The 57,671-nt window shown below is 62.0% G+C and carries 49 protein-coding genes and 1 pseudogene (1 of these 50 running past the window's edge); 24 read left to right on the top strand and 26 right to left on the bottom strand.

Going from position 1 to position 57,671, the window contains the following annotated elements; all coding sequences use genetic code 11:
• Positions 1-799, bottom strand: the 5' portion of a protein-coding gene (locus AC2YI2_RS21190; RefSeq protein ID WP_487388479.1) for an ABC transporter ATP-binding protein. Its footprint begins 290 nt before the window's first position; only the first 799 of its 1,089 coding nucleotides appear in the window; it begins with the start codon at positions 797-799; its stop codon lies off the left edge, out of view.
• A 253-nt stretch (positions 800-1,052) separates the two neighbouring features.
• Here AC2YI2_RS21190 and AC2YI2_RS21185 point away from each other — a divergent pair, with 253 nt between their 5' ends.
• Both AC2YI2_RS21185 and AC2YI2_RS21180 read left to right on the top strand, forming a co-directional pair.
• The gene (locus AC2YI2_RS21185; protein WP_487388478.1) at positions 1,053-1,763 is read left to right on the top strand and encodes a GntR family transcriptional regulator; all 711 of its coding nucleotides are present in this window, start codon (positions 1,053-1,055) and stop codon (positions 1,761-1,763) included.
• A gap of 257 nt (positions 1,764-2,020) precedes the next feature.
• Complete coding sequence (locus AC2YI2_RS21180; RefSeq protein WP_487388477.1) at positions 2,021-2,254, top strand: hypothetical protein; 234 nt, start codon at positions 2,021-2,023, stop codon at positions 2,252-2,254.
• 128 nt (positions 2,255-2,382) lie between these two features.
• Here the strand turns inward: AC2YI2_RS21180 and AC2YI2_RS21175 are convergent, their stop codons facing one another.
• A complete protein-coding gene (locus AC2YI2_RS21175) occupies positions 2,383-3,855 on the bottom strand; it encodes a DHA2 family efflux MFS transporter permease subunit (RefSeq protein WP_487388476.1) in 1,473 nt (490 codons plus the stop codon).
• Positions 3,856-4,331: 476 nt separating this feature from the next.
• On the opposite strand from AC2YI2_RS21175, the gene AC2YI2_RS21170 reads away from it, so the two are divergent.
• Positions 4,332-5,288 (top strand): NAD-dependent epimerase/dehydratase family protein, encoded by a 957-nt coding sequence (locus AC2YI2_RS21170; RefSeq protein ID WP_487388475.1) that lies wholly within the window; start codon positions 4,332-4,334, stop codon positions 5,286-5,288.
• 12 nt (positions 5,289-5,300) lie between these two features.
• Here the strand turns inward: AC2YI2_RS21170 and AC2YI2_RS21165 are convergent, their stop codons facing one another.
• The 3 genes from AC2YI2_RS21165 to AC2YI2_RS21155 form a co-directional block, all read right to left on the bottom strand.
• Positions 5,301-6,143: a shikimate dehydrogenase gene (locus AC2YI2_RS21165; protein ID WP_487388474.1), complete on the bottom strand. Its 843-nt coding sequence runs from the start codon at positions 6,141-6,143 to the stop codon at positions 5,301-5,303.
• Positions 6,144-6,295: 152 nt separating this feature from the next.
• Positions 6,296-6,943, bottom strand: a complete 648-nt coding sequence (locus AC2YI2_RS21160) for a TetR/AcrR family transcriptional regulator (RefSeq protein WP_487388473.1) — start codon at positions 6,941-6,943, stop codon at positions 6,296-6,298.
• A gap of 75 nt (positions 6,944-7,018) precedes the next feature.
• Positions 7,019-8,908 (bottom strand): bifunctional sugar phosphate isomerase/epimerase/4-hydroxyphenylpyruvate dioxygenase family protein, encoded by a 1,890-nt coding sequence (locus tag AC2YI2_RS21155; protein WP_487388472.1) that lies wholly within the window; start codon positions 8,906-8,908, stop codon positions 7,019-7,021.
• Between the two features lie 141 nt (positions 8,909-9,049).
• Between AC2YI2_RS21155 and dctP the strand changes: the two genes are divergently transcribed.
• From dctP to AC2YI2_RS21135, 4 genes are all read left to right on the top strand, one after another.
• Positions 9,050-10,033, top strand: coding sequence for a TRAP transporter substrate-binding protein DctP (gene dctP / locus AC2YI2_RS21150; RefSeq protein WP_487388471.1), 984 nt, complete (start codon positions 9,050-9,052; stop codon positions 10,031-10,033).
• A gap of 71 nt (positions 10,034-10,104) precedes the next feature.
• Positions 10,105-10,629, top strand: coding sequence for a TRAP transporter small permease (locus AC2YI2_RS21145; RefSeq protein WP_487388470.1), 525 nt, complete (start codon positions 10,105-10,107; stop codon positions 10,627-10,629).
• The gene (locus AC2YI2_RS21140; RefSeq protein ID WP_487388469.1) at positions 10,626-11,927 is read left to right on the top strand and encodes a TRAP transporter large permease; all 1,302 of its coding nucleotides are present in this window, start codon (positions 10,626-10,628) and stop codon (positions 11,925-11,927) included. Before AC2YI2_RS21145 ends, AC2YI2_RS21140 begins: the two co-directional genes overlap by 4 nt.
• A gap of 4 nt (positions 11,928-11,931) precedes the next feature.
• A complete protein-coding gene (locus AC2YI2_RS21135) occupies positions 11,932-12,381 on the top strand; it encodes a type II 3-dehydroquinate dehydratase (RefSeq protein WP_487388468.1) in 450 nt (149 codons plus the stop codon).
• Between the two features lie 3 nt (positions 12,382-12,384).
• Here AC2YI2_RS21135 and AC2YI2_RS21130 read toward each other — a convergent pair whose 3' ends face one another.
• The 6 genes from AC2YI2_RS21130 to AC2YI2_RS21105 form a co-directional block, all read right to left on the bottom strand.
• Positions 12,385-12,879: a hypothetical protein gene (locus AC2YI2_RS21130; protein WP_487388467.1), complete on the bottom strand. Its 495-nt coding sequence runs from the start codon at positions 12,877-12,879 to the stop codon at positions 12,385-12,387.
• Positions 12,872-15,679 carry a 2Fe-2S iron-sulfur cluster-binding protein gene (locus AC2YI2_RS21125; protein ID WP_487388466.1) on the bottom strand — a complete coding sequence of 936 codons (2,808 nt, stop codon included), beginning with the start codon at positions 15,677-15,679 and terminating at the stop codon, positions 12,872-12,874. Before AC2YI2_RS21125 ends, AC2YI2_RS21130 begins: the two co-directional genes overlap by 8 nt.
• A gap of 238 nt (positions 15,680-15,917) precedes the next feature.
• The gene (locus AC2YI2_RS21120; RefSeq protein ID WP_487388465.1) at positions 15,918-16,187 is read right to left on the bottom strand and encodes a sarcosine oxidase subunit delta; all 270 of its coding nucleotides are present in this window, start codon (positions 16,185-16,187) and stop codon (positions 15,918-15,920) included.
• Between the two features lie 10 nt (positions 16,188-16,197).
• Positions 16,198-17,451: a sarcosine oxidase subunit beta family protein gene (locus tag AC2YI2_RS21115; RefSeq protein WP_487388464.1), complete on the bottom strand. Its 1,254-nt coding sequence runs from the start codon at positions 17,449-17,451 to the stop codon at positions 16,198-16,200.
• 306 nt (positions 17,452-17,757) lie between these two features.
• Entirely contained in the window at positions 17,758-20,178 is a 2,421-nt protein-coding gene (locus AC2YI2_RS21110; protein WP_487388463.1) for a GcvT family protein, read from the bottom strand.
• A gap of 176 nt (positions 20,179-20,354) precedes the next feature.
• Complete coding sequence (locus tag AC2YI2_RS21105; protein WP_487388462.1) at positions 20,355-21,914, bottom strand: trimethylamine methyltransferase family protein; 1,560 nt, start codon at positions 21,912-21,914, stop codon at positions 20,355-20,357.
• Positions 21,915-22,095: 181 nt separating this feature from the next.
• Between AC2YI2_RS21105 and AC2YI2_RS21100 the strand changes: the two genes are divergently transcribed.
• A complete protein-coding gene (locus tag AC2YI2_RS21100) occupies positions 22,096-22,773 on the top strand; it encodes a TetR/AcrR family transcriptional regulator (RefSeq protein WP_487388461.1) in 678 nt (225 codons plus the stop codon).
• Positions 22,774-22,909: 136 nt separating this feature from the next.
• On the opposite strand, the gene AC2YI2_RS21095 is transcribed toward AC2YI2_RS21100, so the two are convergent.
• Positions 22,910-24,076 carry an alanine racemase gene (locus AC2YI2_RS21095; protein ID WP_487388460.1) on the bottom strand — a complete coding sequence of 389 codons (1,167 nt, stop codon included), beginning with the start codon at positions 24,074-24,076 and terminating at the stop codon, positions 22,910-22,912.
• A complete protein-coding gene (locus AC2YI2_RS21090; protein ID WP_487388459.1) occupies positions 24,076-25,386 on the bottom strand; it encodes a D-arabinono-1,4-lactone oxidase in 1,311 nt (436 codons plus the stop codon). The genes AC2YI2_RS21095 and AC2YI2_RS21090 overlap by 1 nt, the downstream gene beginning before the upstream one ends.
• 125 nt (positions 25,387-25,511) lie before the next feature.
• On the opposite strand from AC2YI2_RS21090, the gene AC2YI2_RS21085 reads away from it, so the two are divergent.
• Positions 25,512-26,135: a TetR/AcrR family transcriptional regulator gene (locus AC2YI2_RS21085; protein ID WP_487388650.1), complete on the top strand. Its 624-nt coding sequence runs from the start codon at positions 25,512-25,514 to the stop codon at positions 26,133-26,135.
• Between the two features lie 298 nt (positions 26,136-26,433).
• Positions 26,434-27,333: a LysR substrate-binding domain-containing protein gene (locus AC2YI2_RS21080; protein WP_487388458.1), complete on the top strand. Its 900-nt coding sequence runs from the start codon at positions 26,434-26,436 to the stop codon at positions 27,331-27,333.
• Positions 27,334-27,349: 16 nt separating this feature from the next.
• On the opposite strand, the gene AC2YI2_RS21075 is transcribed toward AC2YI2_RS21080, so the two are convergent.
• The 8 genes from AC2YI2_RS21075 to AC2YI2_RS21040 form a co-directional block, all read right to left on the bottom strand.
• Entirely contained in the window at positions 27,350-28,804 is a 1,455-nt protein-coding gene (locus AC2YI2_RS21075) for an amidase (protein WP_487388457.1), read from the bottom strand.
• Positions 28,805-28,874: 70 nt separating this feature from the next.
• Complete coding sequence (locus AC2YI2_RS21070) at positions 28,875-29,678, bottom strand: FAD binding domain-containing protein (protein ID WP_487388456.1); 804 nt, start codon at positions 29,676-29,678, stop codon at positions 28,875-28,877.
• 10 nt (positions 29,679-29,688) lie between these two features.
• Positions 29,689-32,073 carry a xanthine dehydrogenase family protein molybdopterin-binding subunit gene (locus tag AC2YI2_RS21065; RefSeq protein WP_487388455.1) on the bottom strand — a complete coding sequence of 795 codons (2,385 nt, stop codon included), beginning with the start codon at positions 32,071-32,073 and terminating at the stop codon, positions 29,689-29,691.
• Between the two features lie 13 nt (positions 32,074-32,086).
• Positions 32,087-32,557, bottom strand: a complete 471-nt coding sequence (locus AC2YI2_RS21060) for a (2Fe-2S)-binding protein (RefSeq protein ID WP_487388454.1) — start codon at positions 32,555-32,557, stop codon at positions 32,087-32,089.
• Positions 32,558-32,572: 15 nt separating this feature from the next.
• Entirely contained in the window at positions 32,573-33,682 is a 1,110-nt protein-coding gene (locus AC2YI2_RS21055) for an ABC transporter ATP-binding protein (RefSeq protein ID WP_487388453.1), read from the bottom strand.
• A 13-nt stretch (positions 33,683-33,695) separates the two neighbouring features.
• The gene (locus AC2YI2_RS21050; protein WP_487388452.1) at positions 33,696-34,580 is read right to left on the bottom strand and encodes an ABC transporter permease; all 885 of its coding nucleotides are present in this window, start codon (positions 34,578-34,580) and stop codon (positions 33,696-33,698) included.
• Entirely contained in the window at positions 34,577-35,440 is an 864-nt protein-coding gene (locus tag AC2YI2_RS21045) for an ABC transporter permease (RefSeq protein WP_487388451.1), read from the bottom strand. Before AC2YI2_RS21045 ends, AC2YI2_RS21050 begins: the two co-directional genes overlap by 4 nt.
• Positions 35,441-35,532: 92 nt before the next feature.
• Entirely contained in the window at positions 35,533-36,840 is a 1,308-nt protein-coding gene (locus AC2YI2_RS21040) for an ABC transporter substrate-binding protein (protein WP_487388450.1), read from the bottom strand.
• A 368-nt stretch (positions 36,841-37,208) separates the two neighbouring features.
• On the opposite strand from AC2YI2_RS21040, the gene AC2YI2_RS21035 reads away from it, so the two are divergent.
• Entirely contained in the window at positions 37,209-37,661 is a 453-nt protein-coding gene (locus AC2YI2_RS21035; protein ID WP_487388449.1) for an SRPBCC family protein, read from the top strand.
• 50 nt (positions 37,662-37,711) lie between these two features.
• A pseudogene (locus tag AC2YI2_RS21030) lies at positions 37,712-37,880 on the top strand (SMP-30/gluconolactonase/LRE family protein); the annotation flags it as partial.
• Positions 37,881-37,890: 10 nt separating this feature from the next.
• Here AC2YI2_RS21030 and AC2YI2_RS21025 read toward each other — a convergent pair.
• Entirely contained in the window at positions 37,891-38,691 is an 801-nt protein-coding gene (locus AC2YI2_RS21025) for a class I SAM-dependent methyltransferase (RefSeq protein ID WP_487388448.1), read from the bottom strand.
• Positions 38,692-38,796: 105 nt separating this feature from the next.
• Here AC2YI2_RS21025 and AC2YI2_RS21020 point away from each other — a divergent pair, with 105 nt between their 5' ends.
• The 3 genes from AC2YI2_RS21020 to AC2YI2_RS21010 are packed head-to-tail and all read left to right on the top strand — an operon-like array spanning position 38,797 to position 41,754.
• Positions 38,797-39,936, top strand: coding sequence for an ABC transporter substrate-binding protein (locus AC2YI2_RS21020; RefSeq protein ID WP_487388447.1), 1,140 nt, complete (start codon positions 38,797-38,799; stop codon positions 39,934-39,936).
• 1 nt (position 39,937) lies between these two features.
• On the top strand, positions 39,938-41,005 hold the full coding sequence (locus tag AC2YI2_RS21015) for a FecCD family ABC transporter permease (protein ID WP_487388446.1): 1,068 nt from the start codon (positions 39,938-39,940) through the stop codon (positions 41,003-41,005).
• On the top strand, positions 40,999-41,754 hold the full coding sequence (locus AC2YI2_RS21010) for an ABC transporter ATP-binding protein (protein WP_487388445.1): 756 nt from the start codon (positions 40,999-41,001) through the stop codon (positions 41,752-41,754). The genes AC2YI2_RS21015 and AC2YI2_RS21010 overlap by 7 nt, the downstream gene beginning before the upstream one ends.
• A gap of 103 nt (positions 41,755-41,857) precedes the next feature.
• On the opposite strand, the gene AC2YI2_RS21005 is transcribed toward AC2YI2_RS21010, so the two are convergent.
• On the bottom strand, positions 41,858-42,589 hold the full coding sequence (locus AC2YI2_RS21005) for a GntR family transcriptional regulator (RefSeq protein WP_487388444.1): 732 nt from the start codon (positions 42,587-42,589) through the stop codon (positions 41,858-41,860).
• Between the two features lie 157 nt (positions 42,590-42,746).
• On the opposite strand from AC2YI2_RS21005, the gene AC2YI2_RS21000 reads away from it, so the two are divergent.
• From AC2YI2_RS21000 to AC2YI2_RS20970, 7 genes are all read left to right on the top strand, one after another.
• Entirely contained in the window at positions 42,747-44,405 is a 1,659-nt protein-coding gene (locus AC2YI2_RS21000; RefSeq protein WP_487388443.1) for an amidohydrolase, read from the top strand.
• Position 44,406: 1 nt separating this feature from the next.
• Positions 44,407-45,552: an ABC transporter ATP-binding protein gene (locus AC2YI2_RS20995; RefSeq protein ID WP_487388442.1), complete on the top strand. Its 1,146-nt coding sequence runs from the start codon at positions 44,407-44,409 to the stop codon at positions 45,550-45,552.
• Positions 45,536-46,462: an ABC transporter permease gene (locus AC2YI2_RS20990; RefSeq protein WP_487388441.1), complete on the top strand. Its 927-nt coding sequence runs from the start codon at positions 45,536-45,538 to the stop codon at positions 46,460-46,462. Before AC2YI2_RS20995 ends, AC2YI2_RS20990 begins: the two co-directional genes overlap by 17 nt.
• On the top strand, positions 46,452-47,258 hold the full coding sequence (locus AC2YI2_RS20985; RefSeq protein ID WP_487388440.1) for an ABC transporter permease: 807 nt from the start codon (positions 46,452-46,454) through the stop codon (positions 47,256-47,258). The genes AC2YI2_RS20990 and AC2YI2_RS20985 overlap by 11 nt, the downstream gene beginning before the upstream one ends.
• A gap of 25 nt (positions 47,259-47,283) precedes the next feature.
• The gene (locus tag AC2YI2_RS20980; RefSeq protein ID WP_487388439.1) at positions 47,284-48,315 is read left to right on the top strand and encodes an extracellular solute-binding protein; all 1,032 of its coding nucleotides are present in this window, start codon (positions 47,284-47,286) and stop codon (positions 48,313-48,315) included.
• A gap of 72 nt (positions 48,316-48,387) precedes the next feature.
• Positions 48,388-49,974, top strand: coding sequence for a gamma-glutamyltransferase (ggt, locus tag AC2YI2_RS20975; protein WP_487388438.1), 1,587 nt, complete (start codon positions 48,388-48,390; stop codon positions 49,972-49,974).
• A 12-nt stretch (positions 49,975-49,986) separates the two neighbouring features.
• On the top strand, positions 49,987-50,577 hold the full coding sequence (locus AC2YI2_RS20970) for a cysteine hydrolase family protein (RefSeq protein ID WP_487388437.1): 591 nt from the start codon (positions 49,987-49,989) through the stop codon (positions 50,575-50,577).
• A gap of 265 nt (positions 50,578-50,842) precedes the next feature.
• On the opposite strand, the gene AC2YI2_RS20965 is transcribed toward AC2YI2_RS20970, so the two are convergent.
• Complete coding sequence (locus AC2YI2_RS20965; RefSeq protein WP_487388436.1) at positions 50,843-51,553, bottom strand: GntR family transcriptional regulator; 711 nt, start codon at positions 51,551-51,553, stop codon at positions 50,843-50,845.
• A gap of 347 nt (positions 51,554-51,900) precedes the next feature.
• Between AC2YI2_RS20965 and AC2YI2_RS20960 the strand changes: the two genes are divergently transcribed.
• Both AC2YI2_RS20960 and AC2YI2_RS20955 read left to right on the top strand, forming a co-directional pair.
• On the top strand, positions 51,901-53,262 hold the full coding sequence (locus AC2YI2_RS20960) for a glutamine synthetase family protein (protein WP_487388649.1): 1,362 nt from the start codon (positions 51,901-51,903) through the stop codon (positions 53,260-53,262).
• A 2-nt stretch (positions 53,263-53,264) separates the two neighbouring features.
• Entirely contained in the window at positions 53,265-54,569 is a 1,305-nt protein-coding gene (locus tag AC2YI2_RS20955) for an NAD(P)/FAD-dependent oxidoreductase (protein ID WP_487388435.1), read from the top strand.
• Between the two features lie 162 nt (positions 54,570-54,731).
• On the opposite strand, the gene AC2YI2_RS20950 is transcribed toward AC2YI2_RS20955, so the two are convergent.
• Entirely contained in the window at positions 54,732-56,456 is a 1,725-nt protein-coding gene (locus tag AC2YI2_RS20950; protein ID WP_487388434.1) for an amidase, read from the bottom strand.
• Between the two features lie 2 nt (positions 56,457-56,458).
• Positions 56,459-57,499: an agmatine deiminase family protein gene (locus AC2YI2_RS20945; protein WP_487388433.1), complete on the bottom strand. Its 1,041-nt coding sequence runs from the start codon at positions 57,497-57,499 to the stop codon at positions 56,459-56,461.
• Between the last annotated feature and the right edge of the window lie 172 nt (positions 57,500-57,671).

The raw sequence follows: 57,671 nt of genomic DNA, 5'->3' as shown, positions 1-57,671 counted from the left end.
CGAAGAACGTGCCGCCGCCCACGACGTCGAGCCGCACACCTGACGGCGTGACTTCGCCGATCTTGCCCGAAATCACATTGTGATCGCCCATGAAGCGGGCGACGAAAGCCGTGGCCGGCTGCTCGAATACGGTGCGCGGGTCGGCGGCCTGCTCGATCTTGCCGTCATTCATGATGACGATCAGGTCGGCCAGCGCCATGGCCTCTTCCTGGCTATGCGTCACATGCACGAAGGAAATGCCGAGCGAGGTCTGCAGCTTCTTGAGCTCGGCCCGCATCTTGATCTTGAGGAAAGGGTCGAGTGCCGAGAGCGGCTCGTCGAGCAGCAACGCTTCGGGATCGGTGATCAGCGCGCGGGCGAGCGCCACGCGCTGCTGCTGGCCGCCGGAAAGCTGCGCGGGCCTACGCGTCGCATAGGGCTCCAGCTGCATCAGCTTCAGCATTTCCATTGCCTTGGCCTGACGCTCGGCCTTGTCGACGCCCTTCATCTTCAGGCTGAAGGCGACATTGTCGATCAGGTCGAGATGGGGAAACAGCGCGTAGGACTGGAACATCATGGCCGTGCCGCGCTTGGCGGGTGGCAGGTCGGTGACGACCTTGGTTCCAAGGCGAATGTCGCCGGTGGAGATCGTCTCGTGGCCGGCAATCATCCGAAGCGTCGAAGTCTTGCCGCAGCCGGATGGACCGAGCAGGCAGCAATAGGTGCCCGCAGGAATCTTGAGGCTGATGGAATGAACGGCAGTCGTCTGCCCATAGATCTTCGATACGGAAACGATATCGATCTCGGCGGCCTTCGTCATGCGGCGCTCCCTTTTGCCCGCATCACTTCATGCATTCGCCGTGCCAGTTTCGCCGCAGCGCAGCAAAGAGCTTGAATCGAAAGGGAAATCGGCGGGAACATTCGGTCGAGCTTTTAGCTCTCTAATCTGTATGCGCAAAAGAGATGCAATTGTCGTCGATCAGCAGCATAAATCGTATGCAATTATTTTTCAGATGATCGCCATTCCCATTCGGCGATGCAGTCGCTAGATTTAGCGGATCAGGGATTGCCATATGAACATCGCCGAAAAAGACATTTCTGCCGACCAGAGCCAGGAAGACCGCGCCCAGTCCATTCGCGATGCGCTACGCGATGCGGTCGTCGATCGCCGGCTTGCGCCGGGCGCCAAGCTCTCAGAATCGGAAGTGGGTTCGCTCTTCGATGTCAGCCGCACGGTCGTGCGTTCGGTGCTGCAGATGCTCGCCTATGAAGGCCTCGTGAAGATCGAGCGCAATCGTGGTGCCTTCGTCTCCAATCCGTCGCCGGAGGAAGCACAGCAGGTTTTCGACAGCCGCCGGCTGATCGAACCCGGTATCGTTCGTGCCGCGGCCGGCAAGCTGTCACCAACCGATATCGCCGCGCTTCGCCTGCATCTGGAGCAGGAGGCCCATTTCATGAACAAGCGTGGGCCGACTGCCCGTCGTGCCGAGATCAAGGCGTCAGGTGATTTCCACCTGATGCTTGCAACGCATGCTGGCAATGCCATCCTCGAAAAATTCATGGACGAACTGGTGGCCCGCTCGTCGCTGGTCATCGCCCTCTATGGCCGCTCCGGCGTGTCGAGCTGCGGCCACAACGAGCACTACGCGATCCTCGATGCGCTCGAGGCAGGAGATGTCGATCGTGCCTGCAGTCTCATGCTGCATCACATCGATCATATCGAGGCCGATCTCGACCTGCGCGTCCAGGAAGGGCTGACCCTAAAGGATGCGCTGGCGCTCTGATTTGTGCCGATTGGCCTTCTTGCGAATTCACGTGAAGCTCGCGGTCAACTCCGCAGGAACTACCGTCAACACCACGGCAGTTCCCTTTCTTTGGATTCACACGCCAAGAGAGTTTTCGGAAATGCTTTCGCGACAACGTATGGCTGCACGTCTCTTAAAATGATCGATTCATCGATCACAGTTGCATTAGGACCGTCTATTTCTTGACTCGCTAATGTGAAGTGAAGAGTATCTCGCCGTGACCCTTGGAGCGTGGCGTGGAATATTCCGAAAGTAAACTCGATGCCCTGGACGCCGAGCTGCTGCACGCAGAGCGACGGCGCGACTGGATGTCGGGCGTGGCGACCACGCTCAAAGAGAAAAATCAACCCGCGCAGGCCGCAGAACGGCAATATGCCCATTTCGCATCCATGGTCCAGGCCATCAGAGAGATGCGCTCAAGGATCGAGCAGGCCATTATCGCGCAACGCGGGAATTCCGCGGCAGACTAGCCGTTGATCCGGGCGACGCCGTGCAATCGGCAGTTCGACCGCGCGGGCTGCTGACCTTCGTTGGTACGATCCGCGCGCGTTGCCCAGGACAGTTAGGGCCGCGAAGAACCTCCGAGGCCCGATCGCTCTCAATGACCCATGCCATGCGCACCGCCGGCCGGCTTCTTGATGAAGAAGGCGGTAACGACGGCACCGATGGAAATCACCGCGCCACACAGGAATGCGGCACGGATGCCGCTCGTGGTCGCGGCAATGACATCGCCGCCTGCGAGCGCCTCGCTCGAACCCCTCATCGTCATGATCGCGACGAAGAGAGCGGTGCCGGCAGCACCCGCGACCTGCTGCGTGGTGCCGATCATCGCACTGCCATGCGAATAGAGGTTGGGCGGCAGCGCGCCGAGGCTTGCCGTGAAGAGCGGCGTGAACATGAGCGCAAGGCCGATGCTGAGCACGATATGGGCGATCAGCAGCATCCAATAGGGCGTATCCTGCTGGATGAAGGTCAAGCTCCACATCAGGGCGCTGAACAGGATGGCGCCCGGAACGACCAGCGGCATCGGTCCATATTTGTCGAACAGGCTGCCGACCGTGGGCGCGCAGAGGCCCATGATCAGTCCGCCGGGAAGCAGAAGCAGCCCGGTCTGCAGCGTGGTCAGCCCCAGCACGTTCTGCAGATAAATTGGCAGCAGGATGAACACGCCGAACATCGACATCATCAGGATTGCCATCATCACGGCCGGAATGGTGAAGGCCTTGATTGTCAGCGTGCGCATGTCGAGCAAGGCCCGATCCTGCTTCTGCAGCAGCAACTGCCGCCAGATGAAGATGGCGATGGCCGCGGCGCCGAGGATGAGCGGAATCCAGGGCGAGACTGCGGGCGGATGGATCGCTGCCTCTCCCAATCCGCTCAGGCCGTAGACGAAGCTGCCGAAGCCGATTGCTGCGAGCGGAACGGAGATCACATCGATCGGCGCGCTGTGCGGCTCGGTGACATTCTTGATTTTCCAAGCGCCAAGCGCGAGGGCGGCCAGCGCGATCGGCAGGACGAGCAGGAACATCCAGCGCCAGTCGAGCGCCGAAAGTATGAGGCCCGATATGGTCGGGCCGATGGCCGGCGCCACGGATATGACGATCGAGATGTTGCCCATCGTCTTGCCACGCGATTCCGGCGGCACGAGATGCATGACTGTGGTCATCAGGAGCGGCATCATGATGGCCGTGCCCGAAGCCTGCACGATCCGTCCGACGACCAGCATGACGAATCCCGGCGAGAGAGCCGAAATCAGCGTGCCGGCGCTGAACAGCGACATGGCGAGGATGAAGACCGGTCGTGTGTTGAGCCGCTGCAAGAGATAACCGGTTACGGGAATGACGACGGCCATGGTCAGCATGAAGGCGGTGGTGAGCCACTGCGCCATGCTCGCGGAAATCTGAAGATCGTCCATCAGGTGCGGCAGGGCGACACCCATGATGGTTTCGTTGAGAATGACGACGAAGGCCGACACGAGGAGAAGGCCGATGACGAGCTTGTTGCGGGCGCTCTGGTCTTCGGTGCCGGGGATATTTTCGACATCGGAAATGGCTTGGGTATCGAGGGTCATAGCGGAACCTTGAAATGAATGCAGGATTGATCGCTCTCACAGCATGAGGGAACATCCTCACGACGTATGGCTGAGAGCCGATCCGACAATGCGGGTTACATTTTCTGCGCACAGGGCGGTGGCAGGATGGAACGGGTATTGCGTATGTTGGTTTTGTCGACGGTTGGAAGAAGGTTGGATCAGAACATCTGCCCGTCCACCCGGATGCTGTTCCGGGAGCACGTGGCCGTCGGGCATGGTGAGGTTCCCAAAATCATTCCCCACCACTAGCATCGGTCGCTCCGCCAGAGGCGACCAAGCGGCGCCCCATTAGCGCATGAGCTGGGCGTTGTCCAGCGTTTTGACCTCAGGGTTGGAGGATTGAATGAAACCCCGCATTTCCGTCTTCGGCGTCGCTGATCGCGAACCATCTCTGGCATTCTATCGGGATGGTCTCTATTGACTTTTGTCATTCTTGAGGGAGCCGGAGAAGCAGTATGGCACGCGTGATCGTCATCGGAGCAACAGGACATGTCGGGACTTATCTCGTGCCGCTTCTCGTTGAGGCCGGCCATGAGGTGGTCGCCATCAGCCGTGGCCGGGCGGAACCCTACCGGGCGCATCGTGCCTGGCAGAACGTCGAGATCAGGCAGATGGATCGCGAAGCGCTGGAAAAGGCTGGCAACTTCGGCAAGGAGATCCTGGCGCTCAAGGGCGAGATCGTCATCGACAAGATCTGCTTCACGCTCGAAAGCGCGCGGCAGCTGGTCGAGGCGCTGTCCGGCCATGTCAGCCATTTCCTCCATACCGGTACGATCTGGACACATGGCACCTCGGCGATCGTGCCGACGCCGGAGGACGCGCCAAAGCGACCCTTCGGAGACTATGGCGTGCAGAAGGCGGCGATCGAGCGATACCTGCTCGAAAAGGCGCGTATGGAACGCTTTCCCGCGACCTTGATCCATCCGGGCCATATCGTCGGGCCAGGCTGGAACCCTCTGAACCCGGCTGGCCATTTTAATCCGGCGGTATTCTCCACGCTCGCCCGTGGCGGAACCCTGGCGCTGCCGAATTTCGGTCTCGAGACGGTCCATCATGTGCATGCGGATGACGTCGCAGGCCTGTTCATGGCCGCCATCACCAATTGGAGCGCATCGGTCGGCGAAAGCTTCCATGCGGTTTCGGACAAGGCCTTGACGCTGCGCGGTTACGCGGAGGCGATGTCGGCCTGGTTCGGCAAGGAGCCGAAGCTCGAATTCCTGCCTTATGAGCGATGGGCGGAAAGCCAGACGCCGGACGATGGGCAAGCGACCTGGGAACATATCGCGCGCAGCCCGAACTGCTCCATGGAAAAGGCGAGGCGCCTGCTCGGCTTCCAGCCGCGCCATAGCTCGCTGCAATCGGTGCAGGAGGCGGTCGAGTGGCTGATCGCCAATGGACGCGTTGAGCGCTGACCGAGATCCAGACTAGAGAGTGCCAAAGTGCCGGATCATCCGCTCGCCATCCGGCTCCGCGTCGGCGATGAGCTTGAAGGCGCCCACCGCTTGATACACGGCCATGCCACCGCCATTGAGGATCCGGCATCCTCGCCTGGTCGCCGCAGCAAGCAGCGCTGTTTGCAGCGGAAAATAGATGATCTCAGCCACCCAGTGCCGCGCTGTGAGAAGGTCGGGGTCGAAGGGCGTGCCGGGATGGGAGGCCATGCCGACAGGGGTGGCCTGGACCACGCCGGACGCAGCCGAAAGGGCGGCCTTGAGGTCTTCGCCGGCGACAAACCGGCAATCCGGATGCGCGGGCGCCAGCCGGCTTTGGACCGCGGCGACACGCGCCGGATCGACGTCGAAGATCGTCAGTTCTCGCGTACCCATTCTCGCCAGCGCATGCGCCACGGCAACTCCCGCTCCGCCGGCGCCGATGAGAACCGCGTGGCTGAGATCGGCGCCGGGCAGGCCGCCGCGGAAGCCTTGCTGGAAGCCCCACCAATCGGTGTTGTGCCCCTGCCGCTTGCCGTTCTTGAAGGTGATCGTGTTGATCGATTGCAAGATGGCCGCATCGTCGGAGAGCGTGTCGACATGGGCGATGGCCGCCTGCTTGCAGGGATGGGTGATGTTGAGGCCGGAAAATCCTTCCGCCTCCGCCTTGGCGATGAGGCCGCCGAGCGCTTCCGGTCCGGCGCCGAGCGTATCGAGATCGATTAGGTCGTAGCGATAGTCGATGCCGTGATGCCGGCCTTCTGCCATATGCAGCGCGGGCGTGCGCGAGAGCCCGATGCCGCTTCCAATCAGACCCGCACGCACCACGCGCGTCATTGTTCCCGCAGAAGACGGCAAAGCTCCACCCGGCCCATACTTTGATTTGGCGCCGGCGGGTTGAATTGGCCGGCCCATCTAAAATGTACGAACTGGTTCGTAATGTCAATCGGCGGGCAGACGCTGTTGGGATAGCACGCTATGACGGAAAGTCAGTTTGCAGATTTCAGGTAGGACAGGACCATGTCCGAAATGATCAGCCGGTGCCTGGCCTTAAGCGCGCCTTCCATCAGGTCGCGGTCGAAGATCGCGCCGAATGTGTGGCGGTTGGAGACACGGAAGAAGCAGAGCGCGGAGATCATCTGGTGCAGGTCGACCGGATCGATGCGGCGCTTGAATGCGTTCTCCCTGTAGCCCCGTTCGAGGATCGCGGAGAGAATGGCGATGATGCCGGAATTGGCCTTCTGCAGCACATCGGTGTTTCTGAGATGCTCAGCGCGATGGATGTTCTCTATGCTGACGAGCTGGATGAAATCCGGGTTGGCGTCGTCATGGTCGAAGGTCGAGCCGACAAGCGTCCGCATCGCATCTTCCGGGGACAGGTCTTCGAGATTGAGGCGAGTCTCGAGCGAGCGGATCTTCTGGTAGGCGCGTTCAAGGACGGCGAGATAGAGGCCTTCCTTGCTCCCGAAATAGTAATAGATCATGCGCTTGGAGGTCTTGGTCCGCTCGGCTATCTGGTCGACGCGCGCGCCGGAAAAGCCGGAGCTTACGAACTCTTCGGTCGCGACGGCGATGATATTCTCTTTCGTGCCGTCGGGATCGTTCTTCCGTGCGACACGCCTTTCGGCAGACTGCATTTCCAGGACCTTTTCAATCCATCCCCGTTTGAGGGCGTAAGCCAAATCAAAGATATCGGCAAGTCAGCCGCCAAATCAGGTCACTGGCACGCCTTCGGGCCGGATATGGCGTTTCTGCGCAGCGATGCGGAAGATTGCGTTCGGTGCGCCATAACCGCGATAGCCACGCCGCTCGACGATCTCGAAGAAGAACCCCTCGCCATAGATCGGGCTGTAGAGCTGGAAATATTCGCCATGCTCGTCGCGATCATAAAGGATATTGGCGGCACGCAGGCGCTCGGCGAAATCCGGCTCCAGGCCGAAGCGGGCTTCGAGGTCGTCATAGTAGTTGCGGGTGATCTGCAGCGGCGTAAAGCCATTGGCTGTGAGCGCCGCCGCCGTTTTGAAAATATCTGATGTCGAGAAGGCCACATGCTGGATTGACGAGCCGAAGCTCTCGGCGAGAAAGTGGCCGGCCAGCGTCTTGCGGTTCTCGGCGCCGTTGAGCGTCACGCGAAACGAGCCGCTGCTATTCTCCACCACCTGGCTGCGGACGATGCCTGCCGAATCTATGATATCGACTATCGGCGACTTCCTGATATCGAGCAGCGAATTATAGAACAGGACCGTGGTGAGCAGATCCTCGTAGCTGACGGTCTGGGCGACATGGTCGATGCGTTCCAGACCCGCCGACCTGATATTTCGGTCGTCCTCGACGGCCGAGAATTCCCGGGTCCAGACGGAGGCGAGGGACTTGCTATCGTCGAGGAAATAGCAGATCCCGCCGCCGGGACCGTAGATCGCCGGTATCGCGGTCTCGCCCGATGGCACGGGTTGGGTGAACCGCTCCGAGCCGAGGGCGGCCGCGCGTTCCACGGCCTCGGCCGCATTGCCGACCTCCAGTCCGAAGGCGTAGGCGGAGGTGCCGTGGAGATGAAAGGCGGCGCTGGCAAAACCGGTCTCCTCGGTATTGACCACCAGCCTGATATCGCCCTGCTGGAAAAGGTCGACCTTCTTGGATGCGTGTCGCCCGGCGCGGCGGAAGCCGAGCGTATGGAGCATGTCTACGAGTTCGGGACTCTCTGATTTGTCGGCGGTGAATTCCACGAAGGAGACGCTTCTGACATCGATGCGATCCGGCATGGCCGGCACCGTGAGTGCGGCTTCCGGCTCAGCGCGCTTGACCTGGTCGCCGAGATGGATGAGCGAACGCCTGCCGTCGACGGCGATCGCGCGGGTCGAACCGCCGCGAAACTGGTCGTTGAAGATCTCCAGCGAGAGGTAGCCGTCATAGCCGGTCGCCGCGACCGCCCGCATGAAGCCGGTGACATCGAGATCGCCCTCGCCGGGCATGTTGCGGAAATGGCGGCTCCAGTAGAGCAGGTCCATGTCGATGGCAGGGGCATCGGCGAGCTGGACGATGAAGATTTTTTCCTTTGGGATCGAGCGAATCGAATCCACCTCGATCTTGCGGGCCAGCGTGTGAAAACTGTCGAGGATGAGGCCGACATTGGGGTGATCGGCGCGGCGCACGATCTCCCAGGCATCGCGATGATCATGTATGTGTCGGCCCCAGGCGAGCGCCTCATAGCCGATGCGCAGGCCGCGCTTGGCCGCGCGCTCACCGAGCTCGCGGAAGTCGGCGGCGGCACGATCGAGGCCGCCAAGCGAGATGGGCGAGACGTTGGAGCAGACCAGCACGAGGTCTGCGCCGAGTTCCTGCATCACGTCGAACTTGCGCTCGGCCCGGTCGAAAGCGCGGCTGCGCTGCGGCTCAGGCATACCCTCGAAATCGCGGAAGGGTTGGAACAGGGTAATCTCGAGCCCCTGATCCCGCACGATCTGTCCCACCTCGCGCGGTGTCTTGTCGAAGGCCAGCAGGTCGTTTTCGAAGATCTCGACGCCATCGAATCCAGCCTCCGAGATGGCGCGCAGCTTGGCGTCGAGCTCGCCGCTCATGCTCACGGTAGCGATCGAGATTTTCATCCCTTCCTCCTGCTCTAACATCGTCGGTGACGGCTTCTCCGAACGACCGTTGACATAAACGAACTATTTCGTACAATATTTTTCAGTCGCGGAGGAGCGATAAATTTGGCACCTGTTGAATGGTGCGAGGAGGAGGAAATCATGACGTTCAACCTGACCCGTCGCCATTTCATCGGCGGCGCCGTCGCCGCGGCGACGCTGCCCATGCCTGCGCTCGCGCAGGACAAGCCCGTTCTCAAATTCTCGGCCGTGTTCTCGGAACAGGACATCCGCGCCGAGATGACCAAGATGTTCGCCAAGGAGATCGAGGGCTCGTTCAAGCTCGAGCCGTACTACGGCGGCAATCTCTTCAAGCAGGGCACCGAACTTGTCGCGCTTCAGCGCGGCAACCTGCAGATGGGCAATATCGCCCCGCAGGATTTCGCCAAGCAGATCCCCGAATGGTCGGTGCTGAGTTCGGCCTACCTGTTCCGTGACGCTGCCCACGTGCAGAAGTTCTTCGCCAGCGACCTGGGCGCCGAATACAAGAAGATGGTGGAGGACCAGCTCTCCGTCCACATTCTCGGACCGACCTATTTCGGCTCGCGCCAGGTGGGGTTGAAGCCCGACAAGAAGATCACGACGCCGGCCGACATGGGGGGCATCAAGCTGCGCATGCCCGGCGGCGATGCCTGGCAGTTCCTCGGTACCGCGCTTGGCGCCAACCCGACGGCCATGGCCTATGCCGAGGTCTATACGGGTTTGCAGACCGGCGCGATCGATGGCCAGGACAATCCGCTGCCCAACGTCAAGAACATGAAGTTCTACGAGGTGATGTCGCAGATCGTGCTGACCTCGCACCTCATCGGCTACGACCTGCTCACCGTGTCGAGCAAGGTCTGGAGCGAGATGTCGGCCGAGCAGCAGACGGCCTTCCAGGCCGCAGCCGACAAGGCAATGACCTGGAGCCAGGGCGAGCATATCAAGCAGGAAGGCACCCTGATCGAGGAATTCAAGAAGGCTGGGCTCAACATTTATGAGCCCGACGTCGCCGCTTTCCGCGCGTTTGCGCGCGAGAAATATGCCGGCTCCGAACTGTCCAAATCCTGGGCGCCCGGTATCATCGAGAAGGTCGAAGCAATCTAGCTCGATCTGATCGACGCGAATGCGGCATCGGCGGATGCCGCATTCGCAAATCTGGAATGGGACGACATCAGATGCACTGGCTTACGAAATACGCGGCCCAAGGCGAGTGGCTGCGGCGGCGGGCGGAGAATGTCCTCGCGTTCCTGCTCTTGCTGATGTTCGCCGCCTTCATGCTGCAGATCTTCTTCCGCTACGTGCTCAAATGGCCGATCGGCTGGACCAACGAGATCAGCGTGGCGCTGTGGATCTGGATCGTGCTCTTCGGAGCCGCCTTCGTCGTGCGCGAGAGCGAGGAGATCCGCTTTGACCTGTTCTGGGCCGGCGCCGGCGACAAGGCGCGGCGGGTGATGGTGCTGGTCATGGCCGCGGCGCTGATCGCGACATTCGCTCTCTCGCTGCCTGCCGTGATCGACTATGTGATGTTCATGAAGGTCGAGAAGACCGCCTATCTCAAGATCCGTTTCGACTGGCTCTATTCCATCTATGTCGTCTTCGCCCTTGCGATGATCGTCCGCTACCTCTGGCTCGGCATCCAGGCGATATCAGGAAAGGCGCCGGAGGCCTATGATCCGACCAAGGCGGGCTCCGGCGTATGAACCTCGCAAGCCCCTTCTCGATCGCCATCATTCTGATGACGTTCCTTGCGCTGATCGGCATGCCGATCGGGCTGTCGATGATCTGCGGATCGGTCCTCTACCTGTTCCTCACCGGTGCCGACATGGGCACGGTGGCGGAACAGTTGCTGAACGGGATGTATACCAACTACATCATCCTCGCCGTGCCGCTCTTCATCCTCGCCGCCGAGTTCATGAATATCGGCTCGATGACCGAGCGGCTGCTGACATTCTGCAACGTGCTGGTCGGTCGTTTCCGCGGTGGACTGGCCCAGGTCAATGTCGTCCAAAGCATCATCTTCGCGGGCATGTCCGGTTCGGCTATCGCCGATGCCGCGGGCTCGGGCCGGATGATGCAGAGCATGATGACCCGGAACGGCCGCTACACGCCGAGTTTTGCCGCGGCGCTGACGGCCGTGACCTCGGTGATCGGCCCGATCATCCCGCCATCCATTCCGATGGTTCTTTATGCGCTGGTCTCCGATGCATCAATCGGCTACCTCTTTCTCGGCGGCATGGTGCCAGGCCTGCTGATGGCTGCCCTGCAGATGATGCAGGTGGCGATCACCGCGCGGCGGAAGAACTTTCCGGTTGAAGAGGCGGTGCCGCTCCGCGACATTCCGCGCATTACCTGGAGGGCATTTCCCTCGCTGATGATGCCGGTTCTCTTGCTCGGCTGTATTTATACCGGAGTGACGACACCGACCGAAGCTGCGGCGCTGGCCGCTGCCTACGCGTTGATGATTTCGGTGGTGCTCTATCGCTCGATCAGCTTCCGGGACTTTTATGGCTCGCTCCTCGTCAGCGCCAAGACCTCGGCCTCGATCGGCATGCTGATCGCCGGCTCGCTGGTGTTCAATTACGTCGTGACCGTCGAGAACATCCCTGACAGTATCCGCGTGCTGCTGACCGGCTGGGAGATGACGCCGACGACCTTCCTCATCCTCGTCAATGTCATTCTGCTGATCCTGGGCTGCATCCTCGAAGGTACCGCCATCCTGCTGATCATCGTGCCGGTCTTCATTCCGACAGCGCAGGCGCTCGGCATCGACATGGTGCATTTCGGCGTGGTGGTCGTCGTCAACATCATGCTCGGCCTGGTGACGCCGCCCTATGGCCTGCTGCTTTTCATCATGACCAACATTTCCGGCGCGCCGGTGAAGGACATCATCCGCGACGCGGCACCCTTCATCTTCTGGATGGTGGTGTGCCTCTTCATCATCACCTTCGTGCCGGAGACGGTGCTCTTCCTGCCCCGCCTGCTGGGCTATCAGGGGTAAAGCAATGACCGATTTGAAGCCGCTTTATGTCCTCAATGGGCCGAACCTCAATCGCCTCGGCAAGCGCGAGCCGGAAATCTACGGCAAGACGACGCTATCAGAGGTAGAGGCGATCTGCCGCGACGCTGCCGGCGACTGGGTTGTCGAATTCCGCCAGACCAACAGCGAAGAGCGGATGATCGACTGGATTCACGAGGCGATCGACGATGCGGCAGCCATCATCATCAACCCCGCCGGCTGGACTTTCACATCGATTGCCATCCTCGACGCGCTCAAGATGTTTCCTGGCCCGATCATCGAGTTCCACATTTCCAACGTCCATCGGCGCGAGGCGATCTATCACAAGTCGCTGGTCTCGATGACGGCAACGGCCGTCATGGCCGGGCTTGGCGCGGAGGGCTATCGGACGGCGGTCGGGGCCGTTCGCGACCTTGTGGGTCGCGGCATGCGATAGAGATCAGTTCCGGCTCTGCAACCAACTGAATATGTTAGTCGCATGGGGCCGCTCGATGTGAACGCGCAGACGACCCTCGCCCTGCCAATAGACGAATGCCGGCAAGCCCGCAAACATGGTGGAGGCGCTGGGGCCGCCATTGTTCGGATCGATCAATACCGCTTCGCCGATCAGATCGTCGAGTCCGGAGCCCGAGAATTCGAACACATGATACATCGCCGAAACGTCGGTCATCGCGAAACCATCGGCATGCCAGCCTGCCGTGACGAGGGCTGGATCGGGATCGATGGCGAGAATGCGGTCGCGGGCAACGCGCAGGGTTGCCCGGTCGCTCGAGGCTACGCCGAAAGCACCGATGCCCTGGCCGAAAGGCGCGAGGTTGCCCGATACCAGATATTGGCGGAGACCCTCGATGGTCGTAAGGTTTAGCCCCGGTGAGACTTCGGCGACCTCCCGCCAATTCGGGATCCGCAGCCAGGTTTGAGCGAGGTCAAGCATTGAGGCGGGCTCCTTCCCGATCGAAGGCACAGGGCTGGACGATACGTGCCTTCCGGATCTCGCCGAAATGCCTGATATCGATGACTTCGCCATGCCTGCTCATGCCACGCTCGATAAGACCGAGCGCGATCGGACGCTTGAGGTTGGGGCTCATGTAACTCGAAGTGACATAACCGATCGAGCGATGCGCCTTGCCGCTTCCTTCGACACCATGAGCGCCGGCGACCAGCATCGGACCGCCATCGGCCACTTCGAGGCCGACGAACTGGGTGCGGTCCACCTTGCGCGCCTCGTCCATGACAAGCGAGCGACGGCCGAGGAACTCGACCTTCTTGTTCTTGAGCGGTCCGTCGAGTCCGAGATCTGCCGGGCGCGTCAGGCCGTCGGTATCCTTGCCGCAGATGATGTAGCCCTTCTCGGCGCGGAGTAGCAGCAAGGCTTCGGAACCGAGCAGAGAGGCATCGAAATCGCGGCCGGTGGCGCGGAGATGGCGCCAGAGGGGTTCGGCCTTATCTGATCGAATCGAGATTTCATAGGATCGGTCGCCGGTGAAACTGACGCGGGCGACGCGGATCGGATCGCCACGGAATTCGCCATGGGTCAGCGACATATGCGGCAACGCCTCGTCGGCGAGATCGATCCCGAGCCGCGCAGCCGCCATCAGATCGCGCGAACGTGGGCCGGTGACGGTCATCGTCGCGTAGTTCAAGGTGGCGTTGTGGACGAAGACCTTTGTGCGGTCGAAGCGATCCTGCCGCCAGTCCTCGAGGATCGCGTGCACACCGGCGACATGCGAGGACGAGCAGGAGACGACGAAATGGTCATCCGCCAGCCGCACCAGCACACCGTCGTCATAGACGATGCCGCTCTCGGTGAGGATGAAGCAGTAGCGGCACTTGCCGGGCTTCAGCGTCGAGACGGTGTTGTAGAAGATGAAGTCGAGGAATTCGGCCGCCTGCGGCCCGATCACCTCGATCTTGCCGAGCGTCGAGCCGTCGAACAGCGCCACCGACTGGCGGGCTTCGAGTGCTTCTCGCGCCATTTCCGTGTCGACATCGCCCTTGCCGTAGAAGGCCGGACGCAGCCAGCCGCCATATTCCTGGAAGGTCGCGCCGTCGTCGCGGTGCACGGTTTCGAGCGGCAGCCGCCGGATGGGATTGAACAGGATACCCGAACGGCGGCCGGCGAAGCTCGCGATCGGCACCGGCGTGAAGGGCGGGCGGTAGGTCGTGGTGCCGACCTCCGGGATGGTGCGGCCGGTCAGCGTCGCCATCAGGGCCAGGCCATTGAGGTTCGACGTCTTGCCCTGGTCGGTCGCCATGCCGAGCGTGGTGTAGCGCTTGAGATGTTCGACCGACTGGAAATTCTCGCGGGCGGCGAGTTCGACGTCCTTGGCGGTAACGTCGTTCTGGAAGTCGATCCAGACTCGGCCCTTCTGGCCGGGTTCCGGCCAGTGCGGAGAGATCGAATAGGCCGATCCGTCCAGTGTGAAGTCGCCGGCTGCGGCGCCAACCATTGTCACGCCCGGCAGATCGGTGCCCGGCACGAACGCCTGGCTGGCGTCATCCCATCTCAGCTTGCCCTTGGCCTGACCGTAGAGATGGATGGTCGGTGTCCAGCCGCCGGAGGCGAGCAGGGCATCGCAGGCGATGCGCGTGCCGTCATCGAGGACCACAGCGGTCACGGCATGGCGGCCGACCGCCTCGACGACGCGTCGGCCGGACGTGATGGTCACATTTGGATGTGAGCTTGCCGCCGAGGAAGCACGGCTGTCGACAAGATGCACCTTCGCGCCGGCAGCGGCAAGCGCCTCAGCGACTTCAAGGGCGGAGGAATTGTTCGCAGCGATGACGATCTCGCGTCCGACCACAACGCCATGGAGCCTGAGATAGGCGAGCGCGGCATCGGCGGACATCACGCCGGGTAGGTCGTTGTTGGCGAAGGGCAGGGGCCTCTCGATCGCGCCGGTGGCCAGCACAATCTCCTTCGGGCGGGCCCGCCAGAGCGTGTCGAGCCGCCCGTCGCGGTGGCGCTGGTTCAGGCCGACCATGTTGTGATCGTAAATACCAAAGGCAGTCGTGCCGGAGAGCACCGTCACGCCAAGCGTATCGAGTTCAGCGATTGCGGCTGCGAGCCACTGTGCGGCCGGCTGGCCGTCGATCGTGACGCCAAGATCGCGATGCAGCAGCGCGCCACCGAGCGTCCAGCGCTCGTCGACAAGAATGGTCTTCTTGCTCTCGCGTCCGGCAGCCAGGGCTGCCTTGATGCCGGCGGGACCACCGCCGACGACCAGCGCATCGCAATGGGCGTTGACCTGTGCGGCGAGGCCGGTCTTCTTCCAACTCGTCGAAACCGATCCGAGGCCGGCCATCGCGCGGATACGCTTTTCGAACAGGTGCCAGTTCGGAAACATGAAGGTCTTGTAGTAGAAGGCCGCCGGGATGAAACGCGAGAAGCGGTCGAGATAGGCGAACTTGTCGGCAAGCGCGTCAGGGCTGCTGTTGACGCTTTTGGCATCGAGACCATCGACCAACTCGACCACCGTGGCACGGCTGTTGACCGACGGGCCACGATCGCTGCTGACATCGACCAGCGCATTCGGCTCCTCGGAGCCATGGCCCCAGATGCCGCGCGGGCGGTGATATTTGAAGCTGCGGCCGATGAGCTTGACGTCATTGGCAAGCAGCGCCGAGGCGAGCGTGTCGCCGGCAAAGCCCCGATACGCCTTGCCGTCGAAGGTGAAGGTCAGCAGGCGGTTGCGGTCGATCGCGCCACCTTCGGGGAGACGGTAAGCGGTCATGCGGCGGCTCCCGAAATCCTACCCCTCACCAACTTCGGCCAAGGGTTCGTTTCACTCACCCGGCCTTCGTATCCTCTCCCACAAGGGGAGAGGTAGGGTGCCACGCCTTCGGCCCCTGCTTGAGGCAAGGCGGTGCCGCGGCTGTTACCTCGCCCCTTGTGGGAGAAGATAGCAAGTCCGCGTGAGACGAAGTCGAATGCATGGACGCGCTTGGTGAGGGGTAAACTAGCCAGTCCCATCACACGCTCCCTTCCGGCAGCAGCGCGGTCGATGAAGCGACGGCATGGGTCACGGTATCACGGGTCATGGTGAAGACTTCCATGCAGGTGAGGTGCTTCCAGATTTCCTTGGATTCGCCTTTGGGATTGTTGTGCAGGAACAGATAGCCAGACCAGGTCTCGGTGCCGACCTCCATGAAGCCTTCGGGGCGAAGGTTGCCGAGGTCGCCGGCGAAGTGGAATTCCGTCTCGGGACGCGGGCCGCAGAACGGGCAGGGGAAAACTTGCATCTCTCGTCCTTCAGTGCGGGATGCCGGAGCCGGCGGCTTCATCGATCAGGCGTCCGGTCTGGAAGCGATCGAGGCCGAAGGGCTTTGACAGTTCATGATGCTTGCCGGTCGCCAGCAGGTGGGCCAGCATGACCCCTCCCGCCGGAATGGCCTTGAAGCCGCCGGTGCCCCAGCCGCAGCTGAGATAGAGACCGGGAAGCGGGCACTCACCGAAGATCGGCGACGAGTCCGGCGTCACGTCGCAGACGCCGCCCCATTGCCGCATCAGCTTGAGCTGGCCGAGCGACGGGAACATTTCGAGCAGGCCCGAGAGCACGGTTTCGAGCTGGGGCAGGTTGCCGCGCTGGGCATAGGACGGGGTGCGGTCGATACCGCCGCCGATGACGAACTCGCCCTTGGCCGACTGGTTGACATAGGTGCCGGTGGCGGGCGCGAGAACCGTGCAGGCAAGCGCCGGCTTGACCGGCTCGGAAACGCAGGCCTGCAGCGTGTAGGAAATGATCGGCAGCCGGAAACCGGCCTTTGCCGCCATCTGCGAGGTATGGCCGGCGACGGCGAGGCCGACATGTTCGGAGCGGATCGGTCCCCTCGATGTCATCACGCCACGGCAGCGGCCGCCCTCGATGATGAAGTCGGTGACCTCGCAATTCTGGATGATGTCGACGCCGAACCGGTCAGCACCGCGGGCATAACCCCAGGCGATGGCATCATGGCGCGCCGAGCCGGCGCGGCCCTGCCAGACACCGCCCCAGACCTGGAAGCGCGCATTGGGCGACAGATCATAGAGCGGCAGCATCTTCTTGATTTCGGAGACGCTGAGGATCTCGGCGTCGGTGCCGTTGATCTGCATGGCATTGACCAGACGGGCGGCGATTTCCATCTCGCCCTTGGAATGGACCATGGTCAGCACGCCGTGCTGCGAGAACATGATGTTGTAGTTCAGTTCCTTGGAAAGGCCCTCATAGAGCTTCATCGAATATTCGTAGAGCGCGGCACTTTCCGCGTAGAAATAGTTGGAACGGATGGTGGTGGTGTTGCGGCCCGTATTGCCGCCGCCGAGCCAGCCCTTTTCGATGACCGCGACATTGGTGATGCCGTGATATTTGGCGAGGTAATAGGCCGTCGCCAGACCATGGCCGCCGCCGCCGATGATGATGGCGTCATAGCTCGATTTCGGCTCGGGCGAGCGCCAGGCGGGCTGCCAGCCTTTCTGGTTGGCGAAGCCTTCCTTGATCAGGGAGAGAGCGGAATAGTGGCGGGTCATACGGTTGGCCTCGCGCTTGCTCTCATTGAAGTCTTCCCCTTCGTAAATCAAACCGAGGTGTGTTTCACCCCTCACCAACTTCGGCCAAGCGATCGACTAACGCCTCTCGCGGCCTGCGTATCCTCTCCCACAAGGGGAGAGGTAGACTTGTGGCACCGCCCTACCACAAACGAAGGACGGCGTTTGTGGCACCCCTACCTCTCCCCCTGTGGGAGAGGATAGCAAGACCACATGAGACGTAGTCGAATGCTGGTCGCGCTTGGTGAGGGGTGAAAAGCAGCACTCGAAAGCGCGACCGTAGCCCAATCAACCCCGCATCACCTTACCCATCGGGTCATACGGCGAATCCTCAATGATCCGGCACGTCTTCTCATCGCCGACGATATGCGTCGTCAGCTCCAGGCCCGGCACCGCATATTCCTTCTCGACGAGCGCCAGCGCGATCGACTTGCCGATCGTGTAGCCGTAGCCGCCCGACGTGACATAGCCGATCAGCTTGCCGTCCTTCCAGATCGGCTCGTAGCCGGAGGCGTCGGCGTCGGTGGCATCGACCACCAGCGTCACCAGCTTGCGCTTGGCGGACTGGGTTTCCTTCTCTGCGACGGCCGCCTGCTTGCCGACAAAGTCGGGCTTGGAGAAGTCGATGAAGCGGTCAAATAGCGTTTCCTGCGGCGTATAGCCCTGCGTGAACTCGCGGTTCCAGATGCCGTAGCTCTTTTCGAGGCGCATCGAGAGCGAGGCACCGAAGCCGACTTCCTTGAGACCGATCTCGGCACCGACCTTGAGCAGCGTCTCGCGGACGGTGCGGTGGTAGGCGGCCGGGATGTTGATCTCGAAGCCCATCTCGCCCGTCACCGACATGCGGCCGACCTTGGCGGTGGCAAGGCCGATATCGACGGTCTTGCAGCCAAGGAATTTCAGGCCGTTGTTGGAGACATCATCCTCGGTCGCGCGCTGCAGCACCTCGCGGGACTTCGGGCCGCAAAGCGAGAAGCCGACCCAATCGTCCGACAGGTCGCGAACGGTGACGCCGGCCTCGAGGAACTGTTCGTACCAGCGCATATGCCATTCGCGCAGGTAGTAGGAGCCCATGATCCACCAGGTGCCGTCGCCCCAGTTGAAGATCGTGAGGTCGCCCTTGAGCTTGCCATTGGGCGCTAGCATCGGTGCGAGGACCGAGCGGCCCGCTTTGGGCAATTTGCAGGCGAAGACGTGGTCGAGCCAGCGCTCGGCATTCGGGCCGGAAACTTCGTAGCGCGAATAGCCGGAGATATCGATGAGGCCGGCATTCTCGCGGGTGTGCAGCACTTCCTTGCCGACGATGTCGAAAGCGGTGGAACGGCGCAGCGTGTGGTTTTCCTCGTAATCCTTCGACGGCGCGAAATAGAGCGGCACTTCGAGGCCCCAGGAATTGCCCCAGCGGGCGCCGGCCTCGGTCATCTGGTCGTAGGACGGCGAGACCTTGAGTGGACGGCCGGCAGGAAGCTGCTGGTTCGGATAGGTCATCACGAAGCGGCGGGAATAGAACTGGCCGGTCGTTTCCTTGATATACTGGCGGTTGGAGGCATGCTTGCCGTAGCGGGCAATGTCCATGCCGTAGATGTCGTCCTGCGGTTCGCCGAAGATCATCCATTCGGCCAGGGCCTTGCCGACGCCGCCGCCCTGCATGAAGCCGGCCATCACGCCGCAGGCGACCCAGTAGTTCGTGACGCCGCGGACCGGGCCAACCAGCGGGTTCCCATCGGGCGTGAAGGTGAAGGCGCCGTTGACCCAGCGCTTGATGCCGGCGGTCTCAAGGATCGGGTAGCGCTCGTAGCTGAGCGTCAGTTCGTGCTCGATGCGCTCGGGGTCTTCCTGGATCAGGTCGAAACCGTAATCCCAGGGTGCGCCGTCCATGTTCCAGTGGCGGTGGTCGAGTTCGTAGATGCCGAGCAGGATGCCCTTCTGCTCCTGGCGGAGATAGGAGAAGCCGTCGAGGTCGACCATGGTCGGCAGTTCGGGACCCTTGAATTCCTGGATCTCCGGAATGGCTTCGGTCACCAGATACATGTGCTCGAGCGGCGAGACCGGCAGTTCGAGGCCCGCCATGCGGCCGACCTGCTTGGCCCAGAGGCCGCCGGCATTGATGACATGCTCGGCATTGACGGTGCCCTGTTCGGTGACGACATCCCAGGAGCCGTCGGGCTTCTGGTTGAGTTCGGTCACGCGGTTCTTTTCGACGATCGAGGCGCCACGCATGCGCGCGGCCTTGGCATAGGAATGCACGACGGCGGACGGATCGATATGGCCTTCATTCTCGGCGAACATGCCGCCGATGATGCCGTCGGGCTTGATGAAGGGAAATTTTTCGAGGATTTCCTCGACGCCGATCATGCGGACGTCATCGATGCCGGTCGACTGGAAGACGCGGAGCGAGGCCTTGAGTGCATCCCAGCGGTCGGGATTGCAGGCATAGGAAATGCCGCCAGTCGTGTGCTTGGAGATGTTGACGCCGGATTCCTTCTCGACTTCGGAGAGAAGGTCGATCGTGTAGGCGTGCAGCGTCGCAACGTTCGGGTTGGAATTGAGCGCGTGGAAGCCGCCGGCGGCATGCCATGACGAGCCCGAGGTGAGCACGTTGCGCTCGATCAGCAGCGTGTCCGACCAGCCATATTTGGCGAGATGGTAGAGAATGGCGGTGCCGACCACGCCGCCACCGATGACCACGACTTTGTAATGCGACTTCATTCGACTCCCCTGCATCCCGCTGCGGATAATGTATAGACATATTTCGATTTACGCCAGCGCAAATCGCCAAGATTCAATACGCGCTCATTGCGGAAAAACGACCGTCGGCTTGCGTCGCGAAGGCGAAGGAAAATGACGCAACTGGCTCAGGCTCATTCCACCGGGCGGTGATGTCGTCAGCTCTCGGGTTCGGCGCCGCCGGCTGCAGTCCCACGCGCGATATAGTCCTCCAGCGCCGCGTCGATCTCTTCGGCGCGTGCGATCGGCTTGTAGTCTGCCAGCACCCGCTTCCAGATATCGTTTGCCCGGCGCGTCGCGTCCTTCGCGCCGTTTTCCGACCAGTTGCCGAAGTTGGAAAGGTCCGCGACGATCGGCTGATAGAAAGCGGTGCGATAGCGGTCCATCGTGTGCTGCGTCGAGAAGAAATGCCCGCCCGGCTGAACGTCGGCGATCGCGTCATAGCCGATTTCGGCGTCGCTTCCGGAGGTCGGGATGAAGAGCTCGGCAAAGGTCTGCAGCGCCTCAAGGTCGGTGATGACCTTTTCGTAGGACACGGAAAGCCCGCCCTCCATCCAGCCGGCCGCATGTATGCAGATTGTCGCGCCAGCAAGCACCGAGCCCCAAAGTGCGAACTGCGTCTCGTGGGCCGCCTGGCTGTCGTTAATATTCGCAGCCGAGCCAGCCCCCGAACGCCACGGCAGGCCGATATGGCGCGCCAATTGTCCGGCGCCCAGCGTTGCCTTGACATGTTCGGGCGTGCCGAAGGCTGGCGCGCCGGATTTCATGTCGACATTGGAGGAGAAGCTGCCATAGAGCACCGGTGCGCCCTTGTTGACGATCTGCGCCAGCGTGATGCCGGCAAGGGCCTCGGCGTGCTGCAGCGTAAGCGCACCCGCGACCGTGATCGGGGCCATGGCACCCGCCAGGCAGAACGGCGTGATGATCGAGAGCTGGCCGTGGCGCGCGAAATCGATGATCCCCCTTGCCATGGGAATGTCGAGCTGCCGCGGCGAATTGGTGTTGATGACAGTGTAGCAATGCGGATTGGCCCTGAACGTCGCGTCGTCGACGCCGCGCGCCAGCTTCATCATTTCGAAGGATTGTTCCGTCTGCCCCTTGCCGCGCGCATAAACGAAGGGAAATTTGTCGGATTTCGTAAGCTGCACCCGGGCAACGGCATAATGCCGATAGCGAACGTCGACATCCTGGGCCTCCACATAGGGCCCCTGGGCATGTAGGACATCATAACTCTGGACGATCTTCGTCAGGTCCTCGAAATCCTTCAAGGTTCCAGCGCGCCGGCCGCGATCGATGTCGGTGACATTGGGCGCGCCGCTGCCGGCAAGGAACATCATGGCGCCGAGTTCGAAGACCTGATCGCGCTCGGGGGCGCCGGATTTCACCTCGATCCTCCTCGGTGCCGAGGCAAGCGCGTGCTCGACTATCTCCCGCCCGATGCGGACCATCTGGGTCGCTTCATCGACCAGGGCGCCGGCCGCCGCATAATAGTTGCGTGCTTCCGGCAGCAAGACCTTGATGCCAAGATTTTCGAGAACCTTGAGCGCCGTCTCATGGATGGCAGAGATCTCGTCGTCCGACACCACCTTCTGCGGCGTGAAGGTGTTCTTGAGCTGGTTGTAGTTCGGGCGGCGGTCGACAAGGGGTGCGGTCCCGGAGCCATCCCGACCTCGTCTTCTGTCTCTTCTCGCCAGTCGAGCGCTGTCGTCCATGACCATCTCCCTCTCAAGACAAATGAAACCTACAATCTCTGTACAAATATGTCTAGAACGATTTTGTTCGAAAGCGTGCCATATTCACGGCATTCCCACGCTACAAAGAGACCTGAACCTTGCAAATATCTGCAGAATGAAGGACAGTAGTGTCCTGAAACATACAATTGAAGCAGCAAGACCGAATATGGCAGAATCTGGAACGCCGACTTTGGCCAAAGAGGCGAGGATCGCCCTCGACGAAAGTCTCGCCGGCGGAAAATCAACCAAGCTCGACTGGCTGAATCTTGCCATCGATGCGCTGATCAACGAGGGCATCGACCAGGTCAAGGTCCAGGTCATGGCGAAGAAGCTCGGCGTTTCGCGCTCGAGCTTCTACTGGTTTTTCGAGAGCATCCAGGACCTGCAGGACCAACTGCTCTCCCATTGGCTGACGCGTAACACCGGCCCGATCATCGAGCGCGCCATGCGGCCCGCCGGCTCGATTACCCGCGCTATCTGCAATGTGTTCGAATGCTGGGTCGACCCGAAACTCTTCGATCCCAATCTCGATATCGCCGTCAGGCTCTGGGGCCGCCACGATCCAAAGGTCCGTTCCATCGTCGAGCAGGCCGACGACCAGCGCGTCGACGCGCTGTCGAAGATGTTCAAGCGCTATGGCTATGCCGACGAGGACGCCTTCATCCGCGCCCGCATCCTCTATTTCACGCAGATCGGGCACTATACGCTGGAAGTGCAGGAAGCGCCGGCCGTGCGACTGTCCTACCTGCGCACCTATCTGCGCGGCTTCACCGGGGTAGAGCCCAGGACCGAGGACGTCGAAGCCTTCGAAAAATTCGCGGCCAGCCATAAAGCAACGCCATAGTCACTCCGTCAAAGACTGAAAGCTGCGCGGTGTGCAATCCGTGCAGCAACGCCACTTGAGAAACGTCAGTGTTGATGACAGGCCGGCTCCGATCGGTTGCGACGCCTCGTATCATCGCAAAACCGTAAGGCAATCCTCAGCCTGGAGGTAGGGCAGGCCAGGCTTCGGTAATCTTTCCCTTGGACAAGACGTGGATTCCGTCGAATTGCTGCAATACCGCCTCACTCTGTGTAGGGCGGAAAAAGGCGAACTCATCGGGTCTCAGGGCACTCGCTGCGGGCAGTGCCATCATCTGCTGGTTGGACGAAAGTCCCCAGATCCTGTTTTCCCGCATGCCCGGCGGGAAGATGGGTTTCGCCATCCACTTACCCCCATAGAGGAAACAGCCCTTTCGCGGAAAAAGGCCGGTCACCTGCATCAGGCTCGTGAGAAAGCGCGGTCCGGGCAAGCGCACCTCCTGCACTTTCAGCACAGGCGTGGCAATGAAGATGGCCGGCTGCAGGGCGTTGAGGGAATCGACGTCGAAATCCGTGGGTTTGACGAAGGCCGAGCCGACAGACACTTCATTGGCTGCGCCGCCATCGCGATAGACAAGGGCCGTCTTGCTGCCGCCGGTATTGACGATTTTGCGCGCACCATCCGGAAGCACCGACGCGAATGCCCCGACGCGCGAAGCAACCCTCCCCGCTTCGGCGGAGCCGCCGAACAGACGCGGAACCTCCGGAATATGCGCGTCGTATCCGACGAGACCCTCAATGGCGAGGCCCGTCTGTCCGACCGCGCGGGCGCAGGCAGCGGCGAGCGCTGCAGGCGTCGCGAATCCGCCGCGATGCATGCCGGTATCCACCTCGAACGCGATTCTGATTGTTTGCCCCGCGGCGCGGGCCAGGGCAGCATATTGGTCAAGACGCTCCAGACTATCGATCAGGAACACGCTGCGTCGAACCAGATCTGTGAACGCGTCAGGAGAGGCGAGCCGCATCCGCGCCGCCAGCGCTCCGACAGGAAGCGGCTTTCCATACAGGATGTCGATGGCGGGAAAGGCCGCCAGGACGGCGGACGTCGTCGGCAGATGGAAGCTCATGATCCGGGTTGTTCCGGTGCTTGCAAGAACACGGGCCAGCAAGGGAAGCGACGGCAGCGACTTGTCGACGAGCCGAAGCGCAAGACCGGGCGCGAGCCCACGTGCCACTGCTGCGACATTGGCATCGAACCTGTCGCGATCGAGAACGAGAACCGGACGAAGCAGCCCCGCCTCCACAAGTGCTTCGGAAAGCATCTGGAAATAGCCAGTGTCGCGCATCATTCAAGCCCGAGAAGCGTCGCAATATAGGGCGATACGAAGCGATTGTCGGGATCGAGTTCCCGCCGGATCTCCATGGCGTCCTTGAAGCGCGGATAGACAGCGGCGAGATCTTGCGCCGTCAAATTATGCATCTTGCCCCAGTGCGGCCGCCCGCCGCGCCTGCGAAACACGGCTTCCGCGGCGAGGAAGAAGGCCGCCGGATTTTCACCGGCGCCATGATGAACCGCGATCGAGCAGGTATCGCGTCGATAAAAGGGACTGAGCCAGAAGTCGTCGCCCTTCACACTTCGCACCTCGATCGGAAAATAGACCTCAGGGAAGCGCTTTTCGATCAGTTCGATGATCTCCGCCAATGCGCCGGCGCCTTCCTCGAAGGGGAGGTGATACTCCATCTCGTTGAACTTAGTCCGCCGGTCGGTGACATAGACCTTCATCCATTCCCCGACGAACTCCTCGTCGGAGAGCTTGGCCATGGCGCTGCCGATCAGCTTGCGCCTTATCCAGGGAAACCACTTGAGCAAGGTTCTCAGCGTTTTCAGCGTGGCCAGACCATCCTCGTCCTCAGACGTAACCTGGAAATGGCCGGCTGCGTCCGTCATGGCCAGTGTCTGGAACAATGCGTGACTGGCGAAGGGAACGACGAAGACTTCTGCCGACCGATGTGCTGCCATGAGCCCTTCGAAGCTCGCAAGCACCTCGCCAATCGGCACAACCGTGCGCTTGCGACGCAGGCGGTAGGCCGGGACGTTCTGGAACGTAACCTCTGTCAACGCTCCGAAAATGCCGAGTGTAACGCCTGTCGCGCATATCATTTCCTGCTCACGCTCAACCGAATAGTCGTGGCAAATGCCGCGACCATCGACCAGACGCATGCTCCTGATGAGCGTGTGATAAGCGCCCAGCCCAAGCCCGGAACCATGCGTCGCAGTTCCGAGCGCACCGGCAACCGACTGTTTGTCGATATCTCCCATATTGGGCAGCGCCTGGCCGATCCCGGCAAGCAATCCAGTCAGTTCACTGAGTTTGGTGCCGGCCCCGATCGTTGCCGTGATGGCCTCGTCATCGTGACTGCGCAATCCGGACAGAGCCGACAGGTCGAGGATCGTTCCCGACGTCGCCACAAGCGGCGTGAAGGAGTGGCCCGAACCGATGAGCCGCAAGGGTCCCCGCGCCGACAGGACGGCAGCCTTGACATCGTCTTCCGACCCCGGCCGAAGGATTGCCACAGGTTTGGCTTCGACGCTACCGGACCAGTTGCGCCACGACGAAGAGGCGGGCCGAACCGGGCTTCCTGCAGCATCATTCATTGTCGGTCCCCATTAATGCACAGGCTTGCTTACTTGCCATCACCCACAGAAAGCTGATACAATGTCAGCTTAAAATTATTGCGGTTTGCGCCCCCAGTTTGTCAACTTGAAAAGAGGAATCCGCCATTACGAACCGTCGGGAAACACTGCGCCGGCAGCCCCGCCAGGAGCGCAGCAGAGACCGCGTCGACGATATTCTGTCAGCGGCCATGACCCTGATCGGTGAGAAGGGCAGTGCAGCCCTGGCCATGCGCGACATTGCCAAGGCGAGCGGCATGCCGCTCGCGAGCGTCTACCACTACTTCCCAAACAGAACCGCGGTCATCGCGACGCTTTATGAACGCTATTCCGAGGGAACCCGTGCGATCATCGACTCGGCTCTGTGTGGCGTCGAGGATGCCTCGGGCATTGGCAGAGCTGCGGAAATGATCATCGGCGGCTACTATGATCGCGTTCGAAGCGATCCCGCCGTGCAGGATCTCCTCGACGCAGTCCGCGCAGACAAGGCGCTGCAGGATCTCGACCTCGAGGAAACCCGCCGGCAGGCCAACCAGTTCAGCCAGAAGACACTGGCCTTCCTGCCCCAACGTCACCGAGAGGAATACCCTCGCACCGTCTACCTGCTCTTTCAACTCGCCAGCGCGACCGTTCGTCTGGCTTTACATGAGAGCGAGGAAGAAGGCGCTATGTTCATCAGTGGCTATCGACATCTGATTCACGGTTATATCCACCAGATCGGACTGCCTTGATCGCAGTGACATTTCTTCAGCGGTCGACGATGGTTCTGTAACCGACCTCGAACTTCACGCTCACGAACGATGGCACATTGGGAGGCGGTCTGTGCGACAGCGGCCTGAGAGAACCGGCTGCCGAAAACTTGCTTGATCGAGTTAACCTGACACCAACTGCAGAACAGCTGCCATCTACATCATGAATCCCGTCGTTCCCGCAAAGGTAACAATTTTCGACGCCGTCGTGTGCTACCGTCACCTGGAACAGTTCTTGCTTATCATCGCAAGCACGACCATGTGGCCGGACATCGCTTTAATGAACCTCCACAACCTCGATATCAAGATGCTGCGATCACTGCTAAGTGTCGCCGAAACCGGCAATATCACCGAAACGGCCCGGCGCCTGGGCAGGACGCAGCCAGCAATCACTCTGCAATTGCAGCGCCTCGATGAGATCTGCGGCTTCAACCTGTTCCGCAACGATGGCCGACGCATGGTGCTGACACCAGACGGCACGCTGGTGCTTTCCTATGCCAAATCGATCCTGAGGCTGCATGACGAGCTGATGTCGCGGCTCGCGTCGCCGGATATCGAGGGCCAGGTCATTCTCGGCACGCCGGATCTTTATGCTTCCTTCCTCCTGCCATCAATCTTGGCACTCTTCAGGCGCGCTTTCCCGCGGGTCCAGGTCCAGCTGCAGTGTTCCCTCTCCACACCTCTGGTGCAATCCGTGCACCGGGGCGACGTCGATGTGGCGCTTGTCACCCGCATGAACAATTTTTCAGGCGGGCAGGTGGTGATGCAGGAACAACTTGTCTGGCTGACCGGCGATCATTCGCAGGCTCACGACGAGACGCCGCTTCCACTTGCACTGCTGCCGCCCGGCAACATCTATCGCGATCATGCCATCGACGCGCTGGAATCTGTGCAGCATTCCTGGCGCATCGCCTGCGTCAGCGAGAGTGTTAGCGGGCTGCAGGCTGCTGTTTTTTCAGGCATGGCGGTGACCGTTCTCGGCCGCAGTGCCCGCGTGCCGGGCATGCGCGAAATCGGCACCGGCCCGGATTTTCCACCGCTGCCGAAGGTCGATCTGCTCCTGTACAAAGCACCGGGGACGAAATCCCCGGCGGCCAACGCGCTGCATGAATATCTTGCGCATTACCTTGGCCTCGATCGCCAGGTCGGCCAGCCGGCGGAGATAGCCGCGGGCAAGTGACCTCAACGCCGCCCGACTAGGACAGCGCCGGCCTCGCGCCTGACCAGGGCCTTGCACGTTCCAGCATGGCCGCGGCCCCCAGCACCAAGTCTTCCCTGCCCCAAGGTCCAACGATTTGCAGGCCGATGGGGAGGCCGGACGAATCGAAACCACAGGGTACGGTCGCGGCGGGCAGGCCCGTCAGGTTGATGGGCCAAGTGAATGGCGACCAGCCGAGATGCGGATCGATGCTGCGACCCGCAACGCTGTCCACACCCAGCGTTCCGGCCGCAAAGGCGGTAACGGCGACCGTCGGGGTCAGCAGCAGATCCACCTGTTCGAACAGCTCGACGAACTGGCCGCGCAGCTTCGAGCGCAGATGGGTGGCTGCCATGTAATCCGTGCCGCTGAAGCTGCGGCCCTGGTCGATCACCGCGCGGAACTCGGCATCCGATTGCGCGAATGCGCTGTCGGCCCGCGTGCCCACGGAGGATGCCTGTTCCGTGAAGGCGATGGGCTTCAGCACCCGCGCGAGAACCTCAGGATCGAGCGCAATGGCCGCGTCGATCGTCTGCCCGCCGATCGCCACCAGGGCGCCGGCCGCGTCGGCAAACGCGCGCGCGACTTCCGCGTCGACTGCGGCGTAGCCCAGATCCGGGGACACGGCAAAGCGGAGCGGGCCGGCAACAGCGCTCTTGCCGTAGTCTGGCAGCGCCAGGTTGAGCGAGGCGGCATCGCGATTGTCGTAGCCGGCGATGGTCTTCAGCGTTAGCGCAGCGTCGGCCACGGTGCGGGTGATCGGACCTGTATGGGCCAGCGAACCCCAGGATGGCGGAAAGAAGCCCGGCGCGCGCGATACCAGACCGAATGTCGGCTTCAGACCGAACACGCCGCAGAAGGATGCGGGCACCCGGATCGAACCGACGCCATCGGTGCCGATCGCGATCGGACCGGCGCCGGCTGCGACCGCCGCGGCCGCGCCGCCACTCGAACCGCCGCTGGTCCGACCGGGATGCCAGGGGTTGCGGGTGATGCCGCTTACCGGGCTGTCTGCCGTCAGCTTGTAGCCGGATTCACAAGTCGTGGTCTTGCAGGTGGGGATGGCGCCGGCCGCCTTCAGACGCCGAACGACTTCGCCATCGACCTGCGGAACGAAGTCGACATAGGACGGCGCGCCGCCCTTGGCGGGCGCACCGGCGACGAAGACGAGATCCTTGATGGTGACCGGAATGCCCTCCATCGGCCCGACGCCGTCGCCGCTGCGATAGGCTTTCGCGGCCTTCTCCGCAGCGGCCCGTGCCGTGTCGAAGAGATCGGTCACCATGACGTTGCAGACGCCATCGACGCGTTTGAGCGTGGCGATCGTGTCCTCCATCACCTCGACAGGGTCGAAGCGCCGGCTTCGGTATCCGTCCAGCATTTCGGTCGCCGAAAGACGCGCGAGCTCTCCCGGCGCGGATACCGCACCAGCCATTTCCGGGGCCTTGTTCATTGTCACTCCTTGAATGCCGGCATGCGAGCGGCGGGCGCCCGCATCATGTCTGGCGCGATTTCTGGCGCGATCAGACCAGTTCGAGGGCGAGGGTGACCGCGCGGCGGGCCATCACCATCACCAGATTGGCGCGGTACTCCCGGTCGCCGTGAAGATCCGACATCAGGTCAGTGGCATCGATGGAAATCCGTTCGAGGACGCCTGGACTGAAATCGCCGTCCAAGGCCGCCTCCGCATCCGCGACACGAAAGACCGATGGCCCGACGCCGGTTACCGCCACTCGCACACCGCTGCCAGTCCGGGCGACGAAGACACCGGCCAGCGCATAACGCGAGGCTGGATTGGGAAACTTGCAATAGGCGGCAGCCCTCGGCACCGGAATGCGGAATCCGGTGATGATCTCGCCCGGTTCGAGCGCAGTCTCGAACATGCCGAGGAAGAAGTCGTCCGCCGCGATGCTGCGGCGATCGGTGACGATGTCGGCGGCAAGCGCGAGGATCGCGGCGGGATAATCCGCCGCGGGATCGCAATTGGCAATCGAGCCGCCGATCGTGCCGCGATGGCGCACCTGTTGGTCTCCGATCCGCGAGGCCAAGAGCGCGAGGCCGGGTATCGCCGATTTCACGATGTCCGAACTGGCGACGTCGGCATGCCGGGTCATGGCGCCGATGACCAGCGTCTCACCTTCGCGGGAAATGCCCTTGAGCGAGGCAATGGCGCCGAGATCAATGATTGCCTCAGGCGTGGCCAGCCGCTGCTTCATCGTCGGCAGCAGGGTCATTCCGCCGGCGAGCGGTCGGGCACCGTCGGATGCACCCAGCATGGCAACGGCTGCCGCGACGCTCTCCGGCCGCTGATAGTCGAATGGTCTCATCGGTCTTCTCCTATTCGGCAGCCATGCGGGCACGGGAGTTGCGGATCACGTTCCAGATCCGGCTCGGTGTCGCCGGCATATCGACATGGGCCACGCCAAGCGGGCGCAACGCGTCGACCACCGCGCTGATGACGGCGGCGGGCGAGCCGATCGTGCCGCATTCGCCGCAGCCCTTCACGCCCATCGGCGTGTGGGCGCAGGTGGTGGAATGGGGTTCGATCACCAGATTGGGCAGGTTGTCGGCCCGCGGCATGCAATAGTCCATGAAGGAGCCGGACAGCAGCTGGCCCGCCTCGTCGTAGACGCCGTGTTCAAACAGCGCCTGTCCGATACCCTGGACGATGCCGCCCTGCAACTGGCCCTCGACGATCATCGGATTGATGATCGTGCCGACATCGTCGACAGCCGTATAGCGTTCGAGCGTGACGATTCCGGTATCAGGATCGATCTCGACCTCGCAGAAATGGGCCCCACCGGGATAGGTGAAGTTCACGGGGTCATAGTAAGCCTGCTCCTCCAGCCCCGGCTCAAGCGTCTCGAGCGGGAAATCGAACGGCACATAGGCTGCACCGGCGATCTCCACGAAGCTCTTCTTCCTGTCGGTACCGGCAACCGAAAATTCGCCGGCCTCGAAGATGACGTCCTCTAGCGCGGCCTCGAACTGGTGGGCGGCGATCTTGCGGCCCTTGAGGATGACCTTGTCGCTCGCCTTGTTGAGCGCCGATCCGCCGACCACCAGCGAGCGCGAGCCGTAGGTGCCCATGCCGAACTGCACCTTGTCGGTGTCGCCGAAGACGATGTCTATATTCTCGAACGGCACGCCGAGGCGTTCGGACACGATCTGGGCGAAGGTCGTCTCGTGCCCCTGGCCATGGTTATGAGTGCCGATCAGCACGGTGATGGCGCCGGATGGATGGACGCGCACCGTTGCGCTCTCATAGAGGCCGCCACGCGCGCCGAGCTGGCCAGCCATTCGCGACGGCGCCAGACCGCAGGCCTCGACATAGGTCGAGATACCGAGGCCGCGATACTTGCCGCGCGAAGCGGCTTCGCTGCGGCGCTGCTCGAAGCCGGCGACATCGGCCAGCACCTCGGCCTTGTCGAGGCAGGCTCGCGGATCGCCGCTGTCATACTGCACAAGCACAGGCGTCTGATAGGGATAGGCCTCGGCCGGGATGATGTTGCGCTTGCGGATCTCGATCTTGTCGATCCCCATTTCGAGCGCGGCCGTATCGACCAGACGCTCGACGACGAAGGTCGCTTCCGGCCGGCCGGCGCCGCGATAGGCATCGACCGGCACGGTGTTGGTGAACACCACCTTCACCTCGCAATAGATCGACGGGATCACATAGACGCCGGAGAGCAGCGGCGCGTAGAGGTTTGTCGGAATGTTGGGGCCGAAGGTCGAGAGATAGCCGCCCATATTGGCATAGGTATGCACGCGCATCGCCAGGAACTTGCCGTCGGCATCGAGCGCCAGTTCGGCCTCGGTGACGTGATCGCGGCCATGGGCATCGGAAATGAAGCCTTCCGAGCGCGAGCACACCCATTTGACCGCACCCCCGAGCTTGCCGGCGGCCCAGGTGACCACCGCCTCTTCGGCATAGTGGAACTGCTTCACACCGAAACCGCCGCCGACATCGGGGGCAACGACGCGCAGCTTGTGCTGCGGAATATGCAGCACCATCTCGCCCATCAAGAGACGCACGACATGCGGAAACTGGCTGGTGGTCCAGAGCGTGTACTGGCCGTTGGCGAAATCATATTCGCCGATCGCCGCGCGCGGCTCCATCGGGTTGCCGACGAGACGCTGGTTGACGAGTTCGATGCTGGTCACATGCGCGGCCTGGGTGAAGGCGGCATCGACGGCGACCGCGTCGCCCAGATCCCAGTCACAGCAGAGGTTGTTCGGTACGTCGTCATAGAGCTGCGGCGCGCCGGGCTGCAAGGCCTCGACCACGCCCACCACTGGCGTGAGAACCTCATAATCCACCGCGACGAGTTCTGATGCCGCTTCCGCCTGCTCCAGCGTCGCAGCGACGACGAAGGCAACGGCATCGCCGACATAGCGCACCTTGCCCTGCGCGAGCGGCGGATGCGGCGGCTCGTTCATCGGATTGCCGTCCTTGCCGCGAATACCCCAGCCGACCGGCAGGCCGCCGACATTGTCGGCCTTGAGATCCTCGCCGGTGTAGACCGCCTTGACGCCCGGCGAGGCCATGGCGGCCGAAATGTCGATGGAAAGGATGTTGGCATGCGCATGCGGCGAGCGCACGAACACGCCCATCGCCATGTCAGGCCGCTTGATGTCGGCGACATAATTGCCGCGTCCGGTGACGAAGCGAAGGTCTTCCTTGCGCTTCGGCGATCGTCCGATACCGATGACGTCTCCCATCTTGCAACCTTCCCTACGATGCGTTGCGCATGGCGGCAGCGCCAGCGATCACGGATTTGACGATGTTCTGGTATCCCGTGCAGCGACAGATGTTGCCTTCGAGCCACTCACGGATTTCGGCTTCGCTCGGATCGGGATTGCGGGTGGCGAGATCGATGGAGCTCATCAGCATGCCGGGCGTACAGAAGCCGCATTGCAGGCCGTGGTTCTCGCGGAAAGCCGCCTGCATCGGATGGAGCGCGCCGTTGCTGGACAGACCCTCCACTGTGCGCACATTGGAGCCATCGACCGAGACGGCGAGCAGTGTGCAGCTCTTCACCGACTCGCCGTCGAGATGGACGAGACAGGCGCCGCACTGGCTGGTGTCGCAGCCCACATGCGTCCCGGTGAGCGAGAGAGTTTCACGGATCAGCTCGACCAGAAGCGTGGACGGATCGACATCCACCTTCACCGGCTTGTCGTTGAGGACGAAGTCTATTTCCATGTCGTGGCTCTCCGGTTACGCCAAAAGCTGGGTTCGTTCGATCGGCCACACCGCCATGACGCGGTCGCCGACCTTCATGCTGTCCTCGAAGAAGCGTCGCTCCGGCACATAGGCGACGAATTCTTCCTCGCCGGCCGCATCCATCATCACTTTCACGAAGTTGCCTTGATATTCGATGCCGAGGATCGTGCCCGGCACCGAAGTCGAATCCGGCGGCAGGCCTGCTGGCTCGCCCACGGCCAAAAGCTCAACATCGTCTCGACGAACGGCGATGTCGAGGGCCTGGCCGGTCTCGATCTTCCTGCTGTTGCTCAAGGGGATGACGACGTCGCTGAACATGGATCCCGACATTTTCGCGCGCCGGCCGTTGACATATTCCACCTTGCCGGACAGCACGTTCTGACCGCCGAGGAATTCGGCGACGTAGCGATCCTTCGGGCTTGCGTATATCTCGCGTGCCGGTCCCGCCTGGCGGATCTGGCCTTTGTCCATGACGACGACCAGGTCGGCAAGCGCGATCGCCTCGAGCTGGGTATGCGTGACATGGATGAAGGTGATGCCGAGGTCCTGCTGCATGCGGCGCAGTTCGGCCCGCATGCGGATGCGGAGATGCTCGTCGAGCGCCGAGAGCGGTTCGTCGAGCAGCAGCACGCGGGGCTCGGTGATGGCGGCGCGGGCGAGCGCCACGCGCTGCTGCTGGCCGCCCGAAAGCTGCGCCGGCAATCGGTCCGCAAACTCGCTGAGCCGAACCTTTTCGATCATCGCATCGGTCTTGCGATAGCGGTCGGCCTTGTTCAGACCGCGCACCCGCAGCGCAAAGGCGATATTGTCACGGACGTTCAAATGCGGAAAGAGCGCATAGCTCTGGAACATCATCGCCGTGCGCCGCTCGACCGGCGCCAAGCCGACGACATTTTCGCCGCCGATCAGGATCTCGCCGACCGTCGGATCCTCATGGCCCGCAATCATCCTGAGGATCGTGCTCTTGCCGCAGCCCGACGGGCCGAGCAGGCAACAGTAGGCGCCGTCCGATATCTTCAGATTGATACCATCGACGGCGTAGACCTGGCCGTCATAGCTCTTGGCGATGCCCGCAAGCTCGATATCGCCTTTTCCGGTCTTCATGCTCTTCTCCATGTCAGTGTCCGCCAACCGGCGTGGCACGGCGGCGCTGCAGCCAGGCGATTGACCCCAGGCTCACGCCGATGATCAGGAAGGACACGACTGTCGACACGGTGCCGAGCGCATAGAGCGACGGCGAGGTGACGTTGAGCGTCATGCTCCAGATCTCGAGCGGCAGCGTGTTGAGCGGACCCGCGGTCTGCAGCGTGCGGGCAAACTCGTCGTAGGACAGCGTGAAGCCGAACAGCGCCACCGCGATGATCCCGGGCATCAGGATCGGCAGCAGGACAAGCCGCACCGTCTGCAGTGGCGTGGCGCCGAGATCGCGGGCGGCCTCGTCCCACTGGGTGTTGAAGCGAGACATGACAGCAAACATCACGAGCACGCCGAAGGGCAGCGTCCAGGACAACTGCGCGCCGAGCGCCGAAGTGTACCAGCTGGCCTCCATGCCGAGGAATGTGAACAGCAGGCCAATGCCGATTCCGAGTACCAGGCCGGGTGCTACCAGGCTGCCGATCATCAGGTAGAAGACGAACGTGTCGCCCTTGAAGCGTCGCCGGAAGGCCAGCCCTGCCATGAAGGAAAAGATCACCGTGATGATGGTGACGAGCACCGCCAGCATGATCGACCGCTGAAAGGAACCGCTGACATCACCGGCACGGGACTGCATGAACAGTTCCTCGAACCAGTAAAGCGAGACACCGCGCATCGGGAAGACGAGGCCACCCTTGAGGTCCTGGAACGACAGGATGTAGATCGAGAGCATCGGACCATAGAGGCCGATGACGTAGAGCGAGAAGAACCCGGCCAGCGCATAGAAGGTCCATGGCCTGCCTGAGGCACGGGGCCGGATGGCCGAGGAAATGGCGGGCATCGGCAGGGCGGCGGCGATATCGCTCATCGGATGATCTCCTTGCGAATGTCCACGAAGCGCAGGATGAGGGCGACCATGATCATCACCAGCACCGTGAGCACGATGGCGCTGGCGGCGGCGCTCGGATATTGCAACACGCCGATATCCTCGTAGAAGGCACCGACCACCGAGGCCGTGCCGCCGCCGGACATGACCTTCACCACGAAGAAGTCACCCATGACGATCGACACAACGAAGATGGCGCCGAGAGCGATGCCGCTCTTGGACATGGGCAAGATGATCATGCGCATGATGTCGAGCCGGCTGGCGCCTGCATCGAGGGCAGCCTCGACCACGCGCTTGTCGATCCGCGCCATCGAATTGAAGATCGGCACGATCATGAAGATCGTCAGCTGGTGGACATAGGCGACCACGACCGAGAAGGACGAATAGAGCAGGAATTCGAGCGGCTCGCCGATCAGATGCGCACCCATCAGCCCGGAATTGATCAGGCCTTCCTTGCCGAGCAGCGGGATCCAGGAAATCATGCGGATGATGTTGGACGTCCAGAACGGCACGGTGCAGATCAGGAACAGTCCCATGGCAAGGAGCTTGTTCCTGACATGGAACACGAGGAAATAGGCGACCCAGAAGCCGATGATCGCGGTGAAGACCAGCGTGAACAGCGTGAACTTGATCGTCTCGAAATAGAGGTTGAAGGTCAGCGAAGAGGTGAAGACGGTGATGTAGTTCTCGAGCGTGAAGACCGGAAACAAGCCGCCGAACCCGTCGGTCTCCATGCAGCTCGCGGCAAGCACCACGGCGATCGGCACGAGAAAAAACGGTATGAGCACCAAAAGCAGGGGCAGGACATTGAGCCAGCCCGTGAGGTTTCGGCCAAGTTTCATCGTAGTCTCCGCAATTCTCTGCATCCTGAATGGATATCCCGCCTGAAGCGGGATATCCGGGACCGGGAGGGGATCCGGCCAGGCAACAGGGGTCAGGCGACCTTGAAATCATTCCAGCGCTTGTTCATGTAGGCCGCCTCGTCCATCAGCGTGTTCCAGCATGAAATGTTGGTCACACGGTCGGTGAAAGAGCCGCCGTCGCGCACCGTGCCCGGCTTTTCCATCGAGACGCCGAACGGATCGTTGACCTGTTCCGGCGCCGGCTTGCCTTCGTACCAGAAGGCGTATTCGGCCGGCGTCATGTGCTTCTTGGCGGTGGAGGGCACCGGGCTGTAGTAGCCGTAGCGGCTGACAAAGGCGCCCTGCCATCCCGACATGTACCAATTGAGATATTCATAGGCCGCGTCGAGCTTCTTGCCTTCGAGATGCTTCATCAGGCCCATGCCGTTGCACCAGCCGCGATAGCCTTCCTTGCCGCCCTTGAGATTGACAGGTGCATAGGTGCAGGGAATGTCCTTGACGCGGACGGCGGCGACGGCCGGCGACCACATCGACTGGATCACCACTTCGCCGGCTGCCATCAGCTGCACCGACTGGTCGAAGGTCGTCCAGGTGGCGCGGAAATGACCATCCTTCTTGAGTTCGATCAGCTTGTTGCAGGTGAAGTCGATCTCCTCGCGGGTCATGTTGCCCTTGTTGCCGTAGGTGATCAGGCCGGCGCTCTCGAAACACAGCGCCGCATCCATGATGCCGATGGCCGGCACGTCGAGGATCGCGGCCTTGCCCTTGAACTTCGGATCGATGAGCTCTTTCCACTCGGTGACTTCATGGCCGACGAGATCGGGACGGTAGCCGATGGAGTCGGCATTGTAGACCTGCGGCACGTTGGTCAGCCATTCGGTGACGCCGTCATGCAGTTCGGTCGCGTCCGGCTTTTCGATATAGAGTGCCTCGTAGGGGGAGATGCCCTGGCGGGGGATCTTGGTGCCGTCGAGTTCGCCCTTGGTGAAGATCGGCAGGAAGTTGTCGAATTCCTTGATCCGCTTCGCCTCGATGCCCTGGATGACGCCGCGGCGGGCAGCGAGCTTTGCCTGCCAGCCTTCGAGGTCGGCAATATCGACCGTATTGGGCTGGGTGATGAAGCGGTTGATCGACGCCGACGTGTCGAGATTCTGCATCGTGACCTTGAAGCCGAGATCCTTGGATGCCTGGTCGCCGATCGCCTTGACGACCGAATAGGACACGCCGACATGGCGCAGCTCTATATCCTTGATCTCCTGCGCCCAGATGGTCGGGAAGCCGGTGATGGTGGTCGATCCGGCTGCCGCACCTGCGGCCGCCGCACCTGCCTTCAGAAAATTCCGCCTTGATATCTGCTTGTCATTCCTGGTCTTCGTCATCGTCTTGGCCCTTTCTCCAATTCGTTCACGTTGAGCCAGCGCCGGCTTCTCACCAATGGAATGCATTTTTTCTCGAAAGCGCAAAATCAGAAAATAATATGCCGCGGATAAGGAAGATTTATATGCCTAACTTCTGGGCATTTCTCGCACAGGAACTAGGCAAGATCGACTTGAAAAGCCTGAAAACAGCGGATTTATGATGGATGCTTGAGCAACTGCCACGCCTCGCCGGCGGATGTTATTTCGAATAGCGCAGCGGAATTTTTTTCTATTGATAACGGCTTTCTTTGTGCTTATCCAAATTGGAAAATCCAACATGGCGGCACCCCAAATTGCCGTCGCGGCCCCGAAAAGAGGCAAGGAAAACAATGGAACTGACGAACTCAGCGCGTATTGCCCGACCGCGCGACCAGGTCTGGAACGCCCTTCACGACGTCGAGATCCTGCGCAAGTGCATTCCCGGCTGCGAGATGCTGGAGCGCCTTCCAGATGGCGAACTGACGGCCAGGGTCGTGCTCAGGATCGGCCCTGTCAAGGCAACCTTCAGCGGAAAGGTTCGCTTCGAAAATGCGGTCGAGCCACGGAGCCTGACGCTGGCAGGCGAAGGTAGCGGCGGTATTGCCGGCCATGCGCGTGGCGCTGCGGACGTGTTGCTGGCCGACGACGGCGACGGCACGATCCTCTCCTATTCGGCAAAGGCCGATGTCGGCGGCAAGATCGCCCAGCTCGGCGCCCGGCTGATCCAGTCCACCTCCCAGAAGCTCGCAGGTGAGTTCTTTTCCCGATTCGAGAAGGAAGTTGCGGGTTTCGTGGCGACATGATGGAGAGCCACTGGAATAGCGGCGCCATCCAGACATGACATCACCCCCGCGACGGGGTACACTGCTTTCTCATGAGAGCGAGCTTCGCGGCAAAATTCTCGTACCGCAGACAGTCTCCATGTTGCCTTCGGTAGACTGCGTCGCAATCGGTTGTTCATAAGGGCGACGAAATCGCTCTACGCAGTTTGCACCGCGACGTGCGGCGCGCAATTTTGCTGATTTCAAGCAGCTACGGTCCGGGTTTGTCCGCCGAAATCGCATAGCGATGCTGCGTGGCGCGTTGGAGCCCCTCGAAAAGCGGAAAGTTGCGCCGCTGCTCGCGATGGATGGTTTTCAGATCGTAGTCGATGCGGACATTCGTGAAACCTGCGGTCTCGAGCAACCGAGCCACGACCTCGGCGCGGGCGCCGCCGGAGAAATACACCCGGGACAGGATGCTTCGATGGGTTTCCGCCAGTGCGCCGGGGCCATGGCGTTTGGCGCCTTTGGATAGGCCAAGTGTCTGGCTCCAGCTGGCCAGCCAGGCAAAAAGCCCGGAGAGTGCACTCGGATTGACGAAATCGCCGTCGATAACAAGCAGCCTGCCGCCGGGCTTCAGGATGCGGTGCCATTCGCGAAAAGCTGCCTCCGGATCGACCAGCGTCCAGACGAGGTGTCTGTTGGTCACCACATCGGCGGAACAGTCCGGTTCCATCGTATTTTCCGCGTCGCCCATCAGGAAGCGGATGCTGCGTGACCGGTTCTTTGCCTTGGCCCGGGCCCTTGCCAGCATCGGCTCGGCCCAGTCGATGCCAGTGACCGAAAAGCCGATATCGTCGAGAATGTGAGAAATGACTGCCGTGCCGCAGGCCAGATCCACGGCGCGGCGCCCGTCTCCGCGGCCCAGATGCTTCATGAACAAGGCCTGCCAGGCTGCGCGCTCGCCCTCGGAAAATATCTCATGGCCGGGTTGGTCGTCGAACGTCGCCGCCCGTTCCGACCAGTAGGCCTTGATCTCGTCCCTCAAATCGTAATTGCCGGCAAGGCTCATCTTCCACTCCGAACGCCGCCAAGTTTGGAAGCGTTATAAAAGATAATTGTTGACTGTAAAGATCAAGATATCTATTGCGGGCATTAATTTGTGCAGGAGAAAAAGATGAATATCTTCAACAAGGTGGCGTCAGCCGCCCTCGGTATTGCATTGCTTTTTTCCGGACCGGCTCTGGCAAAAGACAAGGTCAAGGTCACGGATATCAGCGGCCGTGAGGTCGAAGTCAGCCTGCCCGTCGACCATGTGATCCTGGGCGAAGGCCGGCAGATCTATTTCGTCGCGGCACTCGACACCGATGCCCCCTTCAAGCGGGTCGTGGGCTGGCGCGACGATTTCAGGAAAGCCGACCTCGATGGCTACAACGCCTATCTCGAAAAATTCCCCGAGATGGACAAGCTGCCGACCTTCGGCGGCATGAAGGACGGCACCTTCGATATCGAGCAGGCCGTGGCGCTGAAGCCCGACGTCATCATCATGAACATCGACGCCAAGACCGCCACCGAGGAAGCCGGCTACATCGAAAAGCTCGCCAAGGTCGGCATCCCGCTCGTCTATGTCGACTTCCGCGAAAAGCCGATGCTCAACACCGAGCCGTCGATGCGGCTGATCGGCAAGCTGTTCGGCAAGGAAGAACGCGCCGAGGAATTCGTCAAATTCCGCGCCGAGGAAATGGCTAAGGTCACGGATGTGATCGCAAAGGCAAAAGACCTCAAGCGCCCGAGCGTCTTCATCGAGCGCGCCGGCGGTTATTCGGACGATTGCTGCATGTCGTTCGGCAACGAGAATTTCGGCCAGATGGTCGAGCTCGCCGGCGGCCACAACATGGCGTCCGGCATCATCCCCGGCACGTTCGGCACGGTCAATCCTGAACAGATCATCGCGTCAAATCCTGATCAGGTGATCATCACCGGCTCGAACTGGGAGCTCTATGTGCCAGGCGGCGCCTGGGTGGGCGTGGGCCCTGGAGCCGATAAAGCGACGGCATCAGGCAAGCTCGCCAAGCTGATGGAACGTCCGGCCTTCACCGGCATCAAGGCGGTCAAGGACGGCAATGTCCACGCCATCTGGCACCAGTTCTACAACAGCCCCTATCAGTTCGTCGCCGTGCAGCAGATCGCAAAATGGCTGCATCCGGATCTCTTCAAAGACCTCGATCCCGACCAGACGTTCCGCACGATGCATGAGAGGTTCCTGCCGGTCGCATATCGGCCTGGCTACTTCGTCTCGCTCAATCCGGGATATTGACATGGTGGCGGGCTCGGAAGCCGCTGACATCGGCGAAGGGCGCGGTATCTACCGCGCCCTCTCGTTCAAGCGCATTTTGCTGATCGGCGTGCTCTGCAGTCTTCTCTTCGTCTCGGTTGCCGCCGACATGGCGCTCGGGCCGGCGAATTATGCGATTGCGGACGTGCTCTCCGCTCTCTTCTCTCCGCAAAGCGTCGATACCCAGCTCCATGTCGTGATCTGGGACATCCGCATGCCGATCGCGCTGATGGCCGTCACCGTGGGTGCGTCGCTGTCGCTCGCGGGGGCGCAGATGCAGACCATTCTTGCCAACCCGCTGGCAAGCCCCTTCACGCTCGGCATCTCGGCCGCCGCGAGCTTCGGTGCCGCGCTCGGCCTCGTCGGCGGTGTGGCGCTGGTGCCGGCGGCCGTCCATCTTATGGTGCCGATCAATGCCTTCGTCATGGCCATGGTCGCAGCACTGTTCATTCACTTTGCCTCGACGCTGCGCGGCGTCACGGTCGAAACCATCGTGCTTCTCGGCATCGCGCTGGTGTTCACCTTCAATGCGGCACTGTCGCTGCTCGAGTACCTCGCCTCCGAGCAGGCGCTTGCCGCGGTCGTCTTCTGGACCATGGGCAGCCTCACCAAGGCGACATGGCTGAAGGTCACCGTCACTGCCATCATGCTGGTGCTCGCCATTCCGCTGTTCGCCCGCAGCGCCTGGCAACTGACCGCGCTCAGGATGGGTGACGAGAAGGCCGCCAGCCTTGGTGTCAATGTCGGCCGCCTGCGGCTGACCACGCTGATGATCGTCGCACTTCTTGCCGCGATCCCCGTGTCCTTCGTCGGCACGATCGGCTTCATCGGCCTGGTCGGTCCGCATATTGCCCGCATGCTCGTGGGCGAGGATCAGCGCTTCTTCCTGCCGGCGTCGGTGATCTGCGGCGCGCTCATCCTCTCGGCGACCTCGGTGGTGAGCAAGTCGATCATCCCCGGCGCGATTCTCCCGATCGGCGTGATCACCGCACTGGTCGGCGTGCCCTTCTTCTTCGTGTTGATTTTCACCCATCGGGGGCGCGCATGGTAGGGCTTGCCATCCAGGATCTCTCCGTCCGCTATGGCCGGACGGAGATCATATCCGGCATCAACGCAGACATCCCACACGGGGGCGGGCTGACTGCCGTGATCGGCCCCAATGCTGCGGGAAAATCGAGCTTCTTCAAACGCATCGCCGGCCTCGCCAAGGGCAGTGGCCGAGTGATCACCATCGACGGCAAAGAAGACGGGAAAGCAATCGCCTATATGCCGCAGGACTCCACCTGCAATGCCGTCCTCTCCGTCTATGAATCGGTGCTGATGGCGGCCAAGCAGGGGTCAGGCTGGCAGGTGGAAGATCGCGAGCTTGCTGAGATCGACCGGATTCTGGCATCGCTCAAGATCGCGCCCTGGGCCTTCAAGAATCTGGGCGAACTCTCGGGCGGCCAGCGCCAGCTCGTCGCCATCGCGCAGGCCCTCATTCGCAAACCCGAAATCCTGCTGATGGACGAGCCGACATCCGCGCTCGATCTCTATCGCCAGATCGAAGTCCTGACCTATATGGCCGGGCTGGCGAAAAGGAGCGGCATGCTTGTCATGATCGCACTCCACGACCTCAACCACGCGCTGCGCTATTGCGAACATACGCTCGTGATCGCCGGTGGGCGCCTGGTTGCAAGCGGGCCGTCCGAAGACGTGATCACGCCCGAGCTGTTGCGCGACATCTATCGCGTCGAGGCAAGGATTGAGCGCTGCTCGCAGAACCGGCCGCTGGTGATCGTGGACAGTGCGCTGAATTGAACGCGAGAGTCAGCGCGATGGCCAGACACGCCGGGCAATAGACGTGCGGGCCTTCTTTGTCACCGCGGCGGGCTCGGTTTGGGCTCAATCTCGATACGATGACCTAAACAGCCAGACCTGGTCGCGTCTGGAACTCCTCGTTTCGCGATAGATACAGGTCGCGCAGGTCGCGCTGTCTGCGCATGAGATTTAGAATACCATCCCTCGACTGCTGGATGTGACGACGCGATTCGCGGCAGGCCGTGTCGGTGTCCCTGGCCGCGATTGCTTCGACGATCATGTGATGGTCGTCACGCGCCGCCTTCCAGTCGTTCAACTGGGTCAGCTCCATCCAGACATAGACCTGGCATTTTTCCAAAAGTCCGCTGAGCATTTCGGCAAGCATGGCATTGCCACTGAAGCGCGCAATTGCGCGATGGATTTCCATTCCCATCTGCATCTCTTCCAGTCGGGCACGGGAAGACGGGTCGGTTTGCGCCAGTCGCTCGCAGTCCGCGACCAAGCCGCGAAGGATTTCCACCTCATCGGGGGTGATACGGGCAATCGCCAAGGTCGTTGCATAGACGTCCAGCTCTGCCCGGATGTCGAACACGTTGCGGAGCATCGCCTCGTCGAACTGCACCACTGCAAATCCTGTACGGGGGCGTTCGATCACAAGTCCGTCGCGCTCAAGTCGATTGAGTGCTTCGCGCACCGGCGTCCGGCTGACCTGAAGCTGTTCGACGAGCTCGAGTTCGGTAATTCGTCTGCCCGGCGAGAGCTGCCCGGTGACGATCATCGCCTTGATCGATTCGTACGTCGACTGACGCAAATGGCCGCGGGCAACTTCGTTCATGGGGGCTCCTAACACCGGCAGGTGTCGATGCGCCAATAGATATCGGTTGACTCGCCAATTCGCAAGCGCATAGTGTATACAAAAAAGTATTCATATAATGTAGTCACGATTGCCGACCGAACCGAACGGAGGGTTGGCAGGCTGGGGAACGTCGTCGATGCAAGCAGACATTGTGGTCACCAATGCAAGAATCCTCACCATGGACGTCGCGAGGCCGGTGGCCTCTGCGATGGCAGTCGCCAACGGACGAATTCTCGCTGTTGGCGACGCAACCGAAATCCTGGCACTTGCCGGCAGTTCGACGCGGAGGATAGACGGCGCCGGTCGAAGCTTGCTGCCAGGCTTCATTGAAGCGCACATGCATGTCTTTGGCGGTGGCGCCACCCTCAACGACCTGCTGCTGACAGGAATGAAGGGGGAAGCCGCGATCCGGGAAAAAGTGCGCGCCCATGCGGCGGCGAACTCGGGGGCCAGGGTCCTCTATTGCCAGGGTGCCGATTACGACATGCTCGATGGCAGTCCTATCGACCGGCACTTCCTTGACAGTATCATGGACGATCGCCCGCTGGCCTTCGTGGCCTTCGACCACCATACGATGTGGGCCAACACGCTATTGCTCAAGGAAGTCGGGCTTCTCCATGGAAAAGTCCTGGGGCCCGGCAACGAGGTAGTGATGGGCCTGGACGGCCTTGCCACCGGCGAATTGCGCGAGGTCGAGGCTTTCGGTCCGGTCGACGTCTATGCCGGCACCTTTCGTTCGTCGCTGGGGCTCTCCACGGGAGGCGAGCCGCCCGAGCCGCCGACGCCAGAGGAGCGGGCGCTTGACCGGGCCTCGATAAGCGCCGGCCTGAACTGGTGCGCCAGGCACGGCATCACGTCGATCCACAATATGGATGGAAATCTCTACACGCTGGAACTGCTCAGGGAAATCGAAGAGCAGGGCGACCTGATCTGTCGGGTCAAGGTTCCCTTCCATTTCAAGAACTTCATGACAATAGACATGCTGGAAAAAGCCTCCCGCATGAATGAGGACTATCAGGGCGACTGGCTGAGCTCCGGCTTCGTCAAGGCGTTCTATGATGGCGTCATTGAAGGCTACACGGCCTTTCTGGCCGATGGTTATGCCGACCGGCCGGACTTTAACGGCGAGCCGCTCTTCTCGCAGGAACAGTTCACGGAATTGGCTGTCGAGGCGGACCGGCGCGGTTTGCAGATCGCGGTTCACTCGATCGGCGATGGCGCGGTGCACGCGGTCCTGAACGGCTATGAAGCCGCCCTCAAGGCCAATGGCCGGCGGGACGCCCGCCATCGGGTCGAACATGTCGAAATGATATTGCCCGGGGACATTCCGCGCTTCGCCGAACTTGGCGCCATTGCATCCATGCAGCCACCCCATCCTCCCGGGGTGATGGATTTCTCGGCCGAGCCGGGCCAGACCCGCATCGGGCCAGAACGCTGGGCGCTCGCCTATGCCTGGCGGACCCTCAAAGAGGCGGGCGCCCATGTCGTATTTGCCTCGGACTGGCCGGTGGCGCGGATCGACGTGCTGGCAGGCATCCATGCTGCCGTGAACCGAACACCCTGGGTGCCAGGGCTGCCTGAGCAGAGTTTCTCGGTGCACGAAGCGATCGCGGCCTACACGGTCGAGGGCGCCTATGCCGAGCATGCGGAGGATCGCAAGGGACAGCTCACACCCGGCTACTTCGCCGACTTTGTCCTACTGTCCGGCGATATTGAGAGCACCTCACCCTCCGAGATCAACACTCTCTCACCCGTGCTGACCGTGTGTGGCGGTCGCGTGACGTTCGAGGCCTGACATGCTGGCATCCCCGCAACCCGCACACGAACAATCGGCGGTTCGCCGCCTCGCTGTCCAGGCAATCGCACTTCAAAAGACCTATGGCTTCGGCGCCGCGACCTTCCTCGCGCTCGACGATGTCTCAATCGACATCGCCGAAAACGAGTTCTTCACATTGCTGGGGCCCTCCGGCTGCGGAAAGACCACGCTCCTCCGCTTGATCGCCGGCTTCAGCTTTCCCACCCAAGGTCAGATCTTGCTTCACGGCAAGGACATCGCACCTCTTCCGCCGTTCAAGCGGCCGATCAATACCGTCTTCCAGAACTATGCGCTGTTCACTCACATGTCGGTCGCCGAAAACATCGGTTTCGGTCTGAAGATGCTGGGTTGGGCCAAGCCCCGGATGTCAGCGCGCGTTTTCGAAATGCTGAAGCTGGTGCGCATGGAGGCGCTCGCCGACCGGCGAACCAGCGAGATCTCAGGCGGCCAGCAGCAGCGCGTGGCGCTTGCCCGTGCACTTGCGCCACAGCCGCAGGTGCTTCTGCTCGACGAGCCCCTGTCCGCGTTGGACTACAAGCTGAGAAAGGAGATGCAGGTCGAGCTGAAACGGCTCCAGACCGAAACCGGTATCACCTTCATCTTCGTCACGCACGACCAGGAGGAAGCCCTGGCCATGTCGGACCGTATCGCCGTGATGAATGGCGGGCGCGTGCTCCAGGTCGGTCGCCCGAAGGAAATCTACAACGCCCCGGTCGACAGGTTCGTGGCTGATTTCATCGGCGAATCCAATATTCTACAAGGCCAGCTCGCGGGCCCGGCAGGGACGGATGGATACCGCGTCGACATTGCCGGAACGGTCATCACCGCTTACAGCAGCGCCCCAATCCCAGACGCCGGCCCCTTCCAGGTTTTGGTCCGCCCGGAACATGTCGACGTGCTCGACGCGGCTGCGCCGGAAGTCATTCCCGCCGTCATCGAAGGCGAAGTCTTCGTCGGAACCGACACCCGTCTGCAGGTCAGACTGAAGGACGGCGCGGCCTTCACGGCGCGCGTGCCCAACAGTCCGGAACTTGAGAAGGTGAGGGCGCCAGGCACGCAAGTATGGCTGCGAATTCATGGCCATAGCGCCCGCATTCTGGGAGGCGATGATGTCCAGCATCGCTGAAATGGCCGCCGCGCGCCGGGCCGCAGAAACCCGGCGCCGATGGCTGCTCAAGGCGCCGGCCCTGCTCACCATCATTCTGGCTTCTGTCGGCCCGCTTGCCGTGATGCTCATCTTTTCGGTGATGGAAAAGGGCGCCTTCGGGGGCGTCATACTCGGCCAGTTCAGTCTCGATGGCTGGATGAACGTCTTAGTCGAGCGGGATCTCTTTGACGACACACTCATGTTGGCCGATGCCAACCTCATAATCCTCTGGCGCTCCATCAAGCTGGCGCTGGTGACGACACTGGCCACGCTGCTGATCGGCTTCCCCACGGCCTATTACATCGCGACCCGGCCCGAGCACATCCGGTCGCAATGGATGCTGCTGATCACGATCCCTTTCTGGACCAATCTCCTGATCCGCACATTCGCGATCATGGGCCTGCTGTCCAACCAGGGGCCAATCAACAATGTCCTCGTGTGGGCAGGGCTGATCGACAAGCCAGTCCAGATGCTCTTCACGGACGGCGCCGTTCTGATCGGGCTGGTCTACGTCTACCTGCCGCTCATGGTGCTGCCGATCTATGCGAGCCTCGAGCGGATGGATTTCAATCTGGTCGAGGCCGGATACGACCTTTATGCGACCCGGCTGAAGGTGCTTTGGCACATCGTCATTCCCTCCTGCCGGCCCGGCCTGATTGCTGGGTCGATCCTGGTCTTCATCCCCGCCATCGGTGCCTATGTGACGCCGCGCGTCCTGGGCGGGGGAAAGAACATGATGATGGGCAACCTCATCGAGTTGCAGTTCGGCCAGGGCCGGAACTGGCCGCTCGGCGCAGCGCTGTCAATCTGTCTCCTCCTGATCGTGACGGTGGCCCTCGTCATCTACATGCGCGGAAGCGCGGCGAAGGAGAATGCCCATGGCCAATAGTCGCCACGCATTCGATCTCAAGGCGCAGCCCGGCTTCGGTACCATTGCCCGATTGTCTATCGTCGCGCTCTATCTGCCGATCCTCATCCTTGTCGTCTTCGCCTTCAACGCAACGTCGTCGCTCGGTGTCTGGGGCGGGTTCTCATTCAATTGGTTCGTCAAGGCCTGGCATAACGACCTGATCATCAATGCCGCCGTCTTCTCCTTGTTTCTCGCGACCGCCGCCGGCGTCCTGGCGACGGTCATGGCCACGATGGCGGCCATCGCCATGACCCGCACCAATGCCTATCGCGGGCAGATGATATCCTATGCGCTGATCAACCAGCCGCTGATCGTTCCTGAAATCGTAACCGCCATCTCGCTCCTGATCGTGTTCGCGGCGGTCAAGTCGGTCACAGGCTATTCAGGCACCGGCTATCTACTCCTGGCGCACACCGCCTTCTGCATTCCGTTTGCCTATCTGCCGATCCGCGCACGGCTGGAAGGCATGGATCTGACCCTCGAAACCGCGGCAGCCGATCTCTATGCGGATGCGTGGAAGACCTTTGTTCATGTTACGCTTCCCAGGCTGGCCCCCGGCATCGTGGCGGGTTTCATGCTCGCCTTCGTCGTATCGCTGGATGACGTCGTCATCACCGATCTGGTGAAGTCCGGCGGCCAGGAAACCCTGCCGACATACATGCTGGGTCAGATCCGCCGTGACATGACCCCCGAAGTCAATGCCGCCGCCACCATGCTGCTGATCCCCTCGATCATCCTGGTGACGGTCGTGCATCTGATCAACCGAAAAAAATAATCAACCTTACAGAGGAGTGACAAGCATGCGATCCATATTGACGACCCTGGCATCGGCGATGCTGCTTGCGGCAGCGAGTTCAGCGGCGCTCGCAGAGGAAGAATTGAGCCTCTACAACTGGGGCAATTACACCAGCCCGGAACTTCTGGAAAAGTTCAAGAAGGAAACCGGCATCAAGGTCACCGTCACGGACTACGACTCCAACGACACCGCGCTGGCCAAGGTCAGGGCGGGCGGCTCCGGCTTCGACATCGTGGTGCCCTCGGCCAACTTCGTGCCGATCTGGGTCAAGGAGGGGCTTCTTCTCGAATCCCGGCCGGACCAGATGCCGAATTTCAAGAATGTCGATGAGCGCTGGGTCAATGTCAGCTGGGACCCCGGCCGGCATTATTCCGTGCCGTGGCAGTGGGGCATGATCGGACCGGTCGTCGCTACCTCCGTCTACAAGGGTGACATCAACACCAGCGCAATCTGGCTCGACCCGCCGGAAGAACTGAAGGGCAAGATCAATGTCGTGCCCGAGAAGAACGACGTCCTCTACGCCGCCATCCGCTACATGGGCGGCACCTGGTGCACCGGCGACAAGGCGCTCCTGAAGAAGGTTCGCGACAAGCTGCTGGAAGCCAAGAAGTCCTGGGTCTCGATGGACTACGGCATCGAGAAGATGGACAGCCGCGATACGCTGGCCCAGCTCTACTACAACGGCGCCGCATTCCGGGCGCGGCAGGTCAATGCCGATGTCAAGCTGGGCTTCCCCAAAGAGGGCTACTCGCTGTTCATGGACAGCGCGGCCATCCTCGCCGACGCCCCGCATCCGGAAAACGCCAAGAAATTCCTGAACTTCATCATGGCACCCGAAAACGCGGCCCTGATATCGAACTTCGCAACCTATGCGAATGGCATCAAGGGATCGAATGCGTTCATGCGTGATGACGTCAAGGCCGCGCCCGAACTGAATGTTCCGGCAGAGTATGTTGCTGCCGGCGGTTGGCAGGAAGTCTGCCCAACCGAGGTGGACGAGCTCTACACCCGTATCTGGACCGACCTCATGAAGTAAAGTGCGTGCCCCGGTTGAGGTCCATCCTCCGCCGGGGCCCCCCAACCCCAATCGTCCACAGGCCTTGCAGACATGCGTGACTTCCAGCTACCCGGGCGCTCGCCCGTTCGAACAACCGGCGTCATGGCTGCGACGTCCCATCCGCTCTCGACACAGGCGGCTCTCGAGATGTTGCGTGCGGGCGGCAATGCCGTGGACGCAGCCATCTGCGCGAGCGCGGTGCAGGCCGTTGTCGAGCCGCAGTCGACGGGGATCGGCGGGGATTGCTTCGTGCTCTATTGCCCCCGCGGGACGGACGAAGTGATTGCGCTCAACGGCTCCGGGCGCGCGCCAGCCGCAGCGTCGATCGAACGCTTTCAGGCGATGGGGATGGAGGAAGTTCCAACTTATGGACCCCATTCCGTTTCCATTCCGGGCGCGATTGACGCCTGGGACCGGTTGATCCGCGACCATGGCAGGAAAACGCTGGCCGAAGTGCTCGCCCCCGCCATTCACTATGCCGAGAAAGGCTATGTGGTGCACGACCGCGTTGCCTTCGACTGGCATCAGGCCAAGGTCCTGCTGGAACAGGATGTCCATTCGGCAGCAATCTTTCTGCGCGACGGGCGCGCACTGCAGGCAGGCGAGACACATGTCCAGCCAGCGCTGGCCGCCACCTTGCGGCGGGTAGCCGAATTGGGTCGGAAAGGTTTTTACGAAGGTCCGGTGGCTGAGGCGCTGGTCGCCCGGTTGCGGGAACTTGGCGGCTTGCATTCCCTCGACGATTTCGCCGCGACGCGCTGCGACTATGTCGCCTCGGTTTCGATCGATTATCGCGGCTATCGGGTGCACCAGATGCCGCCGAACAACCAGGGCCTGACCGCGCTGTTGGCATTGAACATCCTGGCCCAGGATGACTTATCGTCGTTGGAGCCACATGGCGCCCGGCGCTTCCATCTGGAGGTTGAGGCGGCGCGGCTTGCCTATAGGGAACGGGACAAGCGCCTGGGTGAACTCGATCGTTCAAACCCCGTGATCGAAGCCCTTTTGTCGAAAGCGCATGCCGCCCGCTTGCGACAGAAGATCAGCATGGACAGGGCGATGACCGACCTACCGGAGGTCGAACTCAAACGATCCGACACGGTCTACATCTCCGTGGTGGACGAGGATCGCAACGCCATCAGCTTCATCAATTCGACCTATCACTCCTTCGGCAGCGGAATCACCTGCCCCGAGACGGGTGTTGTCCTGCAGAACCGGGCTACGAGCTTCCGCATGGACCCGACCCATCCCAATGCGCTGGCGCCCGGCAAGCGACCGATGCACACGATCATGCCCGGCATGCTGACCAGGGATGGCCGTGCCGTCATGCCCTTCGGCGTGATGGGCGGCGACTACCAGCCGATCGGCCATGCCCACTTCCTGACCAATGTCCTGAACTTCGGCATGGATGTGCAGGCCGCCCTCGACAGTCCCCGTGTGTTCCGTACGGAAGGCTCGGTCAAGGCAGAAAGGGGCGTTCCGGCTGCCACCGTCAGTGAATTGCAGGCGCTTGGGCACAAGGTGGAAGAAGCGACCGAACCCTTCGGCGGCGGACAGGCCGTATGGATCGATTGGGAAAAAGGCACGCTGACGGGGGCTTCGGACCCCCGCAAGGACGGAATTGCCTCAGGCTACTAGGAGAGAAATGGCATGGCGCGCGCAATCCTCGTGATCGATGTTCAGAAAGTCTATACCGACCCGGCCTCACCCTTGCATTGCGTTGGCAATGCCGAAGCGATTGCCAGCATCAATGCGATCGTTTCCGCGGCGCAAGCCGCCGGTGATCTTGTGGTTCATATCAGGCACGTCCACCGCGCCGATGGCGCGGATGCCGGCCGCATGTTCGATTTCAGTGGCGAGGCCGGCGAGCTCGGATTTGTCGAGGGTACAGAAGAGGTCGAGGACGATCCAAGACTCAAGATCCCGGCCGGTGCCTTGACGATCAGCAAGCAGCGCTATTCCTGCTTCGTGGGCACGGGCCTGGACCGGGCGCTGCGGGAAAGGTCGATCGATCGGATTGTCGTGACCGGCTTCATGACGAATTTCTGCTGCGAGGCCACCGCCAGGCATGGCCACGATCTCGACTACTTCGTCGACTTTCCCGTCGATGCGACCGGCTGTCCGGACCTCTCCAATACCGCGACACAGAACGTTATCAAGGCTGGAACCACAGCAACCCTTTCGGCGGGATTTGCCCGGGTGATGACCACGGCCGAATGGCTCGCTGGCGCGGGCGCCTAACACCTGCCGGCACCTTGAACCCTGCCGATCGCTGCGCCTCCATGTGGCCAGCGCAATTCCGAACCCCGAGGCCCGCGGCCATGTCACTGAACGCCCTGGAGGCAAAGCTCAAGAGCGTCGGCCTCGATCGCTAGCTGATGGTCCTGTTCCTGACGATCGTGGTTGCCGTCATGTCCCAGCGCACTGCGGCGGCACGAGTCACGACCGATTGACGGGCCAACGACCGATAGAGGGGACGTTCCTGGTCAGGCCGGCCCGGCAGCGCTCACGGCCGCTGCCCACTTGCCGCATTCGCCACCTCAAGAAGCCGTTGGCGCCCGACATGCCCGGCACCGTCCTGGATGTCGGCGGTTATCGCCTCCCTGAGGGCATCTGCGTCCCGACGCCTGATCGCCTCGATTGCTTCCACATGCCTGTCGACCTGATAGCTCTGGGGGAGATGGGCCACGGCTTCGCGCATGAAGGGTCCCATGCGCAGCCAGACCGATTCGATCAGTGGCAGCATGACGAAGGACGGCCGGACCTCGTACATGCTGCGATGGAAGGCGAAATTGCGTTCGATGCCGAGTTCGATATTCCCGGCCTGATAGGCTTCGTCGATGCTGTTGTCGAGGGCCACCAGCTGCTCGATGCGGATATAGTCGATGAAGTGCATCGCCCGCACGGCGGCCACGGTCTCAAGTGCGATGCGGGTGGCAATCAGTTCGTCAAACCGATCGGGTCCGATATCGGGCACCCGCACCCGCCTATTGTCGAGATATTCGAGCGCTCCGTCGGCGATGAGCTGGTCAAGTGCGCCGCGGACCGGCATCGTGCTGACGCCCAGGCTTTCCGACAGGCCGGATATGGTCACTGGCAGGCCGGGGGGAAATCGACCGAACATGATGGCGCGGCTGAGCGAACGATAGATCCACTTCTTGGTGGACTCGCCCTTCTGCTTTGGTTCGCTGCTGATCGAAATCTGCTTCGTGTCCATCGACAGTCGCCGGTCCTCCCGCTCCTAGCCTCCGACGCCGTACCGCATCGGCAATGAAATCCGCATTAGCACACTGAAAATCGCTTTGCAGGACCATTTGGTCGATTTACAAATATGATCATATCTATTATAGATTTGATCATATTATGCAGCCGGCCAGTAGACCGGTGCTTAGGGGGCTTCAGTGCGCTGGTTCATGAAGGTCGACGAAGGGCCCTTGGCTATGGCCTGAAATGCGTCCGTGCCACCTATGGGCCGGCGCGAGAAATCAGAAGACATAGTCGAACAACGGACAGGGCTGGCCGGCGCCATGCGCTCCGCGAGCAGTGCCTCCGACCTGATGGTGGATCATGATTGATGAACAGGAAGCGCGCGACTTCCTTGACAGGAACCCTGATATCGAAGTGCTCGAAGCTTTCGTTATCGACGTGAACGGGGTGCCGCGGGGCAAATGGATCCCGCGCGAACGGGCGGTCGAGGTGCTGGTCAAGGGCATGGCGATGCCGCGCTCAGTCTATGCGCTCGACATATGGGGGAGGGACGTCAACGAGGCGGGCCTGGCGGAGGGCACAGGAGACCCGGACGGCATCTGCCGGGCCGTGCCCGGTACGCTGGCGCGCGTCGGCTGGCTCAAGCGACCCACCGCCCAGGTGATGCTCAGCATGCAAAATGCTGCCGGCGAGCCCTTCTATGCGGATCCGCGCCAGGTTCTGTCCACGGTGCTTGAGCGCTTCGGGCGCATGAAACTGAGGCCGGTGGTCGCGACCGAGCTGGAGTTCTATCTCATCGATCCGGTCCGCTCGGCCCTCGATCCGGTGCGCCCGCCGAACACCCGCGAGGGCCGCTGGCATACGGGCCAGACCCAGGTCCTGTCGATCGCGGAACTGCAGGATTTCGAGGATGTCTTCAGCGAAATCGCCGCGGTGTGCCGCGAACAATTCGTGCCGGCCGATACCACGCTGCGCGAGAACGGTCCCGGGCAATATGAGATCAATCTCAACCACATGCCGGATGCGGTGCGGGCTGCGGACACGGCGGTGCTGCTCAAGCGCATCGTCAAGGGTGTGGCGCGCAAGAACGGGCTTGATGCCACCTTCATGGCCAAGCCCTACGGCACCCAGGCCGGCAGCGGCATGCATGTGCATTTCTCGATGATCGACGACACGGGCGGCAACATCTACGCAGACGACAGCGGTCCATCCGCGGCGCTGATGCACTCGGTCGGCGGCCTGCTGAAATACATGCAGGAAAGCACGGCAATATTCGCTCCGCACGCCAACTCCTTTCGCCGGCTGACACCGAGCGAACATGCGCCGACTTATGCCTCATGGGGGCTGGACAATCGGTCAGCGGCTGTTCGGGTCATTACCGCTGGCAAAGCGGCGACCCGGATCGAACATCGCGTCTCCGGCGCCGACACCAATCCTTACCTCGTACTCGCCATGATCCTGCAGGCCGCCTACATGGGCATGGTCGAACGTATCGACCCCGGCGGGCCTGTGACCGGGGACGAACATGCCCCCGACATTCAGCCCCTGGAGCGCAGCTGGCACGCTGCGGTCCACAGCTTCGCCCATTCCGGCTTTGCCTTCTCGGCCCTTGGGAGAGATTTCCGCCAGCTTTACGCCGCCTGCAAAAGGCAGGAATTGCAGGAGTTTGCGGTCAGAGTCACCGATGTCGAATACGACGCCTATATCAGGACAACCTAGAAATGACTGCATCACCGACACAAGACAATCCCGGCCATGTCGCATCCTGGTATGCGGCCACAGCCAATGACAAGCGGGTCCGCACCCCGCTCGATCAACCGGTCGAAGCCGATGTGTGTATCGTCGGCGCGGGCTTCACCGGCGTTTCGGCGGCCCTTGAACTGGTTGAAAAGGGCATGAGCGTCGTCGTGCTCGAGGCCGAGCGCATCGGTTTCGGCGCTTCGGGGCGCAATGGCGGCCAGATCGTCAACGGCTACAGCCGCGACTTTACGACGATCGAACGGCGCTTCGGCCCGGAGACGGCGCGCAAGCTTGCCCTCATGTCGCGCGAGGGCGGCGACATCATCCGTTCCCGCGTTGCCAAATATGCGATCGAGTGCGACCTGCGCGACGGGGGCTTCTTTGCAGCCTTTACCCCCAGGCAGATGCTGGAGTTCCAAACAGTCAAGGCAAGCTGCGAAAGCTATGGTATCGGCGGCATGGACATGGTCGGCAAGGCTGATCTTGCCCGCTATGTCAGCAGCCAGCGCTATGTCGGCGGCATGATCGACAGGCGAGGTGGCCACTTGCATCCGCTCAATCTCGTACTCGGCGAGGCCCGGGCGGCTGAATCGCTCGGCGCCCGGATTTTCGAGAATTCGCGGGCCATCGGCATCGACCTAAGCGCCGGGCGCCCGGTTGTCCGCACCGCCCGCGGACGCGTCGAATCCCGTTACTTGCTGGTGTGCGGGAATGCCTATCTCGGCAACCTGCTCCCGAAGGTCACCGAGCGCATGATGCCCGTCTCCAGCCAGGTCATGGTGACGGAAACGCTTGACCCGGCGCTGCTCGACACGATGTTGCGGGCCGACTACTGCGTCGAGGATGCCAACTACGTGCTGGACTACTACCGCCGCACCAGCGACAACCGCCTGCTCTATGGCGGTGGCATCGGCTATGGCGGCCAGGACCCGGCCAACCTGACGGGCATCATCCGTCCCAACATGGTCAAGACCTTCCCGGAACTCGCCAACACGCGCATCGACTATGCCTGGAGCGGCAACTTCGCACTGACGCTGACCCGCATCCCGCATGTCGGGCGCCTGTCCGACTCGGTCTATTTCTCACATGGCGACAGCGGTCACGGCGTGACCACCACGCACCTTCTTGGCAAGATCCTCGGCGAGGCGGTGGCCGGCCATGCCGGGCGGTTCGATGTCTGGGCCTCGCTGCCCAGCCTGCCTTTCCCGGGCGGGCGGGCATTGCGCGTTCCGCTCACGGCGCTTGGCGCCTGGTGGTACGGCTTGCGTGACAGGCTGGGTGTCTGAAGGACGCGGATCGGCATTTTCGAGCGGCCACGCACCGGCCGAACTCCACCCGGAAAAGCTTCATTCAGGATGCCGCCTTCTGTGGCGCCATGACCACCATCAGTCACAACGGTCTCGTAGCCTTCTGCCAACCCCAGCACCTCCTGAGCCCGCTTGATCCTGTCAAAGCGGCGGCGTCCTCGGCGGCGGGTTGCGGCGCTTGCCCGTTGCCTCGAACGCTGAGGCCAGGCTGAGCAGCGCCGAGTCGTCATAGGCCCGGCCGGCAAAGGTCAGCCCCACCGGCATGCCGATGTCGGCCATCAACCCCATCGGAACGGTGACCGTGGGAATGCCGAGATGCCGGACGGCGAGGTTTCCATTGGCGACCCAGACGCCGTTGCGCCAGCCAAGCTCGGCCGATGCAGGATTGACGTCCATGTCGGCGGCGCCGACATCGGCGACGGCGGGGAAGATCACAGCATCGAGGCCGAGCCCGTCCATCCATTCTTCATGATCGATGCGGCGGCTGTCCTCGAGCCCGCGTACGCCTTCTTCCATGTGCGGAATTTCGGTGAAGTCAGCATAGGGATGCTCGCGCACCTGCGCCGGATAGTCCGGCAAATGATCATCGAAACCGGTATAGCGGTCGGGCAGGGCGCCTTGGGGGTGCGGGAAGATCTTCCTGCCGTCGACGCCGGCCAGCGTCGAGAGCGCCGGATCGCCGTTGGCGGCGAGAAAATCGTGCCAGGCCCAGGCGGAAAGATCGAGGATCTCGCGTTGCAGGAACCCAGTGCTGACCAGGCCGCGCGTGAGGATCGACTGCGCGCCAGGGCGATCAGCCTCATAGTTGGTGACGGCAGGAAAGTCGACCTCGACCACCACGGCGCCCGCCGCTTCGAGCTCGCGGCGCGCATCCTGCCAAAGCGCGATGATGGAAGCGCGTGTTTCGATCGGCAGGCCGGTCGAGCCACCGATGCCGCCCTCGGGATTGGAGCCGGCGTCGGGATCGGCATTGATGTACATGCGCGGTACGCCGAAGCGCTTGCCGGCCAGCGTCTGCCTGGCGTGGTCGGCACCATCGGCGCCCAGTGAAGGATAGGCGGTGGGCCGGATTTCAGAGGCCCGGGGCAGGGCCACCCAGGGCTGGGCGCGCCAGAAATCCCCGCGCGTCTCGATATCGTCGGCGACGATCACGTCGAGCAGTTCGAGCATGTCGGACATCGACCGCGTATGCGGCACCACGACATCCATGGTCGGCACCAGCGGCCAGTTGCCGCGCACGGAGATGATGCCACGCGAAGGCGTATAGGCGCAGAGCGCATTGTAGGAAGCCGGCGCACGACCGCTCGACCAGGTTTCCTCGCCAAGCCCGAAAGCGCCGAAAGAGGCCGCCGTGGCGGTGCCCGAGCCGTTGGAGGAGCCGGAGCCGAAGGCGCTGGTCAGCCACGCGGCGTTGTAAGGGCTTTCGGCGCGACCATAGACGCCGCGTTGCATGCCGCCATTGGCCATCGGCGGCATGTTGGTCAGCCCGAGGCAGATGGCGCCGGCGCTACGCAGCCGCGCTATGGTGAAGGCATCGCGCTGGGCGACCAGTTGCGCGAAGGCTGGGCTGCCGGCGGCGGCGGTCAGTCCACGCACGAGATAGCTGTCCTTGGCGGTGTAGGGTATGCCGTCGAGCGGCGAGAGGATGGCGCCGCGCTTGCGCCGATCATCCGAGGCCCGGGCCTCGGCCAGCGCGTCGGGATTCATCACCACCATGGCATTGAGGGCGGTTTCGGTGCCCGGTGCATCATAGGCGGCGATCCGGGCCAGATAGGCCTGGACGAGATCGACGCTGCTGGCCCGCCCCGCCTCGAGGGCAGCGCGCAGGTCGGCGATCGATTTCTCGACGACGTCGAACCCGCCCATGATCAAGCCACCGGCTCAAGAGCGGGCTGCTGCTGGGTAATGCAGTGGATGCCGCCACCGCGCGCGAATATGTTGCGGGAATCGACGGTGACAATTCGGCGACCGGGATAGGCCTGTTCGAGGACGGCGCGGGCTGCCGCATCGGCCTTCTCTTCACCGAAACCGCAGGCGACGACTCCGCCATTGACGGCGAGGTGGTTGACGTAACTGTAGTCGACGAAGCCTTCCTCGTCGCGGATCTTCTCCGGCGCGTCGAGGTCGAGGATCGTCCATGTCCGGCCCGCGGCATCCGTCGTGTTTTCCAGCAGCGTGCGGATGTCGCACATCACCTGATGATCGGGATGTTCCGGGTCAGGCTGACGATGCAGGAGCAGCACGCCCGGCGCGGAGATGGTGGCCACGATGTCGACATGCCCGCTGGTGCCAAAAGACTCGTAGTCGCGCGTCAGGCCGCGGGGCAGCCAGATCGCCTTGGTGGCGCCGAGCGTGCGGCCAAGCTCGGCCTCCACGCGGGCCTTGTCGGCATAGGGGTTGCGGCGCGGGTCGAGTTGCACCGTGTCGGTGACAAGCACCGTGCCCTCGCCATCGACATGGATGCCACCGCCCTCGTTGACCAGCATGCTCGAGACCAGTTCGGCGCCGCAATGGGCGGCGACCAGGCGGGCGATCTCGGAGGACTGCTTCCATGTCGCCCAGGCCGGCGCGCCCCATCCATTGAAGATCCAGTCTACGGCCCCGAGGATACCGGGGCGCCCGTCGTCCAGCACGAAGGTCGGGCCGAAGTCCCGCATCCAGAACTCATCGAGCGGCAGTTCGACCTGTTCAACATGGCTGCCCAGCATCCGCCGCGCCCGCTCGCGCTCCGATGGATCGACCACCATGGTCACGGGCTCGAATTCGGCAATGGCATGCGCCACTTCAGTCCAGGCAGCGTATCCGGTCTCCTTCCAGGCCTCGCCTTCGCCGAGCGTATTGCCCTCGCGGGGAAACGCCATCCACGTGCGCTCGTGCGGGGCAGTTTCAGACGGCATGTGCCAGGCCATGGCAAGTTTTCCTTCCCGATTTTCTTAGGATTCGATCGCGCGTGCGTGCGGACCGGCCGGCACCGGCAGACGGGTGCTGACCGGCCTAACCTTCTTTCATTTTGTCACGTCGGTCCAGATGCGGGATAGATCTGCTGCGCAGTTCCATAATGAAACTTATGCGATCATGGCG

The organism is Rhizobium sp. SRI_017 (genome assembly GCF_057586295.1).
The sequence above is the reverse complement of the archived record's forward strand: the minus strand, read 5'-3'. Positions and strand labels throughout refer to the sequence as shown.

Coding starts and splice junctions, on each gene's coding strand:
- AC2YI2_RS21185 (WP_487388478.1), top strand. CDS start 1,053: ATGAACATCGCCGAAAAAGACATTTCTGCCGACCAGAGCCAGGAAGAC.
- AC2YI2_RS21175 (WP_487388476.1), bottom strand. CDS start 3,855: ATGACCCTCGATACCCAAGCCATTTCCGATGTCGAAAATATCCCCGGC.
- AC2YI2_RS21170 (WP_487388475.1), top strand. CDS start 4,332: ATGGCACGCGTGATCGTCATCGGAGCAACAGGACATGTCGGGACTTAT.
- AC2YI2_RS21165 (WP_487388474.1), bottom strand. CDS start 6,143: ATGACGCGCGTGGTGCGTGCGGGTCTGATTGGAAGCGGCATCGGGCTC.
- AC2YI2_RS21160 (WP_487388473.1), bottom strand. CDS start 6,943: ATGCAGTCTGCCGAAAGGCGTGTCGCACGGAAGAACGATCCCGACGGC.
- AC2YI2_RS21155 (WP_487388472.1), bottom strand. CDS start 8,908: ATGAAAATCTCGATCGCTACCGTGAGCATGAGCGGCGAGCTCGACGCC.
- dctP (WP_487388471.1), top strand. CDS start 9,050: ATGACGTTCAACCTGACCCGTCGCCATTTCATCGGCGGCGCCGTCGCC.
- AC2YI2_RS21145 (WP_487388470.1), top strand. CDS start 10,105: ATGCACTGGCTTACGAAATACGCGGCCCAAGGCGAGTGGCTGCGGCGG.
- AC2YI2_RS21140 (WP_487388469.1), top strand. CDS start 10,626: ATGAACCTCGCAAGCCCCTTCTCGATCGCCATCATTCTGATGACGTTC.
- AC2YI2_RS21135 (WP_487388468.1), top strand. CDS start 11,932: ATGACCGATTTGAAGCCGCTTTATGTCCTCAATGGGCCGAACCTCAAT.
- AC2YI2_RS21130 (WP_487388467.1), bottom strand. CDS start 12,879: ATGCTTGACCTCGCTCAAACCTGGCTGCGGATCCCGAATTGGCGGGAG.
- AC2YI2_RS21125 (WP_487388466.1), bottom strand. CDS start 15,679: ATGACCGCTTACCGTCTCCCCGAAGGTGGCGCGATCGACCGCAACCGC.
- AC2YI2_RS21120 (WP_487388465.1), bottom strand. CDS start 16,187: ATGCAAGTTTTCCCCTGCCCGTTCTGCGGCCCGCGTCCCGAGACGGAA.
- AC2YI2_RS21115 (WP_487388464.1), bottom strand. CDS start 17,451: ATGACCCGCCACTATTCCGCTCTCTCCCTGATCAAGGAAGGCTTCGCC.
- AC2YI2_RS21110 (WP_487388463.1), bottom strand. CDS start 20,178: ATGAAGTCGCATTACAAAGTCGTGGTCATCGGTGGCGGCGTGGTCGGC.
- AC2YI2_RS21105 (WP_487388462.1), bottom strand. CDS start 21,914: ATGGTCATGGACGACAGCGCTCGACTGGCGAGAAGAGACAGAAGACGA.
- AC2YI2_RS21100 (WP_487388461.1), top strand. CDS start 22,096: ATGGCAGAATCTGGAACGCCGACTTTGGCCAAAGAGGCGAGGATCGCC.
- AC2YI2_RS21095 (WP_487388460.1), bottom strand. CDS start 24,076: ATGCGCGACACTGGCTATTTCCAGATGCTTTCCGAAGCACTTGTGGAG.
- AC2YI2_RS21090 (WP_487388459.1), bottom strand. CDS start 25,386: ATGAATGATGCTGCAGGAAGCCCGGTTCGGCCCGCCTCTTCGTCGTGG.
- AC2YI2_RS21080 (WP_487388458.1), top strand. CDS start 26,434: ATGAACCTCCACAACCTCGATATCAAGATGCTGCGATCACTGCTAAGT.
- AC2YI2_RS21075 (WP_487388457.1), bottom strand. CDS start 28,804: ATGAACAAGGCCCCGGAAATGGCTGGTGCGGTATCCGCGCCGGGAGAG.
- AC2YI2_RS21070 (WP_487388456.1), bottom strand. CDS start 29,678: ATGAGACCATTCGACTATCAGCGGCCGGAGAGCGTCGCGGCAGCCGTT.
- AC2YI2_RS21065 (WP_487388455.1), bottom strand. CDS start 32,073: ATGGGAGACGTCATCGGTATCGGACGATCGCCGAAGCGCAAGGAAGAC.
- AC2YI2_RS21060 (WP_487388454.1), bottom strand. CDS start 32,557: ATGGAAATAGACTTCGTCCTCAACGACAAGCCGGTGAAGGTGGATGTC.
- AC2YI2_RS21055 (WP_487388453.1), bottom strand. CDS start 33,682: ATGAAGACCGGAAAAGGCGATATCGAGCTTGCGGGCATCGCCAAGAGC.
- AC2YI2_RS21050 (WP_487388452.1), bottom strand. CDS start 34,580: ATGAGCGATATCGCCGCCGCCCTGCCGATGCCCGCCATTTCCTCGGCC.
- AC2YI2_RS21045 (WP_487388451.1), bottom strand. CDS start 35,440: ATGAAACTTGGCCGAAACCTCACGGGCTGGCTCAATGTCCTGCCCCTG.
- AC2YI2_RS21040 (WP_487388450.1), bottom strand. CDS start 36,840: ATGACGAAGACCAGGAATGACAAGCAGATATCAAGGCGGAATTTTCTG.
- AC2YI2_RS21035 (WP_487388449.1), top strand. CDS start 37,209: ATGGAACTGACGAACTCAGCGCGTATTGCCCGACCGCGCGACCAGGTC.
- AC2YI2_RS21025 (WP_487388448.1), bottom strand. CDS start 38,691: ATGAGCCTTGCCGGCAATTACGATTTGAGGGACGAGATCAAGGCCTAC.
- AC2YI2_RS21020 (WP_487388447.1), top strand. CDS start 38,797: ATGAATATCTTCAACAAGGTGGCGTCAGCCGCCCTCGGTATTGCATTG.
- AC2YI2_RS21015 (WP_487388446.1), top strand. CDS start 39,938: ATGGTGGCGGGCTCGGAAGCCGCTGACATCGGCGAAGGGCGCGGTATC.
- AC2YI2_RS21010 (WP_487388445.1), top strand. CDS start 40,999: ATGGTAGGGCTTGCCATCCAGGATCTCTCCGTCCGCTATGGCCGGACG.
- AC2YI2_RS21005 (WP_487388444.1), bottom strand. CDS start 42,589: ATGAACGAAGTTGCCCGCGGCCATTTGCGTCAGTCGACGTACGAATCG.
- AC2YI2_RS21000 (WP_487388443.1), top strand. CDS start 42,747: ATGCAAGCAGACATTGTGGTCACCAATGCAAGAATCCTCACCATGGAC.
- AC2YI2_RS20995 (WP_487388442.1), top strand. CDS start 44,407: ATGCTGGCATCCCCGCAACCCGCACACGAACAATCGGCGGTTCGCCGC.
- AC2YI2_RS20990 (WP_487388441.1), top strand. CDS start 45,536: ATGTCCAGCATCGCTGAAATGGCCGCCGCGCGCCGGGCCGCAGAAACC.
- AC2YI2_RS20985 (WP_487388440.1), top strand. CDS start 46,452: ATGGCCAATAGTCGCCACGCATTCGATCTCAAGGCGCAGCCCGGCTTC.
- AC2YI2_RS20980 (WP_487388439.1), top strand. CDS start 47,284: ATGCGATCCATATTGACGACCCTGGCATCGGCGATGCTGCTTGCGGCA.
- ggt (WP_487388438.1), top strand. CDS start 48,388: ATGCGTGACTTCCAGCTACCCGGGCGCTCGCCCGTTCGAACAACCGGC.
- AC2YI2_RS20970 (WP_487388437.1), top strand. CDS start 49,987: ATGGCGCGCGCAATCCTCGTGATCGATGTTCAGAAAGTCTATACCGAC.
- AC2YI2_RS20965 (WP_487388436.1), bottom strand. CDS start 51,553: ATGGACACGAAGCAGATTTCGATCAGCAGCGAACCAAAGCAGAAGGGC.
- AC2YI2_RS20955 (WP_487388435.1), top strand. CDS start 53,265: ATGACTGCATCACCGACACAAGACAATCCCGGCCATGTCGCATCCTGG.
- AC2YI2_RS20950 (WP_487388434.1), bottom strand. CDS start 56,456: ATGGGCGGGTTCGACGTCGTCGAGAAATCGATCGCCGACCTGCGCGCT.
- AC2YI2_RS20945 (WP_487388433.1), bottom strand. CDS start 57,499: ATGGCCTGGCACATGCCGTCTGAAACTGCCCCGCACGAGCGCACGTGG.